This is a genomic window from Nocardia cyriacigeorgica, assembly GCF_010858045.1.
Lineage (GTDB): Bacteria > Actinomycetota > Actinomycetes > Mycobacteriales > Mycobacteriaceae > Nocardia > Nocardia cyriacigeorgica_E.
The window spans coordinates 171,248-227,771 of sequence record NZ_JAAGVC010000007.1 but is presented as its reverse complement, the minus strand read 5'-3'; the positions used below and the strand labels follow the sequence as shown (position 1 = coordinate 227,771).

Annotated in this window: 55 protein-coding genes (2 of these 55 cut by a window edge); 31 read left to right on the top strand and 24 right to left on the bottom strand. The window is 68.5% G+C overall.

Annotated elements, in window-relative coordinates:
• Both GV790_RS10090 and GV790_RS10085 read left to right on the top strand, forming a co-directional pair.
• Nucleotides 1–1,392 carry the 3' portion of an MFS transporter gene (locus GV790_RS10090; RefSeq protein ID WP_163812879.1) on the top strand. Its footprint begins 111 nt before the window's first position, so 1,392 of the gene's 1,503 nt are visible here — the last part of the coding sequence; its start codon lies beyond the left edge, outside the window; it ends in the stop codon at nt 1,390–1,392.
• A gap of 163 nt (nt 1,393–1,555) precedes the next feature.
• On the top strand, nt 1,556–2,419 hold the full coding sequence (locus GV790_RS10085; protein ID WP_130916211.1) for an alpha/beta fold hydrolase: 864 nt from the start codon (nt 1,556–1,558) through the stop codon (nt 2,417–2,419).
• Nucleotides 2,420–2,563: 144 nt separating this feature from the next.
• On the opposite strand, the gene GV790_RS10080 is transcribed toward GV790_RS10085, so the two are convergent.
• Nucleotides 2,564–3,391: a mycofactocin-coupled SDR family oxidoreductase gene (locus tag GV790_RS10080; RefSeq protein ID WP_163812877.1), complete on the bottom strand. Its 828-nt coding sequence runs from the start codon at nt 3,389–3,391 to the stop codon at nt 2,564–2,566.
• A 1-nt stretch (nt 3,392) separates the two neighbouring features.
• Nucleotides 3,393–4,190 carry a mycofactocin-coupled SDR family oxidoreductase gene (locus GV790_RS10075; protein ID WP_163812875.1) on the bottom strand — a complete coding sequence of 266 codons (798 nt, stop codon included), beginning with the start codon at nt 4,188–4,190 and terminating at the stop codon, nt 3,393–3,395.
• 190 nt (nt 4,191–4,380) lie between these two features.
• Here GV790_RS10075 and GV790_RS10070 point away from each other — a divergent pair, with 190 nt between their 5' ends.
• The 3 genes from GV790_RS10070 to GV790_RS10060 all read left to right on the top strand — a co-directional run bounded on the left by GV790_RS10070 (nt 4,381) and on the right by GV790_RS10060 (nt 8,300).
• Complete coding sequence (locus GV790_RS10070; protein ID WP_163812872.1) at nt 4,381–5,430, top strand: ferredoxin--NADP reductase; 1,050 nt, start codon at nt 4,381–4,383, stop codon at nt 5,428–5,430.
• Between the two features lie 76 nt (nt 5,431–5,506).
• The gene (locus GV790_RS10065) at nt 5,507–6,919 is read left to right on the top strand and encodes an MDR family MFS transporter (RefSeq protein ID WP_163812870.1); all 1,413 of its coding nucleotides are present in this window, start codon (nt 5,507–5,509) and stop codon (nt 6,917–6,919) included.
• 307 nt (nt 6,920–7,226) lie between these two features.
• Nucleotides 7,227–8,300: a DoxX family protein gene (locus tag GV790_RS10060; protein WP_163812868.1), complete on the top strand. Its 1,074-nt coding sequence runs from the start codon at nt 7,227–7,229 to the stop codon at nt 8,298–8,300.
• A gap of 93 nt (nt 8,301–8,393) precedes the next feature.
• Here the strand turns inward: GV790_RS10060 and GV790_RS10055 are convergent, their stop codons facing one another.
• Nucleotides 8,394–9,140, bottom strand: a complete 747-nt coding sequence (locus GV790_RS10055; protein WP_228806867.1) for a pirin family protein — start codon at nt 9,138–9,140, stop codon at nt 8,394–8,396.
• Nucleotides 9,141–9,319: 179 nt separating this feature from the next.
• Here GV790_RS10055 and GV790_RS10050 point away from each other — a divergent pair, with 179 nt between their 5' ends.
• Both GV790_RS10050 and GV790_RS10045 read left to right on the top strand, forming a co-directional pair.
• Entirely contained in the window at nt 9,320–9,817 is a 498-nt protein-coding gene (locus GV790_RS10050; protein WP_163812865.1) for a DUF3558 family protein, read from the top strand.
• Between the two features lie 163 nt (nt 9,818–9,980).
• Nucleotides 9,981–11,201, top strand: a complete 1,221-nt coding sequence (locus tag GV790_RS10045) for a PucR family transcriptional regulator (protein WP_163812863.1) — start codon at nt 9,981–9,983, stop codon at nt 11,199–11,201.
• A 28-nt stretch (nt 11,202–11,229) separates the two neighbouring features.
• On the opposite strand, the gene GV790_RS10040 is transcribed toward GV790_RS10045, so the two are convergent.
• Nucleotides 11,230–11,622 (bottom strand): hypothetical protein, encoded by a 393-nt coding sequence (locus GV790_RS10040; protein WP_163812862.1) that lies wholly within the window; start codon nt 11,620–11,622, stop codon nt 11,230–11,232.
• 228 nt (nt 11,623–11,850) lie between these two features.
• On the opposite strand from GV790_RS10040, the gene GV790_RS10035 reads away from it, so the two are divergent.
• Nucleotides 11,851–12,633 (top strand): M50 family metallopeptidase, encoded by a 783-nt coding sequence (locus GV790_RS10035; protein ID WP_163812860.1) that lies wholly within the window; start codon nt 11,851–11,853, stop codon nt 12,631–12,633.
• On the opposite strand, the gene GV790_RS10030 is transcribed toward GV790_RS10035, so the two are convergent.
• The gene (locus GV790_RS10030; protein WP_163812858.1) at nt 12,634–13,416 is read right to left on the bottom strand and encodes a siderophore-interacting protein; all 783 of its coding nucleotides are present in this window, start codon (nt 13,414–13,416) and stop codon (nt 12,634–12,636) included.
• A gap of 150 nt (nt 13,417–13,566) precedes the next feature.
• On the opposite strand from GV790_RS10030, the gene GV790_RS10025 reads away from it, so the two are divergent.
• Nucleotides 13,567–14,790 (top strand): phthiocerol/phthiodiolone dimycocerosyl transferase family protein, encoded by a 1,224-nt coding sequence (locus GV790_RS10025; protein WP_163812855.1) that lies wholly within the window; start codon nt 13,567–13,569, stop codon nt 14,788–14,790.
• On the opposite strand, the gene GV790_RS10020 is transcribed toward GV790_RS10025, so the two are convergent.
• Nucleotides 14,771–16,039 carry a metallophosphoesterase gene (locus GV790_RS10020; RefSeq protein WP_163812853.1) on the bottom strand — a complete coding sequence of 423 codons (1,269 nt, stop codon included), beginning with the start codon at nt 16,037–16,039 and terminating at the stop codon, nt 14,771–14,773. The two genes, GV790_RS10025 and GV790_RS10020, sit on opposite strands and share 20 nt — an antisense overlap.
• 82 nt (nt 16,040–16,121) lie before the next feature.
• Nucleotides 16,122–18,227, bottom strand: a complete 2,106-nt coding sequence (locus GV790_RS10015) for an AMP-binding protein (RefSeq protein ID WP_175585846.1) — start codon at nt 18,225–18,227, stop codon at nt 16,122–16,124.
• A gap of 313 nt (nt 18,228–18,540) precedes the next feature.
• Here GV790_RS10015 and GV790_RS10010 point away from each other — a divergent pair, with 313 nt between their 5' ends.
• The 4 genes from GV790_RS10010 (at nt 18,541) to GV790_RS09995 (ending at nt 22,445) form a co-directional block, all read left to right on the top strand.
• A complete protein-coding gene (locus GV790_RS10010; protein WP_014350624.1) occupies nt 18,541–18,765 on the top strand; it encodes a hypothetical protein in 225 nt (74 codons plus the stop codon).
• 56 nt (nt 18,766–18,821) lie between these two features.
• Nucleotides 18,822–19,742, top strand: a complete 921-nt coding sequence (locus GV790_RS10005; RefSeq protein WP_163812851.1) for an LLM class F420-dependent oxidoreductase — start codon at nt 18,822–18,824, stop codon at nt 19,740–19,742.
• Nucleotides 19,743–19,796: 54 nt separating this feature from the next.
• Nucleotides 19,797–21,146 carry an MFS transporter gene (locus tag GV790_RS10000; RefSeq protein WP_163812849.1) on the top strand — a complete coding sequence of 450 codons (1,350 nt, stop codon included), beginning with the start codon at nt 19,797–19,799 and terminating at the stop codon, nt 21,144–21,146.
• A 234-nt stretch (nt 21,147–21,380) separates the two neighbouring features.
• On the top strand, nt 21,381–22,445 hold the full coding sequence (locus GV790_RS09995) for a PQQ-dependent sugar dehydrogenase (protein WP_175585851.1): 1,065 nt from the start codon (nt 21,381–21,383) through the stop codon (nt 22,443–22,445).
• Between the two features lie 46 nt (nt 22,446–22,491).
• Here GV790_RS09995 and GV790_RS09990 read toward each other — a convergent pair whose 3' ends face one another.
• Nucleotides 22,492–23,901, bottom strand: coding sequence for a three-helix bundle dimerization domain-containing protein (locus tag GV790_RS09990; RefSeq protein WP_175585845.1), 1,410 nt, complete (start codon nt 23,899–23,901; stop codon nt 22,492–22,494).
• A 128-nt stretch (nt 23,902–24,029) separates the two neighbouring features.
• A complete protein-coding gene (locus GV790_RS09985; protein ID WP_163812847.1) occupies nt 24,030–25,586 on the bottom strand; it encodes a phytoene desaturase family protein in 1,557 nt (518 codons plus the stop codon).
• A gap of 211 nt (nt 25,587–25,797) precedes the next feature.
• Here GV790_RS09985 and GV790_RS09980 point away from each other — a divergent pair, with 211 nt between their 5' ends.
• On the top strand, nt 25,798–26,928 hold the full coding sequence (locus GV790_RS09980; protein ID WP_163812846.1) for a TerD family protein: 1,131 nt from the start codon (nt 25,798–25,800) through the stop codon (nt 26,926–26,928).
• Nucleotides 26,929–26,935: 7 nt separating this feature from the next.
• Here GV790_RS09980 and GV790_RS09975 read toward each other — a convergent pair whose 3' ends face one another.
• Nucleotides 26,936–27,475, bottom strand: a complete 540-nt coding sequence (locus tag GV790_RS09975; RefSeq protein ID WP_175585844.1) for a DoxX family protein — start codon at nt 27,473–27,475, stop codon at nt 26,936–26,938.
• 114 nt (nt 27,476–27,589) lie between these two features.
• Here GV790_RS09975 and GV790_RS09970 point away from each other — a divergent pair, with 114 nt between their 5' ends.
• Nucleotides 27,590–28,564: an AsnC family transcriptional regulator gene (locus GV790_RS09970; RefSeq protein ID WP_163812844.1), complete on the top strand. Its 975-nt coding sequence runs from the start codon at nt 27,590–27,592 to the stop codon at nt 28,562–28,564.
• A gap of 131 nt (nt 28,565–28,695) precedes the next feature.
• Here the strand turns inward: GV790_RS09970 and GV790_RS09965 are convergent, their stop codons facing one another.
• The 5 genes from GV790_RS09965 to GV790_RS09945 form a co-directional block, all read right to left on the bottom strand.
• Nucleotides 28,696–29,574 (bottom strand): VOC family protein, encoded by an 879-nt coding sequence (locus GV790_RS09965; RefSeq protein WP_256673165.1) that lies wholly within the window; start codon nt 29,572–29,574, stop codon nt 28,696–28,698.
• Nucleotides 29,575–29,776: 202 nt separating this feature from the next.
• A complete protein-coding gene (locus tag GV790_RS09960; protein ID WP_163812840.1) occupies nt 29,777–30,559 on the bottom strand; it encodes an ESX secretion-associated protein EspG in 783 nt (260 codons plus the stop codon).
• Nucleotides 30,560–30,642: 83 nt separating this feature from the next.
• Complete coding sequence (locus tag GV790_RS09955) at nt 30,643–31,833, bottom strand: cation:proton antiporter (protein WP_163812959.1); 1,191 nt, start codon at nt 31,831–31,833, stop codon at nt 30,643–30,645.
• A 9-nt stretch (nt 31,834–31,842) separates the two neighbouring features.
• Nucleotides 31,843–32,325 carry a cation:proton antiporter regulatory subunit gene (locus GV790_RS09950; RefSeq protein WP_163812838.1) on the bottom strand — a complete coding sequence of 161 codons (483 nt, stop codon included), beginning with the start codon at nt 32,323–32,325 and terminating at the stop codon, nt 31,843–31,845.
• Between the two features lie 93 nt (nt 32,326–32,418).
• On the bottom strand, nt 32,419–33,627 hold the full coding sequence (locus GV790_RS09945; RefSeq protein WP_163812836.1) for a hypothetical protein: 1,209 nt from the start codon (nt 33,625–33,627) through the stop codon (nt 32,419–32,421).
• A gap of 208 nt (nt 33,628–33,835) precedes the next feature.
• Here GV790_RS09945 and GV790_RS09940 point away from each other — a divergent pair, with 208 nt between their 5' ends.
• Nucleotides 33,836–34,645 carry a glycosyltransferase family 2 protein gene (locus GV790_RS09940; protein ID WP_218586393.1) on the top strand — a complete coding sequence of 270 codons (810 nt, stop codon included), beginning with the start codon at nt 33,836–33,838 and terminating at the stop codon, nt 34,643–34,645.
• Here GV790_RS09940 and GV790_RS09935 read toward each other — a convergent pair.
• Entirely contained in the window at nt 34,618–35,289 is a 672-nt protein-coding gene (locus GV790_RS09935) for a TetR/AcrR family transcriptional regulator (protein WP_163812834.1), read from the bottom strand. The two genes, GV790_RS09940 and GV790_RS09935, sit on opposite strands and share 28 nt — an antisense overlap.
• 46 nt (nt 35,290–35,335) lie before the next feature.
• Between GV790_RS09935 and GV790_RS09930 the strand changes: the two genes are divergently transcribed.
• Complete coding sequence (locus tag GV790_RS09930) at nt 35,336–36,631, top strand: glycosyltransferase (protein WP_163812832.1); 1,296 nt, start codon at nt 35,336–35,338, stop codon at nt 36,629–36,631.
• Nucleotides 36,632–36,686: 55 nt separating this feature from the next.
• Here GV790_RS09930 and GV790_RS09925 read toward each other — a convergent pair whose 3' ends face one another.
• Nucleotides 36,687–37,550, bottom strand: coding sequence for a hypothetical protein (locus GV790_RS09925; protein WP_163812830.1), 864 nt, complete (start codon nt 37,548–37,550; stop codon nt 36,687–36,689).
• Nucleotides 37,551–37,826: 276 nt separating this feature from the next.
• Between GV790_RS09925 and GV790_RS31870 the strand changes: the two genes are divergently transcribed.
• Nucleotides 37,827–38,330, top strand: a complete 504-nt coding sequence (locus GV790_RS31870) for an Rv3235 family protein (protein ID WP_228816218.1) — start codon at nt 37,827–37,829, stop codon at nt 38,328–38,330.
• Nucleotides 38,331–38,342: 12 nt separating this feature from the next.
• Here the strand turns inward: GV790_RS31870 and GV790_RS09920 are convergent, their stop codons facing one another.
• Together GV790_RS09920 and GV790_RS09915 are read right to left on the bottom strand one after the other, a co-directional pair.
• Nucleotides 38,343–38,567, bottom strand: coding sequence for a hypothetical protein (locus GV790_RS09920; RefSeq protein WP_163812829.1), 225 nt, complete (start codon nt 38,565–38,567; stop codon nt 38,343–38,345).
• Entirely contained in the window at nt 38,564–38,884 is a 321-nt protein-coding gene (locus tag GV790_RS09915) for a hypothetical protein (protein WP_163812826.1), read from the bottom strand. Before GV790_RS09915 ends, GV790_RS09920 begins: the two co-directional genes overlap by 4 nt.
• A 305-nt stretch (nt 38,885–39,189) precedes the next feature.
• On the opposite strand from GV790_RS09915, the gene GV790_RS09910 reads away from it, so the two are divergent.
• The 3 genes from GV790_RS09910 to GV790_RS09900 are packed head-to-tail and all read left to right on the top strand — an operon-like array spanning nt 39,190 to nt 40,467.
• Nucleotides 39,190–40,068 carry a helix-turn-helix domain-containing protein gene (locus tag GV790_RS09910; protein WP_163812825.1) on the top strand — a complete coding sequence of 293 codons (879 nt, stop codon included), beginning with the start codon at nt 39,190–39,192 and terminating at the stop codon, nt 40,066–40,068.
• A complete protein-coding gene (locus tag GV790_RS09905) occupies nt 40,058–40,261 on the top strand; it encodes a DUF397 domain-containing protein (RefSeq protein ID WP_163812822.1) in 204 nt (67 codons plus the stop codon). The genes GV790_RS09910 and GV790_RS09905 overlap by 11 nt, the downstream gene beginning before the upstream one ends.
• Nucleotides 40,258–40,467 carry a DUF397 domain-containing protein gene (locus GV790_RS09900; RefSeq protein ID WP_163812820.1) on the top strand — a complete coding sequence of 70 codons (210 nt, stop codon included), beginning with the start codon at nt 40,258–40,260 and terminating at the stop codon, nt 40,465–40,467. Before GV790_RS09905 ends, GV790_RS09900 begins: the two co-directional genes overlap by 4 nt.
• Nucleotides 40,468–40,560: 93 nt before the next feature.
• Here the strand turns inward: GV790_RS09900 and GV790_RS09895 are convergent, their stop codons facing one another.
• Nucleotides 40,561–41,415, bottom strand: a complete 855-nt coding sequence (locus GV790_RS09895; protein WP_163812818.1) for a bifunctional 5,10-methylenetetrahydrofolate dehydrogenase/5,10-methenyltetrahydrofolate cyclohydrolase — start codon at nt 41,413–41,415, stop codon at nt 40,561–40,563.
• Between the two features lie 224 nt (nt 41,416–41,639).
• On the opposite strand from GV790_RS09895, the gene GV790_RS09890 reads away from it, so the two are divergent.
• Together GV790_RS09890 and GV790_RS09885 are read left to right on the top strand one after the other, a co-directional pair.
• Complete coding sequence (locus GV790_RS09890) at nt 41,640–42,494, top strand: YdcF family protein (RefSeq protein ID WP_163812957.1); 855 nt, start codon at nt 41,640–41,642, stop codon at nt 42,492–42,494.
• Between the two features lie 187 nt (nt 42,495–42,681).
• Nucleotides 42,682–43,473 (top strand): putative protein N(5)-glutamine methyltransferase, encoded by a 792-nt coding sequence (locus tag GV790_RS09885; RefSeq protein ID WP_163812816.1) that lies wholly within the window; start codon nt 42,682–42,684, stop codon nt 43,471–43,473.
• A gap of 11 nt (nt 43,474–43,484) precedes the next feature.
• Here GV790_RS09885 and GV790_RS09880 read toward each other — a convergent pair whose 3' ends face one another.
• The 3 genes from GV790_RS09880 to GV790_RS09870 all read right to left on the bottom strand — a co-directional run bounded on the left by GV790_RS09880 (nt 43,485) and on the right by GV790_RS09870 (nt 46,819).
• Complete coding sequence (locus GV790_RS09880) at nt 43,485–44,249, bottom strand: hypothetical protein (protein ID WP_163812815.1); 765 nt, start codon at nt 44,247–44,249, stop codon at nt 43,485–43,487.
• A 136-nt stretch (nt 44,250–44,385) separates the two neighbouring features.
• Nucleotides 44,386–45,213, bottom strand: coding sequence for an SDR family oxidoreductase (locus GV790_RS09875; RefSeq protein WP_163812813.1), 828 nt, complete (start codon nt 45,211–45,213; stop codon nt 44,386–44,388).
• Between the two features lie 37 nt (nt 45,214–45,250).
• A complete protein-coding gene (locus GV790_RS09870) occupies nt 45,251–46,819 on the bottom strand; it encodes a succinic semialdehyde dehydrogenase (RefSeq protein ID WP_163812811.1) in 1,569 nt (522 codons plus the stop codon).
• Nucleotides 46,820–46,950: 131 nt separating this feature from the next.
• On the opposite strand from GV790_RS09870, the gene GV790_RS09865 reads away from it, so the two are divergent.
• The 8 genes from GV790_RS09865 (at nt 46,951) to GV790_RS09830 (ending at nt 56,341) form a co-directional block, all read left to right on the top strand.
• Nucleotides 46,951–47,631, top strand: a complete 681-nt coding sequence (locus GV790_RS09865; RefSeq protein ID WP_163812809.1) for a TetR/AcrR family transcriptional regulator — start codon at nt 46,951–46,953, stop codon at nt 47,629–47,631.
• 363 nt (nt 47,632–47,994) lie between these two features.
• Nucleotides 47,995–49,044: a 3-oxoacyl-ACP synthase III family protein gene (locus GV790_RS09860; protein WP_163812807.1), complete on the top strand. Its 1,050-nt coding sequence runs from the start codon at nt 47,995–47,997 to the stop codon at nt 49,042–49,044.
• A 2-nt stretch (nt 49,045–49,046) separates the two neighbouring features.
• Nucleotides 49,047–49,970: a hypothetical protein gene (locus GV790_RS09855; RefSeq protein ID WP_163812805.1), complete on the top strand. Its 924-nt coding sequence runs from the start codon at nt 49,047–49,049 to the stop codon at nt 49,968–49,970.
• Nucleotides 49,967–51,646 carry a fatty acid CoA ligase family protein gene (locus GV790_RS09850; RefSeq protein WP_163812803.1) on the top strand — a complete coding sequence of 560 codons (1,680 nt, stop codon included), beginning with the start codon at nt 49,967–49,969 and terminating at the stop codon, nt 51,644–51,646. Before GV790_RS09855 ends, GV790_RS09850 begins: the two co-directional genes overlap by 4 nt.
• A complete protein-coding gene (locus tag GV790_RS09845; protein ID WP_175585843.1) occupies nt 51,643–51,930 on the top strand; it encodes a hypothetical protein in 288 nt (95 codons plus the stop codon). The genes GV790_RS09850 and GV790_RS09845 overlap by 4 nt, the downstream gene beginning before the upstream one ends.
• The gene (locus GV790_RS09840; protein WP_163812801.1) at nt 51,927–52,973 is read left to right on the top strand and encodes an NAD-dependent epimerase/dehydratase family protein; all 1,047 of its coding nucleotides are present in this window, start codon (nt 51,927–51,929) and stop codon (nt 52,971–52,973) included. Before GV790_RS09845 ends, GV790_RS09840 begins: the two co-directional genes overlap by 4 nt.
• Before the next feature lie 36 nt (nt 52,974–53,009).
• A complete protein-coding gene (locus GV790_RS09835; RefSeq protein ID WP_163812799.1) occupies nt 53,010–54,206 on the top strand; it encodes a peptide synthetase in 1,197 nt (398 codons plus the stop codon).
• On the top strand, nt 54,203–56,341 hold the full coding sequence (locus GV790_RS09830; RefSeq protein ID WP_163812797.1) for an MMPL family transporter: 2,139 nt from the start codon (nt 54,203–54,205) through the stop codon (nt 56,339–56,341). Before GV790_RS09835 ends, GV790_RS09830 begins: the two co-directional genes overlap by 4 nt.
• Before the next feature lie 29 nt (nt 56,342–56,370).
• Here the strand turns inward: GV790_RS09830 and GV790_RS09825 are convergent, their stop codons facing one another.
• On the bottom strand, nt 56,371–56,524 hold the final stretch of the coding sequence (locus GV790_RS09825; protein ID WP_163812795.1) for an RNA polymerase sigma-70 factor. The gene runs 761 nt beyond the window's last position; 154 of the gene's 915 nt are visible here — the last part of the coding sequence; the start codon falls outside the window, past its right edge — the gene reads right to left on this strand; it ends in the stop codon at nt 56,371–56,373.

The following is a 56,524-nucleotide window of genomic DNA, read 5'->3' as shown; positions in this document are numbered from 1 at the left end:
ATGATCTCGACGGCGCTACCGTCGATCGCCGCGCATTACCAGACCACACAGGGCGCCTGGCTGCTGACGTCGTTCCTGCTGGTCGGAGCCGTCACCGCGCCGCTGATCGGCAAACTCGCGGACATGTACGGCAAGCGCAAAGCGCTACTGGGCTGCGTGACCGTGGCGGCGGCGGGATCGCTGCTGTCGGCCGTCGCCGGCAGCTACGCGGTGCTCATCGCGGGCCGCGCGCTCACCGGTCTGCTGGTCCCCTGCCTGTTCCTGAGCTACTCGCTGATCCGGGACGTGTTCCCGGCCAAGACGATCGCGCTGGCGGTGAGCATCGCGACCAGCGGCATGGGGTTGATCGCGATTCCCGCGCCCTTCCTCACCGGGTGGCTGATCGACACTTTCGGGTTCCGCAGCATCTTCTGGTTCTTCGTGATCGGTCTCGCCGTGCTCGGCGCGCTGATCTTCCTCACCACCGCCGAATCGCCGGTGCGGCTGCGCTCGCGGCTCGATCTGCTCGGCGCGGTGCTGCTCGGTGGCGGTATCGCCGGCGTGCTGATCGCGGTGAGCTTCGGGCCCACGTGGGGCTGGCGTGACAGTTCGACCCTGGCCTACCTCGCCGGCGGTGTGGTGCTGCTGCTGGCGTGGGCGGCGACCGCGCGGATGATCCGGGAACCGTTGATCGACCTGGACGTGCTCGGCCGCCGGCCGGTGCTGCTCACCACGATCGGCGCCGGACTCTGCTACGGCTCCAGCGGCCTGTTCACCATCCTGCTGCCGATGCTCGCCATGACACCGGCGGCGCTCGGGCTCGGCTACGGATTCGGCGTCAGCGCCGAAGGTTTCGCGATCTTCCAGGCGCCGGTCGGCCTGATGGTCGTGGTCGGCGGCGTGCTCGTCGGCCTGCTGGTCGGCCGCGGCGACGTGCGTCCCCGCATCCTGATGACCTGCGGCATGCTGCTGATGGCCGTCGGTTTCACGCTGACCGCCTTCGTGCACGACAGCAAGCCGCTGCTGATCGTCTTCGCGGGCATCTTCGGCACCGGTATGGGCATGGCCTACGCCTCCATTCCGAACCTGCTGATCGAGGCCGTGCCGCCGCAGCTGCAAGCCAGCACCGCGAGCATCGTCGGCGTCTCGCAGAGCGTGTTCCCGGCCGTGCTGCCCGTCATCGCGTTCACGGTCATGAACAATTCCTACATCGCACCGATCCCGCCGGAGATGACCCAGGGCGCGGTGTTCTACCTCGACCGCGGATTCACCATCGCCTTCCTCATCGGCGCCGCGACCGCGGTGATCGGTGCGATCGTCGCGGTGGCCCTGCCCCGCCGGATCGTCCAGCTGTCCGCACCGAGCGCGACGGTGACCGATCCCGGCGAGGAAGGATTGGTGTTCGCGCACTGAGTGATCCGCGCCGAGCCGGCCGTGCGTGCGCGCGGCCGGCTCGCTCACGCGTTGGACCCGCGCTGCCGTGAGCCACCGGTGCGCCCGCTGACCGGAACAAACCGGCCGGAATCGGGCGGGCGAGTGGCAACGTGGGGGTGAACGACTGAGATGGAGGTTGGGTATGTCATCGGACCTGAGTTATGAGGGCACGCTGCGGGAGGTGCGGACCGAGGCGGGGGTGCTGCGGTACCACGAGGCCGGCGAGGGTGCGCCACTGTTGCTGCTGCACGGGTCCGGGCCGGGGGTTACCGGGTGGCGGAATTTTCGCGGGAACCTCGGGGTGTTCGCGGAGAACTTTCGCTGCCTGATTCTGGAGTTTCCCGGCTTCGGGGTGAGCGACGACTTCGGCGGGCATCCGATGGTGACGGCGCTGGAGGCGGTGGGGCGGTTCGTCGATGCGCTCGGGCTCGATCGAGTCGACATCATCGGCAATTCGATGGGTGGCGGGGTGGCGTTGAATTACGCGATCGCCCAGCCCGACAAGGTCGGCAAACTGGTCACCATCGGCGGCATCGGCAAGAACATCTTCAGCCCTGGGCCGGGTGAAGGGATCAAGCTGCTCCAGGAGTTCACCGAGAACCCGACGCGGGCTCGGCTGATCGAATGGCTGCATTCGATGGTGTACGACCCGGCACTGGTCACCGAGGAACTGATCGAGGAACGGTGGACCCAGGCCACCGATCCGGAAACCCTCGACAGTGCCCGCCGGATGTACAGCAAGGCCGCGTTCACGGCGATGGTGCGCGCGATGGAGGCCTCCGACGCTCCCCCGCCGTGGGCGATGCTGCACAAGGTCAAGGCACCGACACTGCTGACATGGGGGCGTGACGACCGGGTGAGCCCGCTGGATATGGCGTTGATTCCGATGCGCACGATTCCGCGCGCGGAGCTGCACGTGTTCCCGAATTGCGGGCATTGGGCGATGATCGAGCAGAAGGAAGCGTTCGAGTCGGCGGTACGGGCATTCCTGCTGCGTAAGGAGTGACCCCACGCGGGAGACAGTGATCTGACGCAGTTCGGCCCCACCGGGATGGTGGGGCCGAACTGCTCGATGCGCAGGACACTTTCCGAATCGGATCGCGGGAGGGAAAGGCTGAGGCTCCGCGCCCGGGGCCCCAGCGGCGAATCTCTATCGCTGCGTACTCCCCGCATCGACCGGCAAGGTGACAGCGGTGATGTAGCGCGCCTCATCGGAGGCGAGGAACAGCGAGGCGTTCGCGATGTCGATCGGCTCCACCCACGGAATCGACAGCATGTTCATCGACATGGCGGCCTCGGCGAATTCTTCGCGCGTCGGGTTCTCGCGGTCGGGCCGGAAGACCTTGCGCACCATATCGTTCTGGATCATCGGCGTGTCGACGTTGGTGGGGTGCACCGAGTTGACGCGGACCTGGTGGGGCGCCAATTCCTTGGCGAGCGAACGCATCAGCCCGACCACACCGTGTTTGGCGGCGGTGTAGTGGGCCACCCCCACCAGCCCGCGCAGGCCGGCGATGGAGCTGGTGAGGATCATCGAACCGCTACCGCGTTCGATGAGGTGCGGGGTGGCGGCCTTGCAGGTCTGCCAGACGCCGGTGAGGTTGACATCGAGCATCGTCTGCCAGGCCGCCTCGCTCAGCTCCAATGCCGGTGCGCTGGAGGTGATGCCCGCGGTGGCGCAGACGATGTCGAGGCCGCCGAGTTCGGCAACGGCGGCATCGGTGGCCGCACGCAGGGCCGCACCGTCGCGCACGTCGACCGTCGCCGTGATCACCCTCGCACCGGCCGCCTCGACCGCCCGCGCGGTCTCCGCGAGATCCTCCGGCGTGGCCGGCGGAATGATCACGGTGTCGACCGGCGCGCAGATATCCAGGGCGACGATATCGGCGCCTTCCTCGGCCAGCCGCACCGCCTGCGCGCGGCCGATCCCCCGTGCCGCACCGGTGACCAGCGCGACCTTGCCTGAAACCCGTCCCATATCACACCTTCTGAGTCAGTCCGGCATCCACGACGATCTGGGTTCCCGTGACGTAACGGGACTCGTCGGATGCGAGAAACACCACCGCATTGCTGACGTCGACCGGATCGACCCAGGGCACGGGCAGCAGATTGCGTTGCGCGAGCGCCTCGGCCGCGTCCGCCTCGGTCGGATTCGCCAGGTCCGGGCGCAACTTCGCGAACACGCTCGCGTTCAAAATCATCGGCGTGCCGACCGAACCCGGGTGCACGGTGTTGACCCGGATGCCCAGCGGCCCCATCTCGTTGGCGAGCGTGCGCGCGAGCCCGACCACGGCATGCTTGCTGGCCGAATAGTGCGCCGCGTTCGCACCGCCTTTGAGGCCGTTGGTGGAGCTGACAATGACGATCGAGGCGCCGTTCGGCAGATACGGCGCGCCGGCGCGCACGGTATGCCAGACACCGGTGAGATTGATATCGAGGGTGCGCTGCCAGGCGGCGTCGGTCAGTTCCCAGGACGGGCCGAGATCGGCGTAGATGCCGGCATTGGCGACGATCACGTCGAGGCGACCGAGCCGGTCCGCGCCGTCGGCGACGGCGGCGTCGAGGGAGGCCTGATCGCGCACATCGGCGAAGCCGGTGACGCATCGGCGTCCGAGCCCCTCCACGTCCTTCGCGGTGGCGGTGAGACCATCGGCCGAGCCGGCCAGATCCAGGGCGATGATGTCGGCGCCTTCTTCGGCCAGCCGCAGGCAGTGGGTTCGGCCCATCCCGCCCCCGGCGCCGGTGACCAACGCGACCTTGTCCTGCATGCGGTTCATGGGATGCTCCCGGGGAATCGACTGCTCACCGGCGTGACGGTAGGACGCGGCGGCGCGCCGCGCGGTGCGTCGTCCCGGTGAGCGGGCGGTCGAGGGCGGCCTCCCGGCCATCGGGATCGCGAACCCATCGGCCCGCCGGGATCGGCCAGCATGGCCTCGGCGCCCCGTTTCGTGACCGCAGGAGGAAGAAGTGACAACGGCGACTGTTGATCTACCGCGCAGCTCGCGCGCGGTGACGCTGCGGGTGACCGAGGTGATCGAGGAGACCGCCGACGCCCGTTCGCTGGTGTTCGAGATCCCGGACGAGGCCGCGGACCGTTTCCGCTACCGTCCGGGACAGTTCCTCACCTTACGCATTCCGAGCGAGCAGACCGGGTCGGTGGCGCGCTGCTATTCGCTGGCCAGCTCGCCCTACGCCGACGATGCGCCGAAGGTCACCGTCAAGCGCACGGCCGACGGCTATGGCTCGAACTGGTTGTGCGACAACATCTCCGTCGGCGATGCGATCGAGGTGCTGCCACCGTCGGGCACCTTCACCCCTGCCTCGCTCGATACCGATTTCCTGCTCTGGGCGGCGGGCAGCGGCATCACCCCGGTGATGTCGATCCTGCGCTCCGCGCTGGCCGAGGGTTCGGGCCGGGTGGTGCTGTATTACGCCAACCGTGACCAGGATTCGGTGATCTTCGCCGCCGAACTGCGCGAACTCGTGCAGCGCCACCCCGACCGGTTGACCGTGGTGCACCGGTTGGAAACGCTGCAGGGCCTGCCCACTCCCCCGCAACTGGCCGCCTTCGCCGAACCCTTCGGTGCGTACGAATCCTTCATCTGCGGTCCGGCGCCGTTCATGGCCGCGGTGAGCGAGGCGCTGACCGGCGCGGGCTGGCCGCGCGAGCGGGTGCGCACCGAGGTCTTCACCTCACTGTCGGGTGACCCGTTCGCCGAGATCGACGAGGTCGACGCCGACGAGGATTCGGCCGCCGTGGCGGTGGAACTCGACGGCGAGGTGCACCAGATGGACTGGCCGCGCTCGCGCACCCTGGTCGACATCATGCTGTCGAAGGGACTGGATGTGCCCTATTCCTGCCGCGAAGGCGAATGCGGGTCCTGCGCGTGCACGGTGGTCGAGGGCGAGGTCGACATGCCGCCGAGCGCGATCCTCGACCAGGACGACATCGACGCCGGCTACATCCTCGGTTGTCAGGCGCGACCGCGCAGCGACCAGCTGAAAATCCGATTCTGATGACGGCACGCGGAATATTCCCGGTTCGGCGGCGTTCGTTCGAGTTGTTTACTCGAACGAACGACAGGGGCCGCCGATGGTGACGGAGACAGCGGAATCGGCGGTAGGCCTGCGATCGGAACGCGGCGCCGTCCTCGGTTCACTGATGCTGGCCACCTCGCTGGTCGCGCTCGATTCGACGATCATCGCGACCGCCGTCCTCACCATCACCGCCAGCCTCGGCGGATTCGCGCAATTCCCGTGGCTGTTCTCGATCTACCTGCTGGCCCAGGCCGTGACCGTGCCGATCTACGGCAAACTCTCCGACATCGTCGGCCGCAAACCGGTGATCCTGTTCGGGATCGGCGTGTTCGCGCTCGGGTCGCTGCTGTGCGGCCTGGCCGGCAGCATGCTCGGCCTGATCATCTTCCGCGCGATCCAGGGCATCGGCGCCGGCGCCATCCAGCCGATGACGATGACCATCGCCGGCGACCTCTACAACCTCGCCGAACGCGCGAAGGTGCAGGGCTATCTGGCCAGCGTGTGGGCGATGTCGTCGGTGGCGGGACCGCTGCTGGGCGGGCTGTTCGCCGAATACATCGGCTGGCGGTGGATCTTCCTGATCAATATCCCGATCTCGGCGCTGGCGGGCTGGATGCTGCTGCGCAAGTTCACCGAGACCGCGCCGCGGCGGCGTCAGCGGGTCGATTATCTCGGCGCCACACTGCTCACCCTGGGCGCGGGCGCGTTGATCCTCGGGCTGCTCGAAGGCGGGCAGGCGTGGGCGTGGCAATCGCCGATCAGCATCGCGATCTTCGGCGGCGGTGTGGTGATCATCGGCCTGTTCATCTGGGTGCAGCGCCGGGCCGAACATCCGATCCTGCCGCTGTGGCTGTTCACCCGGCGGGTGGTTGTGGCCAGCAGTGCGGTGTCGCTGATGGTCGGCGCGCTGCTACTCGGGCTCACCTCCTACGTTCCCACCTTCGCCCAAGGTGTGCTCGGCACCGGGGCGCTGGTGGCCGGACTGACCGTCGGCGCGCTCACCCTCGGGTGGCCGCTGGCCGCCTCGCAGGCCGGGCGGGTGTATCTGCGGCTCGGCTTCCGCAATACCGCCCTCATCGGCAGCACACTGGCGGCCGTCGGCGCCGCATCGATGCTGCTGATCACCGCGCAGAGCCCGCTGTGGCAGGTCGCGGCCTCCTGTTTCGTCATCGGATCCGGTATGGGCCTGGTGGCCACACCCACGCTGATCGCCGCGCAGACCAGCGCCGAGTGGAGCGAACGTGGCGTGGTCACCTCGGCGAACATGTTCGCCCGCTCGCTCGGCAGCGCCGTCGGCGTCGCGGTGTTCGGCGCCGTCGTCAACGCGCGCATCGGCGATACCGACAGCCCCGCGCCGGACGCGCTCGCCTCGGCGGTGCATCTGGTGTTCATCGCGGTGCTGGTGACCACCGTGCTGACGGTGATCGCGTGCGCGATGATGCCGCGGCGGACCGCAGACAAATTGTGATGGGCCCGAACACCTTCCGCTGAGAGAGCCGGCTACGCACCAAGCGACCCGCGCCCGACCATCGCCGTCGAGGCAGGCGAGCCCGCTCGACTCGGGTGCTGGGCACCCGACTCTCCGCGCGCCCCGATTCACCTCGGTCATAGCGGGTATACGCGGTGGTACGGTCGGAAACACCTGGTGGGCGGGCCGACGATGATGTCGGCCGGACCCCTCACCGGTCCGCGACGACCCATTGCCGCGGCTTCGCCAGAGTTCGACCGCACGACCATCACGGACGATCGAGACTCCGAGGAAAGGGGTTCCCATCATGCTGATCCGCAGGCTCGCCCGACCATTGCTGGCGAGTGCTTTCGTCGTGGACGGCGTCGACACCCTCATGCATCCGGAGCCCCGGGTGAAAACGGCGTCGGCAGTGGTGCAGCAGGGTCATGAGAAGCTGCCGTCGGACGTGGCCCAGAAGCTGCCGAGCAACCCCGACCTGCTGGTCAAGGCGACGGCGGTGACGCAGGTCGCCGGTGGGGCGATGCTCGCGCTCGGCAAGGCTCCGCGGTTGGCCGCGCTGGCGCTGGCCGCCACCGTTGTCCCCGCGACGCTCAGCCAGCAGGACTTCTGGACCGAATCCGATCCCGAGCGCAGAGCCGCCAAACGCACCGCGTTCCTCAAGGACGTCAGCCTGCTGGGCGGGCTGATGATCGCCAGCGCCGACACCGAGGGCAAACCGTCGCTCGGCTGGCGCGGCCGGCGCGCGGCCAAGGGCGCCGCCGCGGCCGTGAGCGCCGCGTTGCCGTTCGGCGCGGCCTCCCAGGACGGCACCGGCGAGGCCCTGCGTCAGCAGCTCCAGCACGCGGCCGAACGCGGTCGCGAAGTCGCGGGCGTGGCGGCGACCAAGAGCGCGGCACTGGCCGAAACCGCCCAGCAGCGTGGCCCGGTCCTGGCCGAGGCCGCCAAGCACCGCGGCGCCGAACTCGCCGAAGCCGCCAGGCATCGCGGGGCCGCGTTGGCCGAGATCGCTCAGCAGCGCGGCGCGGTCCTCGCCGAAACCGCGCAGCAGCGCGGCCCGGTGCTGGCCGAGGCCGCCAAGCAGCGGGGCACCTACCTCGCCGAGACGGCCCAGCAACACGGACCCGAATGGGCCGAGCTGGCCAAATCACGCGGTGCCGAATTCGCCGACGTCGCCAAGCACCGCGGCGCGGAATTCGCCGATGTCGCCAAACACCGCGGTGCGGAGTGGGCCGACATCGCCCGGCACCGCGCCGCCGAACTGGCCGCCGCCGCCCGCGAGCAGGGCGCCCATCTCGCCGACAGCGGGGCCAAAGCGGCCGAATCGGCGCGGGATCAGATCGAACCGCCCAAGCGCAGGTTCTGGCGCACAGCTCGATAGTCGCGGCAGCCGCGTCGTCGCGGTGTCCCGATCGGTCTGGCCGACAGCGCGAGTCCGGTCGGGACATCATGGCGCGCGGCTGCCCCGCGCCGGTCAGGCGAATCCGGCGTGCATCTCCCAGATCAGCAACTCGGCCGCGTCGACGGCGGTGACCCGATGCCCGCCGGTCGCGGTGAGGCGCATGGCATCGCCCGGCGTGAGAGTCCCGTGGTCTTCGACATCGACGCTGCCCGAAGCGACGTACACATGCCCGAACGGTGCGTCCGGGACCGTGATCGAATGGCCGGGATCCAGGCGGGCGACGTGCAGGGCGGCGTACCGGTTCCCGAGGGTGATCGCGGTCCGGTCGCGGTCGCGGCGCATCCCGGAGGCGAGGGTGACCAGTGAGTTCCCGGCGAGTTCGGCCTCGATATCCATCTCCTGGTAGCCCGGCGTCGCACCGGGCGTATCCGGCGGCACCCACATCTGGACCACCCGCAACGGGGTGCGCTGCGGCCAGACGGCGCCGTTGCGCTCGGAGTGCCTGATCCCGGTCCCCGCGCTCATCCGCTGCGCCAGCCCGGGATAGATCAGACCGGAGTTGCCGAGGGAATCCTGGTGCACCACCGATCCCTCGAGTACCCAGGTGATGATCTCCATGTCGCGATGCTCGTGGGTGTCGAAACCCGCACCTGGGTCGACCCTGTCGTCGTTGTGGACGAGCAGGATCCCGTGTGCGTTGGCTTCGAGGTCGAAGTTGCCGGTGGCCGGGAACGACTGCTTGGAGTCGAGCCATTCGTTCCACCAATGGGCCCGCTCGCCCGAGCGCACCACGCGTACATCCGGCATCGGCGTCGTCATCGCAACTCCTCACCTCGCTCCACTGGTATCAATTTCAACTACCTCGGCAATATTCCGCCGGCAGCTGTCACCGCCGGGTAGACGCTTCTTTGTTGCGGGGTCGAGCTCGCGCCGCGCTGCTCTGTGAACCGGCACAACGGACGTGTGCGCGGCACCTCGATCTCGCTAGCATCCGCGCCATGATTCGACTGGCGGCGGTAGTGATCAGCGCGGGCATCCTGGTGACGGGATGTGGTTCGGACGAGGCCGAGACGCCGGCGGCGCCGTCGTGGGATCCGTGCACGGTCTCCGATCAGCTGATCACCGAGGCCGGGTTCGCCGCCGCGTCCAAACGCAAGGATGTCGCGGCGGATACCGGCGACGCCTGGACCGGCTGCGGATGGAGCAGCGCCGACGCCGCCGTGCGCATCCAGTTCGCCGACGACACCGAACTCGCGCAACTGCGCGAGGAGCCGGGCATCGCCGACGTCACCGACACCACCGTCGCCAACCGGCCCGCACTGCGCTTCCACCACTACGGCGACGGCCAGGACACCAACTGCTCGCTCGCGCTCGGCACCGCCGCCGGCGGGGTGGTGCGGATCCGGGTGGACCGCAGCGCCGATCCCGCGGGCGAGTCGAGCTGCACCAGGGTCGAGCGCATCACCGCGGTCCTCGCGCCCGGCCTACCCGGCTGAGCGCCTTCGGCGTCACCAGGAAGAATTCAGCTGTGACCGCTCACAAACAATGTCGTTCACAGACCCGCGCCCGCCCAATCCACTCGGAAAACTCCCCGGTTGCGGTCACGGGCTGGCTAGCGTGTTACCGCACAGTCGCAATCGGGGGGTAGAAGGAGTCACCATGGCCGTCGACAGCGCGATGCGAGCAGCACTCACGGTTTCCGGGCAGCCGATGTCGGCGCCCCTGCAGGACGTTCGCAGCCTATCGCGGCAGATGGTCGGCCATTTCGTGGAGAACGTGGTGCCGTGTGGCACCCTGCCGGGCGACGCCATCTACGGCGACGTCACCACGATCACCCGGGTCTGTCTCGAACTGGCCGTGAGCATGCTCGACGGACGAGATATCCCGGAGAAGACCCGGCGCCTGGAGAACGCCGCGGCCGGCTGGGCGCGTGAGGGCGTCCCGATCGACACCATCCACCACGCCATCCACGAGGGTTTCAAGCTCGGGTTCGACCTGGTGGTGTCGAACGCCTCGGTCACCGACTACTCCAACCTGGTCGACGGCGCCAAGCTGGTGGTGGAGATGCTGGACCGGATGACCTCGGCGATCTCGCTGGCCTATGTGCGGGAATTGCGCGCGGTCGTCAGCGAGCACCACACCGCGGTGCACACGCTCACCTCCGCGCTGCTGGGCGGGCACAGCACCTCGACCATGGCGCGCGAATGCGGGATCGAGATCGCCGAGTCCTACACAGTGCTGGCCATGGCGATACCGGCCCACCCCGACGAGGCGGACCCGACCCTGGACGGCAAGGTGGTGGCCCGGCGCAAGCTGCGCCGCGTGCAGGCGGAGCTGGCCACGCGCTGCGGGGAACGGGCGCTGTCGCTGTTGAGCGTGGACGGCGGCACCATCCTGATCCCGAGCTCGACCTTCGCCGATGACGAACTCGACGAGCTCGTCACCCAGCTGTCGCGCGCCGCCCAGGTACCGATCACCGCCGCGGTGGTGGAATCGCCGACCGCGAATATCCCCGGTGCCGCCGACCAGGCGCACGAACTGCTGGACATGGTGCAGCGGCTGCGCTGCGTGCGCGGGCTGTACCGCTTCGACGATATGGCGCTGGAGTATCAGCTCACCAGACCCGGGCCGGGCCGGGAGTATCTCGGCTCGCTGCTCGACCCGCTCGACGACCACCCGGAACTGCTGGAGACGTTGCAGCGCCACATCTCCAACAACCTGAACCGCCAGCGCACCGCACGGGTCATGCACATCCACACCAACACCATCGACTACCGGCTCAAGCGGATCGCACAGCTCACCGGCTTCGACCCGACCCAGCCCTCCGGTCTGTGGTACCTGCGTTCGGCCCTGGTGGCGCGCACCTACCGTTCGTCCTGATATCCGTCGAACACCGCATGCGCCCGGCTCAGAGAGAACCGGGCGCCGAGCGCAGCTGCGCCACGTAGGCGCGCGAGACGGCCGAGGTCAACGTATCGAGCAGGTCGACGATGAGGCATTCATCGCTGCCGCCCATCCCGAACCCGAGCCGCCGACGGCCCGGATCGCCGAGACCGAGCCCGGTCTTGACGCTGTCGTGGATCACGTGCTGGATCGCCTCCAGCGGCACCTGCTCCCTGGCGCAGCGCGCGGCGGCCCGTTCCAGCCTGGCCATCACCCGCCGCGACGATGGATCCGAGTCGTCGAGCAATACCAACGCCATATCGAGACCGAGTCCGAGCGCGGTACCGAAATCGCTTGCCGCGCGCCGCGCTACCGGGGAGTCCCGCGCCGCCGTGTCGTACGGGACGTCCTCGCTCATCGCATTCCCTCCACCGAATCACCATCGACACCGTCGAACGTATCCCGGTCTATCCGCCGATCCGGCCACATCCCTCGTACTTCGGCAATCCGCCGAATCGACGCGCCACGGAATTGTGAAACGTCCCATTCACACATATCTCGCTTCGTGGTGGCGACAGTGCGGCAACCATCGCTGCCCGGTCGCGGGCGTGCTGCGGGCTCCGGTCGCGTCGATTAGGGTGCGGCGGTGGATACAGCCGAATTGGTCGACCGTGGCAGCTCGATCGCGGATCGACTGACGACGACGCAGGCGGCGCCGCCGTCGTGGTTGGTGCTCGGCGCCGCCGCGGTGGCGCTGGTCCTGGTGGGATACGGGCCGCTGTGGCGGCTGACGCGCAACGTGGTGACGATCGCCCACGAGGGCGGGCACGCGCTGGTGGCGCTGCTGACCGGACGCAGGCTCACCAGCATCACCCTGCACTCGGATACCTCGGGGCTCACCGTCTCGAGCGGCAAGCCCTACGGCCTCGGCATGATCTGCACCGCGCTGGCGGGATATCCGGCTCCGGCATTGCTCGGTCTCGGCTTCGCCGCCCTGCTCGGCGCGAATCGGATCACGCTCATGTTGTGGATCGCGATCGCCGCGCTGGCCGCGATGCTGATCATGGTGCGCAACGTCTACGGCGTCGTGTCGGTATTCCTCACCGGCGCACTGGTTTTCGGCGTGTCCTGGTTCGGCTCGGACACCTTGCAGGCCGGGTTCGCCTATCTCGCGACCTGGTTGCTGCTGCTCGCAGGCATCCGGCCCGTCATCGAATTGCAGCGCACCCGGTCCGGGCGGCGGTCGGCCGAGCTCACCACCGACGCCGACCAGCTCGCGCGCCTGACCCGACTGCCAGGGCTGCTGTGGGTGCTGGTGTTCGCGGCGATCAGCCTCGGCGCGCTCGCGCTCGGGGCGGGATTGCTGCTGTCGGCCACCGCGGGCATCTGCCTGCCGGTGCCGTCGGGAGGCGCCTGCCCCGCCGGTTGATCAGGCGTTGTCCCCCGCTTCGGCGGCGGCGAGTTCGCGCTTCCAGACCCGGAAGCTCTCTTCGGTGCGACCGCGCCGCCAATAGCCGGAGATCGAGGCGAACTCGGCGGGCACCCCGCGTTCCTTGCGGATGTAGCGGCGCAGATTGTGCATCACCGCCTGCGCCTCGCCGTGAATGAACACACCGGCCCGGCCCGGCAGCCACTCGGCGTCACGGACCGCTGCGATGATCGGGGCGTTATCGCCTGCCCGGTCCTCACCGACCTCGTGGGCCGCGCCACCGCGGTGGATCCAGTGCACCTCGAGCTGGGCCTTGGAAACGAAGGCGATCTCGTCGGCGGCGTCGGCGACCTCCACGAAAACCTTGGCGGTCGCGCCGTCGGGCAATGCCTCCACGGCCGCCGAGATGGCGGGCAGCGCCGATTCGTCACCGGCGAGCAGGTGCCAGTCCGCATCGGCGCGCGGAGCATACGCGCCACTCGGACCGAACATCGTGATCTGTTCGCCCACAGTCACATTCGCCGCCCACGGGCCCGCGATGCCCTCGTCGCCGTGCACCACGAAATCGATCGCGATGCGGCGGGCGATCGGGTCCACCGAGCGCACGGTGTAGGTGCGCGCCACTTCGCCGTCGGGGCGGTCGAAGAGCAGTTTGACGTAGGCATCGGTGAATTCGATCGGGGTGAAATCATCGAAGCCGGGATCGCCGAGATGGACCCGGACGAAATGCGGGCCGATCTGCTCGGTCCCGACCACGGTCAAGGTCGTGCGCTTCCTGGCCATCCAGCCTCCCTCGACGAGTTAGGTTTACCTAACCGAACGATACACGAGCCGTCGATCGACCCCGATGTGACTGTATCGCGGCCGTGAAATTCCCGGCGACCACAGGGTTTTGGGATAGTCTCACAGCAGGTCACCGGGGAAGGCGTTGATATGACCGCAGCCACTGTTTTGCGTCCGTTGGCGCCGAGTGAGCAAATTTTCGCATTCGCGGAGGTTTTCGTCGGATATTCGGCGCGGGTGCGCGGCCGGCTGGATCCGGGTGCGCTCGCGGTGGCCTTCGAGGCGGTGCTGCGGGCGCATCCGATGCTCGGAGCGCGGCTGGCGCCGGTCGACGAGCTCGGTCACGTCCTGCTCGCCCCGGACGGCGACGCTCCCGAGCTCACGGTGGCCGACGGGGTGCCCGAGCAGTTGCTGACCGGCGCGGATCCGGATCAGCGGCGGGCAGCGGGCGCATTGTGCGTGGTGCGCGACGGCGAGCACGCGAGCGTCACGCTGCTGACCCATCACAGCATCGCCGACGCCGTGCATTCGCTGGCGATCTTCGCCGAGCTGTGGCGCTGTTACCGGGAGGCGGCCGCCGGGCGCACGCCGGTGCTGCCGGAACGGCCGTATCCGGCGTCGGTGGAAGGCCTGCTGACCGCGCGCGGGATCGTCAAACGTGCCGTACCGGACGCATTGCTGCGTCCGCCCGCGCTGTCGGTCCCGACCTCGGCGGCCGACGACCCCTACCCCACGCTGATCACCACCCGATGCCGGCTCAGCCGCACCGCCACCGCGGCGCTCGTCGACCTGGGCCACCGCACCGGGGTCACCGTGCACGGGCTGGTGTCGGCGGCGCTGCTGCTCACCGAAGCCGCGACCCGCGGCGTGCCGGTCGAGCAGCTACATTACGCGTATTCGGTCGATCTCCGGCGCCGGCTGAATCCCCCGGTGGGTGCCACCGAGGCGACCAACGTGCTCGGCTACACCTCCTACCGGGCGGGCCCCGGCACCGCACCCGGTCTGGTGGGGTTGGCCCGTGGCATCGGCGCCGCCTTGCGCGCGGGACTGGATTCGGGGTTCATCCAGCAGACGCCGTTGCAGATCCCCGAGATGCCCCCGACTCCACAGGGCACGGTGATCGCCACCAACTGGGGCCGCATTCCACCCCTGGCCACCCCGGACGGGCTGCGCATCACCGATTTTCGTTCCACCATGATCGCCAAACGCGACCGCACCGGGCGACGATTACCACAGCCGGGTGGCGGCACCATCATCATCAGCACCTTCGATGATCAGCTGAGCGTCGAGGTCCATCACCCGCCGTCGTTCCGCGAAGAGCAGTTGCCGCGCCTGGCGCGGATCGGCGCGCTGCTCAACGAGGCGACGGGTTGACCCGGTCCCGCACGGTGCGTAATTCGAGCACGGTGATGTCCGACGGCGCCGCCACCCGCACCGGCGGACCCCACGCGCCCGCGCCGCGGGTGACGTAGAGCTGGGTGTCGCCGTACCGTTCGAGACCGGCCAGCGTCGGATTGGCCAGATCGGCGATCAGGTTGCCGGGAAAGAGCTGGCCACCGTGGGTGTGGCCGGATAGTTGCAGGTCGACGCCGTGGTCGACGGCGTCGTGGATGACGACCGGCTGGTGGGCCAGCAGCACGCACGCGCGCGTGGCATCCCGGCCCGCCAGCGCCGCCGCCACATCGGGACCGCGACCCTCGGCCTCGCCTTCGACGTCGTCGACGCCGGCCAGGTCGAACCCCGGCAGCTCGACGCGACTGTTCATCAGCACCCGCATGCCCAGCTCCTGCACATGCTCGACCCATTCGTCGGCGCCGGAGTAGTACTCGTGGTTGCCGGTGACGTAGTAGGTACCGAGGCGCGAGCGCAGCTCGGCCAGCGGCGCGACCGTCGCGCGCAGGTCGGCGACCCTGCCGTCGACGAGGTCACCCGCGACGGCGATCAGATCCGGGTCGGTGCCGTTGACGGCCTCGACCACCCGCCGGGTGAACGAGCGGCCGAGCGCAGGGCCCACATGCAGATCGCTGACCAGGGTGATCCGGAATCCGTCGGCGTCGGCGGGCAGTTTCGGCAGCAGGACCGTCATCCGTTTCACGGCCGGTCCGCTGAGCACGTTGTAGGTGCCGAGCCCGACGGTGCCGACCGCCGCGGCCACCACCGCGCCACCGAGGACGCGGGAGACGAACAACCGCCGGGAGAGGGGATCAGCCGCATCCGTTCCGCTCTCGACGGCGGCCTGCGGGACCGCGGATTCCGCGGGCGCCGGCCCGGCCGCGCCCGCCGGCTCCCCGCCGTCGCCGCGTACCCCGTCGTACCAGCGCATCACCAGCGGCCGCAGCAGTTCCCCGATCAGCACACCGATCAGCAGATAGATCACCAGCGCGGCCCACAGGAAGCCGGGCCAGGACACGATTCGCACGACACTCATTGGGGCGCGGGCGAATTGCGCGACCAGCGCCGCCACCATCAACACCGCCCCGATGACGATGACGCCGGTGCCGAGCCACCAGCCCACCGATCCCGGCCGGGTGGTATCGCGGACCAGACGCCGCCACAGATACCAGTGCAGCGCACCGAGCACCGTCAGCGCGAGCAGACCCATGAGAACCGAGACGACGATCACTGGCGCCTTTCCAACATGCCGGGCATTCGCGTAGAAGAACCTACGCGATGGCGCCGCATGCTCGAAGGGGCACCTACCGCGCTTACATCGAACCCGGCAGCGCCAGCCCACCGATCGCAGGCGGGCGTCCGGGGCCACCGGCATCGGTCAGCAGGCGCTTGAGGATTTTGCCGGTCTCACCGCGCGGGAGCGCACTCAGGAAGGTGACGTCGCGTGGCACCGAGAATCGGCTGAGCCGGTGCCGGATGTAGGTGCGGATCATGTCCGGATCCAGGCCTGCGCCTTCGCGTTTGACCACGAAGGCCGCGAGCCGCTGGCCGAATTCGTCGTCGGGGACGCCGACCACGGCGACCTCGCTGATCTGCGGCAGGTGCGACAGCGCCTCTTCCACCGGACGGGGGAAGACGTTCTCGCCGCCGGAGATGATCATCTCGTCGTCGCGGCCCGCGATGAACAACCGACCGGAGACATCGAAATAGCCGAGGTCACCGGTGTCGAGCATGCCGTCGGCCTCATCGGGCGGTGCGGCGTTGACGTAGCCGTCGAAGAGCATGTGGTTGCCGACGAAGATGCGCCCGGCGGCACCGATCGGCACCGGTTTGCGATCCTCGCCGAGCACCGCCACCTTGGTACCGAGCGGCGGCCTGCCCGCGGTGGTCGGTGAGGTGCGCAAATCCTCCGGTGTGGCCACCGACGCCCAGCTCACCTCGGTGGATCCGTAGACGTTGTAGAGGATGTCGCCGTAGAGATCCATGAATCGCAGCACGGTGGCCCCTGCCAGTGGCGCACCGCAGCTGACCACGTGACGCAGGCTCGAGGTGTCGTATCGCGCGCGCACCTGCACCGGAAGATCCATGATGCGTTTGACCATCGTCGGCACCACGATCAGGGTGACGACGCGATGTTGTTCGATCCGGCGCAGACAGTCCTCGGCGTCGAACTTCTCCGGCAGCACCACCGTGGAACGCAGCGCGGTGCTCAATTGCAGACCGGCCAGACCCCAGGTGTGGAACAGCGGCGCGGGGATGAGCATGGCCTCGTCCATACCCAGCGGGATCCGCGACAGCAACGCGGCGATGGTGCCGAAGCCTTTCGGATGTGGGCGGCGCGCGCCCTTGGGGCGGCCGCTGGTGCCGGAGGTGAGCACGATCAGCCTGCCCGGTTGGCTCGGGCGACGGAACTCGTACTGCCCCATGGCGATCAGTTCGTCGATGGTGGTGCGATCGGGCACCGGCGGCCTGCCGTCGGTGTTGTAGCGCGGGACGTCGGTGTGCAGGTAGCGGACCAGTTCTTCGAGTTCACCGTCGACGAACAGCGCCGAGAGCCGATGCCGCTGCACGATCTCTTCGATGCGCCGCCCGGACAGTCCCGAATTGAGCAGGGCCACATCGACGCCGAGCTTGCCCGCGGCGACCATGGTTTCCACCATGCCCGCGTGGTTGTTCGACAGCAGCCCGATGGCGTCGCCGGAGGTGAGTCCGAGCGATCCCATGGCGCCGGCCAGGGCATTGGTGCGTGCGTGCATCTCGGCGAAGGTGCGGCTGCCGCGATCGTCGGCCACCGCGATGCGGTCGGGCGAATGGACCGCACCCGCGGCGTAGCCGCCGGCCAGGTTGAAGCCCCACTTGCTCAGCGACCGAAGCTGTTTCATGGCCACGTCCGGGCGTCCGGTGTTCACCACTCCGGTGGTCATGACCTGGCGCAGCACGCCGACCTGACGCCGGACCGGCGAGTTCTCCCCGTTGACGACCACCGAGGTGCGCGCGCCGCGCACGATGTCTTCGATGCGACGCAGCCCGGCCTCGGTCCACGCGGTGATCGCACCGTTGGACAGCTTCGCCAGCTGCGGATGCATCCGTCCAGGGCTGAAGTAGGTGACCGAGACGCGGGTGCGCTCCCCCTCCCCGCTCAGCCGGACCGAGGCGAAACTGCCCTGCATCGGGCTGTGCAGCTCCATGCTCTCGTACCAGCGGCCGATCGCCACGCGGATCTGGTGGATGCGAATGCCGGTGTCGGGGGTGCCGACTCGCAGTTCCAACAGCGGGTTGCGGTCGGGCACGTCCAGGCGTTCGGCGGCGCCGATGCCCGCGAACACTCGTGGATAGGTTTGCGCGTCGAGCAGCAGATCCCATACGGCTGCCCGGCTTGCCGCCAATTCAGCGACCACATCGATGACGTCGGTAACCAACTGCGTACATCTTCTCGTCGGCCCGCAACGAACAACTCGGGTCGGCGGGTAGCTACTGTGTAACGTCAGTCACAATACAGCGGGGTTGTGGTTCCCACCACTACCTTTCGGCGCCACCGCAGCCGCCGGCGAGGGCCCCCGAAACCTGTTGCCCGAAGTTCACCACGGCTTTTGGGCCGATCCCGGATCGCGCGCTTGGCCGTTCCCCCAAAGCCGCCCGACCAGCCCTATGACAACTCCCAACCGAATCCGGTGTGACGCCAGCCACATTTTCGGCACACTGGACGTGCCGACCATCGACAAAGGAGAAGCGATGACGAAACCCGATCGCCGCGTGGCGATCACCCACACCGAGGAGATCCTCAACTACTTCGGCAAATGCGGCGCCTGTGGCTATCCCGCACGTGCCGCCACCACCAAGCACATTTTCGACAACGGCGACGAAGAGACCTGGGTGACGGCCACCTGTTCGCTGCCCTGCGGCTGGGCCGATCGGGTCCGGCCCACCACGATGACCGCCGGTCAACGCCGCGGCTGAGCACCCGGCGCGGTGCCGGCCGCGCCCGCCGCCCGCCGGTGCGGCACGATGACGATATGGAACTGCGTATCTTCACCGAGCCACAACAGGGCGCCGATTACGACACGCTACTGAGGGTCGCCAAGGCCGCCGAAGATCTCGGCTACGGGGCGTTCTTCCGATCCGATCACTATCTCGCGATGGGTGATGCCAGCGGTTTGCCCGGGCCGACCGACGCCTGGATCACCCTCGCCGGGCTGGCCAGGGAGACCGAGCGCATCCGCCTCGGCACCCTGGTCACCGCCGCGACGTTCCGTTTGCCCGGACCGCTGGCCATTCAGGTCGCACAGGTGGACCAGATGTCGGGTGGCCGGGTCGAGTTCGGGCTCGGTACCGGCTGGTTCGCCGAAGAGCATGCCGCGTATGGCATTCCGTTCCCCGACGACAAGTTCGCCCGGTTCGAGGAGCAGCTCGCCGTCATCACCGGTCTCTGGGAAACCAAGCTCGGTGACACCTTCAGCTTCGAGGGCGCGCACTACCAGCTCACCGATTCCCCCGCGCTGCCCAAACCCGCGCAGGACAGGGTGCCGGTGCTGATCGGCGGCAAGGGCGCGCGGCGGACGCCGCGCCTGGCGGCCCGCTATGCCTCCGAGTTCAATGTGCCGTTCTCCTCGCTCGAGGAGACCGCCACCCAATTCGAGCGGGTGCGCGCCGCGGTCGCCGAGCGCTGCCGCCCCGCCGACGACATGGTCTATTCCAGCGCGCTGGTAGCGTGCGTCGGCAGCAGCGACGCCGAGGTCGCGCGCCGGGCCGACGCGATCGGCCGCGAGGTCGACGAACTGAAGGCCAATGGTCTGGCGGGCTCCCCCGCCGAGGTGGCCGACAAGATCGGCCGCTACGCCGAGATCGGCGCCGAACGGATCTACCTGCAGATTCTCGACCTCGCCGATCTGGACCACCTCGAGCTCATCGCCCAGCAGGTGGGAACCCAGCTCTGAGTGCCGCCCGGCTCCTCATGGAACGCGGCTGCGCCGCAGGCTGAACGGATAGTAGTGACCGCAAGACCCTCCGGCTCGACCGTCGCGCCGACTCACCGCAAGGTCGCCGCGGCGACCCTTGTGGGCACCACCCTCGAGTGGTACGACTTCATGCTCTACGGCACCGCGTCGGCGCTCATCTTCGGCAAGCAGTTCTTTCCGTCGATGAGCCCGGCGGCCGGCACCCTGGCCGCGTTCACCACGTTCGCGGTCGGTTTCGGTGCGCGTCCACTCGGCGGGCTGCTGTTCGGGCACTTCGGTGACCGCATCGGCAGGCGCGCCACGCTGGTGGTCTCGCTGATCCTGATGGGTGTGAGCTCGACGCTGATCGGCGTGCTGCCCAACTACGACAGCATCGGCTTCTGGGCGCCGGTGCTGCTGGTGGTGCTGCGGCTGATCCAGGGCGTCGGCCTCGGCGGCGAGGGCGCGGGGGCGGTGGTGTTCTCGATGGAGCACGCTCCCGGTGGGCGGCTCAATCGCTACGCGAGCTTCCCGCAGATGGGGACGCCGGCCGGGCTGGTGCTGGCCAACGCGGTGTTCCTCGGTACCAGCGCGCTGATGCCGGAGGATGCGTTCCTGTCCTGGGGCTGGCGGATTCCGTTCCTGCTGAGTGCGACGCTGGTGGTGGTCGGGCTCGCGGTGCGGCTCACCATCACCGAATCGGCGCAGTACGCGGCTCTGGTGCGGCGCGGGGAGATCGCGCCGTTCCCGCTGCGCGAGGCGCTGCGGGTGGGTCCGGTGCGGCTGCTGCTGATCCTCGGCGCGGCGATCGCGACGTCGGCGGTGGTCTACATCTTCATGGTCTTCACGCTCACCTATGGCACGAAGTCGCTCGGTTTCAGCAGGGATTTCCTGCTGTCCGGGGTGATCGTGTCCTCGGTGCTGTGGTGTCTGACCATGCCGCTGTGGGGTGCGCTGGCCGACCGGGTGGGCACCGCGCGGGTGTTCCTCGCGGGGACGGCGGCGCTGGTGGTCTGGTCGGCGGTGTATTTCCCGCTGCTGAACACCGGCAATGCCGGGGTGGCGTACGTGGCGCTGCTCGGCATGGGCCTGGCGCTGCCGGTCAGCCACAGCGTGGGCGGCATCATCGTGGCCGAGCTGTTCCCGCCCGGTGTCCGCTACTCCGGCACCTCGCTGATCGTCCAGGTGTCGGTGATCCTCGGTGGCGGGCTGGCTCCGATGATCGCCACCGCGCTGTGGACCGCCGGGTCCTCGTCGCTGGCGGTCAGCGTCTACGCCGTCGGGATCTGTGCGCTGAGCCTGATCTGCACGTACGTGCTGTTCTGGATGGTGCCGGGGATGCGGGTCGACCGGGTCGGCGCGGCGGGCGAGGTCGTCGAGGATCGGCAGGCCGTGCACAGCTGACGCCGGATCGGCGAGTCACCGGCCGGACCTGGACGACGGCTCGGCGGCCCGGGTGTTCACCGGTGACCGATCGCCGACCCCGTCGGTAGTCGACCGGGAGCGCGGCGACGGGCACGATCGAAAGGGACCGCTACCGACCCGGAGGTCAGCATGCGCGTACATCAGACCGGACTCATCCCGCCAGTGCGGTCGTGCCGCACCACGGCGACCCGTGGGGCGGCGGCTCTGCTGCTGATGTGCGGCCTGGCGTCATGCGGTGATAACGAGTACGCCGACCGGCCTGGCACCCCACCACCGCCGCTCGCGTCCACGACCGACGTCAGCCGACCGGCGGGCGCTCCGGATCTGGCCGCGGGCGAAGAGGTGGTGCGCGGGATACGGACGCCGTGGGGGCTGGATTTCCTGCCCGACGGCGCCGCCCTGGTCTCCGAGCGCGACACCGGACGGATCCTGCGCGTCGTGCCGGGGCGGCCCGCCGAGCAGGTCTATCAGGTGCCGGGGGTGGTCGCGGGCGGTGAGGGCGGGCTGCTCGGGATCGCGGTGTCGCCGCGATACACCGAGGATCGTTACGTGTACGCCTATTTCACCGCCGAGACGGACAACCGCATCGTCCGGTTCCGGCTCGGGGAGGCGCCGCAGGTCGTGTTCGATGGAATCGCCAAGGCGGGCAACCACAATGGCGGCCGGATCGCGTTCGGGCCGGACGGCATGCTGTATGTGGGCACCGGTGATGCGGGCAGGCGCGCCGCATCGCAGGATCCCGGCAGCCCCAACGGGAAGATCCTGCGCCTCACCCCGGACGGCACCCCGGCACCCGGCAATCCGCGCCCCGGCTCCCCCGTGTACTCGCTCGGCCACCGCAATGTGCAGGGCCTGGCATGGGATTCGACAGGCCGGTTGTTCGCCGCCGAGTTCGGCCAGAACGACGTCGACGAGATCAACCTGATCGAACCCGGTCGCAACTACGGCTGGCCCGAGGTCGAAGGCGCCGGCGGCGCGGGCCGCGGATTCACCGATCCGCTGGTGACCTGGTCCACCACCGACGCCTCACCGTCCGGAATCGCCATCACCGCGAACACGCTGTACGCGGCCGCCTTACGGGGCGAGCGCCTGTGGACCGTTCCGGTGACCGCCACCGGAACCGGCGCACCGGCCGATCATTTCCGCGACGGTTACGGCCGCCTGCGCACCGTGGTGGTCGCGCCCGACGGTGCGCTGTGGCTCACCACCTCCAACACCGACGGCCGCGGCGATATCCGCACCGGCGACGACCGGATCGTGCGGTTCCCGGCGCGCTGACCGCGCCGGGTTCCGCGAGAAACGTGGCGAGACAAACACCTGCCGATCAGTTGTAGGAGTTCGCTACACCGTTGAGCAGGTTCTCGAGCGTTTCGTAGGCCGGAATGTCGACCACGTCGATGAGGTCGCGTGCGACCGGCACATCGTTGGCCTCGGCCACCGCGGTGAACTTCGCGGTATCGCCGGTGCGGAAACCGTGTTCGGCGGCCAGTGCCTGCAATTGCGGGTCGGTGGACAGCAGCTGCCCGACCCGGTCGCCGTCGTCGTTCAGCGGCACCAGCGCGTGCCGGGACAGCACCGTCGGCGACGGGTACAGCAGCACCATCTCCGGCGTGATCCGCTTGTCGACGGCGGCCGCCACATACTGCGCCTCATACGCCCACACCATCGGCGCGGGCCCCATGCCCGCGGCGAGGTACTCGCCGAACGGGCCCTCGGAGGAGTTCTCGGTGTAGCCCTGGGCCAGGAACAGCCGCGAAAGCAGCGGCAGCACATGCGCTTCGGCCGCACCGCCGCGCACCACCGCATCGCCGTTGGCGACATAACTGGCGACGGCCAGGTACATGGCGGCGGAGTTGGAGCTGCGCGGATCAGTGGTGGAGACCAGCACGTTCTTGCGCACCGGGTAGGTGGTGTTGCCCTCGATCTGATCCCATTGCACGCCGCGGGCGACCATGTCCAGGTAGGCCGACATGTCGAAGGTCGGCACCGGGCCGGGCTTCACCACACCCGCGCGGGTGAGCAGGTCGACGATGGGCCGGAAGGTCGCGATCACCATCGGAGACGAGAACGGCGTGTACTGGCGGCTCGCGCCCGTTTCACGCTGAATACGTTCCGCCGCAGGAAGGCTCGATGGAAAGGCGAAATCCAGATTATCGAGTTCCACCGAGGTCGCGATCTGCCGGGAACCGGCGGGCCGCACATTCACGTCGATGCCGTGCTGAGCGAGCGCGTCCACCACCCGCGGGTCGTCGAAGAACGCCATTTTCTCCGAACCGACCACGCCTTCCACCACCGTCAGCGGCGCGGCGGCCGCGGTGGCCGGAGCAGGATCGGAATCGCGGACCGCGGCGACCGCCACCGCCGCGACGACCAGCACGCCGACGACACCGAGGACCGGCACCAGCCGCCCACGCGAGAACAGCGCGGCACGCAAGGTTTCCGGCAGATGACGAGAATCGGAATTCGAATCGACAATTTCGTTATCGGATTTCTCCGGCGCGGTTTCGATTCGCGTGACGACCTTTTCCACGACCGGTTCGGGATCGAGTTCGCGGCGTACGATCCGCTCCACCAGAATGGGCACGAAATCCCTGATCGGTAGTCCGTCGAATCGTTGGTGCGCATTCTGCACCGCACTGCCGACCTGCTCGGGCGTGGCCTCTGGCAAGCTGTCGACCAGGCGATTCTCCAAGTCCCGTATCGCTTTTTCCTCACGGACGGTATCGAGCTCCACCTGTTCTCCTCGGCGCCGGATCAACGGAACGGACGGCATCGGCGCCGCCACGGGCGCCAACCCTACCGCTATATTCGCAGACTCGACACTCGGGCCGAAATAATAGGAGGAAACCTCTTCCCACCGAATTATCTTCCGCCGCTGGTGGCTTCCAGCACCGCCATCGCCGCATTGTGACCGGGGATACCGCTGACTCCCCCACCGCGCTGCGCGCCTGCCCCGCAGAGCAGGACGTTGCGGTGTGCCGTGGCCACACCCCACCGGGCGGCCGGATAGTCGTGCTGGACGCCGTCGGCCAGGTACGGGAAGGCGAGGTCGCGGTGGAAGATGTGGCCGCGGGGAAGGCCGACCTCGGCCTCGAGGTCCAGGGGCGATTTCGCTTCCAGGCACGGTTTCCCGTCGGCGTCGGTGGCCAGGCAGTCCCGGATCGGTTCGGCGAAGACCTCGTCCAGCTGGGCGAGGGTGGCGGCCACCAGGTCGTCCTTGGCGGTCGGATCGTCGTCGAACAGTCGTGCGGGCGCATGCACACCGAACAGCGTGAGGGTGTGCAGGCCCGCGGCGCCGGACCCGAGAATGCTGGGGTCGGTGAGGGTGTGGCAGTAGATCTCGGCGGGCGGGGCCGCCGGGATGCGGCCCGCGGCGGCTTCGGTGTAGGCGTGCTCGAGCTGCGAATACGACTCGGCCACATGGAATGTCCCGGCGAATGCGTCGCGCGGATCGACGGCCGTATCGCGCAGCCGCGGCAGGGAGCGCAGCACCATGTTCACCTTCAGTTGCGCGCCTTCGGGTGGCGGCTCGGCCGGCTCGGCCAGCAACCGGGCCAGCTCGGCGGGAGCCGCGTTCACCAGCACATGCCGGGCACCGACCGCGCCCCCGTCCCACCGGATCTCGGCACGGTTGCCGTCCGTGTCGATGGCCGTCACTCGGCAGTCCGTGCGTAGCTGTGCACCCGCGGATCGGGCGGCGGTGGCCAATGCCGTGGTGAGCGCACCCATTCCGCCGATCGGGACGTCCCAATCGCCGGTGCCGCCGCCGATCACGTGGTAGAGGAAGCAGCGGTTCTGGAGCAGGCTCGAATCGTGGGCGTGGGTGAAGGTGCCGATCAGCGCGTCGGTGAAGACGACACCGCGCACGGTGTCGTCGGCGAACCACGCCTCGATCGTTTCACCGAGCGGGCGCTCGAAAATCGCTTCCCACGTGCGGGGGTCATCGACCGCGCGTTGCAGTTCCGCCCTGGTGGGCAGCGGGCGGGTCAGGGTCGGGAAGACCCGCCGCGCGAGGGTGCCGGTCATCGCGTAGAACCGCTGCCACGCCTCGAATTCCCGGTCCGAACCGGTCAGGCGGGCGAAACTGTCCCTGGTGCGTGCCTGCGAGCCGGTGTCGACCAGCAGTCCGGAATCGCCGACCGGCGTATAGGAGGAGATCCGGCGTCGCCTGGTCTCGAATCGCAGGCCCAGATCGGTGACGATCTGGCGGGGCAGCAGGCTCACCAGATACGAGTACCGCGACAACCGCACATCGACGCCGGGGAAGACGCGCGCCGACACCGCCGCCCCGCCCACCTGAGCGCCCTGTTCGAGCAGCAGCACCGAACGGCCCGCTCGGGCCAGATAAGCGGCGGCGACCAGTCCGTTGTGGCCGCCGCCGACGATGACCACGTCATAGTCGGAGCGCGTCGATGTCATGGGTCACTCGATAGCACGGATAGGGCGGCGCGGGAAGCGTCACCGCACCGCGCGCCGGTTCCGGCGTTCGCGCCGAATCGGCCCCGCCGGAAAGTCCGGCACCTACAGTGGGACCGTCGGACCGCACCGGTCCGATCGGCACACGGTGCAGCGACGCACGGAATGCGTTGGCGCACTGCCTGTATACCGGCACTCGACGAAGGGGATACGCGTGACAGAAGGGCTCCGACAGCACCAGCTCGTGCCGATAGCCGCGGAGAGCCTGGTGATCACCGCGCGGTCGGCGCTGCCGGCGCATCTCGCGGCGATTCTGCTCGGGCCCGATGGCGCCATCCATGACGAGACCGATTTCGTGTTCGGCACCCAGTCCGAGGCACGGGGTCTGCGGCTGGCGGGTCCCGGCATGGCGCCGGCACCGACGCTGCACGTCGAGCTGTCGTCCATCCCGCACGCGGCGACCACCGTTCGGGTCGTGCTGGCATTGGACAATCCGCACCGCACCTTCGCCGAGGCGGACGCACCCGCGGTCACGGTCGCCGACAGCCTGGGTGGCGAGCTGTATCGCAACGACTTCGACGGATTGGGCGCGGTCTCGGCGGTGGTGACGATCGACATCGAACGCAGCGGCGCGGGCTGGGGCATCACCGCCGTCGGACGCGGTCATGCCGGCGGATTCGCCGCGGTGCTGGCCGAGAGCCACGTCCAGGTGGGTTCCCGTCCCGGTACCCGTGAGCAGGTCGACGCCACTGTGCTGTCCGAGGACCGCCCGCTCGGTCTCCTGCCGGGCCAGGTCGTGCGCCTGCGCACCGGCACCGGGCCCACCCTCGATATGGTGCGGCTCGGCCTCGGCTGGGATCCCGTACCCGGCCACACCCTGGCCGGAGGTGCCGCCACCCCCGCCGACCTCGACGCCGCCGCGCTGATGTTCGACCGCGACCATCACCTGCTCGACGCCGTCTACTTCGCCCAGCTCAGCTCCAACGACGGCGCGGTGCGTCATCTCGGCGACAGCATGACCGGGGAAGGCGGCGGCGAGAACGAGGTCATCACCGTCGACCTGTCCCGGATCCACCCGCAGGTGGCGACCGTGATCCTGGTGGTCACCAGCTACCACGGCCACAGCTTCGACAGCATCCGCAACGCCTTCTGCCGCCTGGTCGACGCGGGCACCGGCACCGAACTGGCCCATCTGGACCTGCACGGCGGCGGCCCGCACACCGGCATGGTGATGGCCAAGCTGTACCTGGCGGCCACCGGCTGGAAGATGCAGGCCATCGGCGAACCCGTCTACGCCACCCACCCGGGCGAGGCCGTCCACCAGCTCACCCATCACCTCGCCTGAGTGCTGGCTATCCGGTCACTGCCGCACCGGGCTGTCGGCGCCGGACCACACCGGTAACCGCTCGCCGGACCGGTCCGTCCGGAGCAGCGGCGACCGCCGTGAACGCGGCGGCGACGAACGCGATCTGCTCGGGAATGCGGAACCACAGCGGCGTCGCGGGATCACCGTTCAGCGGCACCGATTCCATCGCGGCATGCACATTCGCCGGGAGCATGACCACGAACAGCAACGCCAGCCCCACGCCCGCGGCCGCACGGGTGGGCGGGTACACCAGCGCCACGGCGCCCAGTAGTTCCAGCACGCCGGTCAGGTACACGAGGAAACCGGCGAACGGCAGGTAGGGCGGCACCATCGCGGTCAGGTCGGCATGGCTCGGCATCGCCTCGACGCTGTCGGGCAGGAAGTGCGCCACACCGGTGAACAGCAGCATCACCGCCAGCCCGTGCGCCAGGCACACGGCCCAGCCGGCGAACCGGGTGACGCCGAACCGGCCGAGCAGCCGGAACACCAGCGTCGGCACGAGCAGGAGCAGGAGGGTTTCGAACATGTCTTCCTCGCATGGGTTGGTGCAGGTACCTTGCCGATCCTGCGGAGCGCCCGGCGCCACGTCAGCGCCGCGCGAACGATGCGGCGGATTACGACATCCGCCTATGGTGTTGTGGTGGATTCGGTCACGCTCGATGCTGTCGACTTGGGCTTGGTGCACGCGCTCCAGGTGGACGGGCGGGCCCCGTTCAGCCGGATCGCCGAGGTCCTCGATATTTCCGACCGCACTGCCGCGCGCCGCTATGCCCGGCTGCGCGCGCACGGCGCGGTCCGGGTCACCGGTGTGGTCGACAGCCGGCGCACCGGCGACGCCGAATGGGTGGTGCGGATCCGGGTGCGGCCCAATGCGGCGGAGGCGGTTACCCAGATGTTGGTGCGCAGCCCCGATGCCGCGTGGGTGACGATCCTGTCCAGCGGCACCGAGATCGTCTGCGTGTTCCGCACCGACCCCGCCCACCCGGCGATCCAGTCACTGGCCCGGCACCGCGACGTGCTCGACGTCGAGGCCCACCGGCTGCTGCGCAATCTCATGACGCAGGCGTGGCGCGGCCGCACCTCGGCGCTGTCACCGGATCAGGTCGCCGCCCTCGATCCACCGTCGGGTGAACGCTCGGGCCCGGTCACGCTGACGGAGCTGGATCGGCGGCTGCTTCCAGCGCTCGCCGTCGACGGCAGGGCGCCGTATCCGAGGCTGGCCGGTGCCTCGGGATGGTCGGAATCGGCGGTGCGCAGGCGTGTGGACGAACTCCGCCGCGCCGATATCGTGCGGTTCGACGTCGAGATCGATGCGGCCGTGCTCGGCTACACCTTTCAATGCCTGCTCTGGCTGACGGTGTCGCCCGCGCGGCTCACCGCGGTGGCCGGCGCACTGGCCGCCGACCCGGAAGTCGCGTTCATCGGCGCCATCACCGGCAGCCACAACCTGCTGGTCTTCGCGGTCTGCCGGGACGCGAGCGCCCTGTTCGACTACGTCGCCGAGCGGGTCGGCGGGCTGCCCGGGATCGACCGGGTGGACACCGCCGACGTCTCGCGAATCGTCAAGCGCGGCAGTTCGTCCCCGTGGCCGGGGCGTGCGCCACATCGCCCGTGATTTCGGTTCCCCACCCGTAATCGTGAAGGTGTCGGCGATCTCGAGCCCGAGCCGCCGCAACGTTGTCGCGGCGGGCATGGTCAGGCCAGCGACGGCGGGTGCCGTCCACGCACCCTGCGCGAACGCCGGGATCAGCAGGCCGGTGTGAAGAACAGTCCGGCCCCACACGCGTCGCGACCGGAGACGAAGAACCCCGCGCTGGTCGTGCGGGTTCGAGTTCTGCTGTCCTCGAAGAACTTTCGGGCGTGATCGGGGTCGCCGACGCGGATGGTCAACGCCGCCAGATATGAAGGCGCCGGCGCCGTTTCGCCCGGCAGCACGCGGGCCGCCGCCGAGGCCGGCACGATCTCGATCCGCGCGCGGCCCCCTTCCAGCACCGTCACCGGTCCGGCGGTCCGGGGCTCGGTGCCGAGGATGTCGCGGTAGCGCTGCGTGATCGCGTCCAGCCGCGTGTCCTCGGCGACGATCACGACCGCCGCCAGGCCGAGGGCGCCATTGGGGTGGTCGAGGTAGCGCGGCTGGAGAACGTATTCACGGGTGAGGTGTTGTGCGACACCGACGTAGCCCTCGGCGGTCGAGCGCGGATCCAGGTGCACCGACCGGGCGCGCAGCGTCGCGGGACCGTTCTCCGTGTCGACGGGACGTTCCAGTTCCAGGACGCCGAAGGTCCGCAGTCCCGCCGCATCGAGCCTGGTATCCGTCGCCGCAGCATCGGCGGTATCCAGGCTCAGGATCCGCAGCCCTTCGAACCGCTCCACCATCTGCTTGGTGTGCCAGGGATCCGGCGCGGATTCATCGACGATGCCGAGTAGCTCGATATACGAGTCGCCGAACAGCACACACATATTCGCGGTGCAACCCGCCGTCAACGGCGCGCCGGGGCGCTCGCTGAGCATATGCCGCGACAGTGGGCTGAGGGTGAAGCCGAACGAGCGGTAGCGCACCGCCATGGCGTCCAGATCGCGGTTGACGATGCCGACGTGGTGGAATCCGGTGATGTCGTTTGCCATGGTCACCATGGTCGGAGCGGGCCGGTCCGCAGTCGCGGCGCCGGGGCACGGACGCCTCGATCCGACACCGAAGAGCCGTCGAGCGACGGATTCGGACGCCGCATCGTCGAACGCACTCACCGCCGCTCGAACGACAACTCACGACCGGAACCTACGGACGACACAGGCGAGTGTGGCCACCGGTGCTCGCCGTCGGCATCGATCAGCGATGTGCGCGCAGATACTCGTCGTGCTCGAGGTCCTCGCGGTAGAAACGTCGCGTGAGCCCGGCCAATCGGGTGATCTCGTTGGTGAGGGCGGCGGGGCCCGCGGGTTTGGCGACGATGGGGTCGCCGGTGCGCACGTAGTAGCGGCCGTCCTCGTAGTCCATCCACCAGAAGCTGCGGCAAAAGGCCGGGCGGGCGTCGACGGCGGGGCCGGGGAAGATCATGATCTCGCCCAGTGAGCGGCGTTGCCGCTGGAATACGCGATCCAATTGCTGGGTGAGGCTGAGTTCACCGACGTTGCGTACGTAGCGGGAGCGGTCGGCGCTCAGGTCCGCGCGGCGCACCTCCACGGCGGGTCGGGTGCCCGCCTTCGCGGGCGGCAAGGCGGCGACGGCCTGCGCGGGCACCTGGTTCGCCGCGCAATTGGTGACGATCACGTCGCCGCCGATATCGGCGGACGTGCCCGGCAGCTGCACCAGCGTCGCGCCGGCGCTTCCGCGCATCGCGCCGTGAAAGCGGTAGGTGCGGGCCATATCCCGGCCGCCGTACCCCTTGACCTCGATGCGCACCTCGGGCTCGCGCAGGAGGGCGAGCACATCCACCAGTTCGGTGGAGTAGTACTTCTCCAGCAGGACGTCGACGGCGGCTTCGCGTTGGCGCCGCAGATCCTCGAAATCGTCGGCGACCGGTCGATAGCGCAGCGGGTACGGCAGCCGGTCGTGGCCGTACGCGGACCAGAGGATCTCGAACTCCAGGCCGGTGAACCGCCAGGTAGCCATGTGCTCACCTCCCCAGCTGACCTTCAGCGCACCCTACCGCCCGGTTCCGGGCGCGGCAACAGTCCCGCGTAGCCGCTGCCCCGTCACTCCTCCACCGGATCCGGGACCGGCTTGGGCCGTCCGGTAATGAGCCCGACCACCGGTTCCACCACCCGCGCGGCCACCGGGCCGAGCACCGCCATCAGCAGCACGTAGGTGGTGGCCAGCGCGGCGAAGCCGTCGGGCACCGCGCCCGCGGCGACCGCAAGTCCCGCGATGACGATGGAGAATTCACCGTGCGCGACCAGCGCGGCGCCCGCGCGGGCCCGGCCGAGCTCGGTGGCGCCGGAGCGCGCCGCCGCCCACCAGCCGGTCGCGATCTTGGTCGCGGTGGTGATCACCGCCAGCAGGACCGCCCAGCCCAGGACCGGCGGGATGGTGGCCGGGTCGGTGCTGAGCCCGAACAGCACGAAGAACATGGCCGCGAACAGGTCCCGCAGCGGTTCCAGGATCTTGGTGGCATTGTGCGCGGTGGAATCGGAGATGGCGATGCCGAGCAGGAAGGCGCCGACCGCCGCCGAGACCTGCACCGCGGAGGCGACTCCCGCCACCAGGAGCGCGGCTCCGAGTAGCTTGAGCAGGAAGATCTCTCGATCGTCGCTGGCCACCACCGCGGAGACGTACCGGCCGTAGCGCAGCGCGACGACGAGCACGACGGTAATGGCGATCAACGCGATACCGAGGGTTTGCAGCCCCGCGACGAATCCGACGCCGGCGAGCACCGCGGTCAGCACCGGCAAGTATCCGGCCATGGCCAGGTCCTCGAACACCAGGATCGACAGCACGACCGGCGTTTCCCGGTTACCGAGGCGCCCGAGATCATTGAGCACCTTGGCGACGATCCCCGACGACGAAATGTAGGTGACGCCCGCCATCGCGATGGCGCCGGTGGCGCCGAGGTCGAGCAGCAGGGCCACGATCACGCCCGGTGTCGCGTTCAACGCGATGTCGAGCAGCCCGGCGGGCCAGGATTTGCGCATGCCGGTGACCAATTCCGCAGCGCTGTACTCGAGCCCGAGCAACAACAACAGCAGCACCACGCCGATCTCGCTGGCCAGGTGAATGAACTCGTCCACCTCATGGAGTTCGACCAGCCCGCCTTCGCCGAAGACCAGACCACCGATCAGATACAGCGGAATCGGCGACATGCCGATCTTCGCCGCGATCCGCCCGAGCACCCCGAGTCCGAAGAACACCGCCCCCAACTGGATCAAAGCCAGCGCGGTTGCACTCACCTGCACCGGTCAGCCGTCGGTCAGGATCCGGGCGGCGGCATCGAGCCCCTCACCGGTACCGACCACTACCAGCAGATCTCCCGCGGTCAACGCGAAATCCGGCCCCGGTGACGGGATCACCTGACCGGCCCGCATCACCGCGACGATCGACGACTTGGTCCTGGTGCGCATCCCCGTCTCGCCCAACGTCCGCCCGTCATACGGCGAACCCTCCAGGATCGGCAGTTGCCGGGTGTTGACGCCGACCATTTCGCGGTGTTCTTCCCGCAACTGCGCCACCAACTGCGGCGCACCCAGCAGATTGGCCAGCACCCCCGCCTCGTTCTCGCTCAGCGGAATCTGCACCGTGGTATCGGGATCACCGACCTTGGTGAAGATCAGGTCGATACTGCCGTCTTTGTGGTCGATCACACCGATACGGCGACGGACACCCGTCAGCTGAAAATCTTTGCGCACACCGATTCCCGGCAGCGGGGTCACATCCACGTTCACACCATCAACCCTAACGGGCGACACCGTCACCGTCAGGGAGTGTCAACCGTGGTTCACTCGGGCAACGCAGGGTCAGTACGCCGTCAGCGCAGATCAGTCACGGTGACGCGTGGGATCTCGGGTCAACCACCACGTTCCGCCGATAACGAGTAGCGCGAAGATCAGCAATCCGGCGCCGAACACGACCAGGATCCAGATCCGGGAGGCAAGATCCAGATTGCCGTTCAACGTAACGTTCAGCGAACCGACGGCGAACGCGATGACTGCGGCGAAAACTGCCACCAGTTCGACGGCTCGGATGATCGAGCGGCGGGCGAGTCCCGCGGTGTCGGCTACCGCCTGTTCGTGCCGATCGAGCCGCAGCTGCTGTTCGGCGGCGCGGCGGGCATCGCTGCGGGCCAGCAGGATCGAACGGCGCACCTGGAGGAACTGTTCGGACAGCAGTTCGTGAGTGCTGCGCCAACCCGTTGCGGGCAGCAGGCGCAGCGCATCATCGATGGCAATGAGGGCGGCGTCATGATCGTCGCAGAGGAAGAAGCCGAGCGCGAGGCGGAACCGGAACAGGGCGTTGGCCGGATACTCGGCGATCGCTTCGGCGGCCTTGCCGCGCAACAGTGCGCCCTGCTCGTCGAATGGCACCGCAGCTTCGAGCGCATGCAAAGCGATATCGATCGATGCGTGTGTGCGATCCGGGGCGTTCCACGACTTCTCGAACAGCCTCATGGCGTGCTCGTTGGTGATCTGCCTGCTACCGAGGCCCGCGAAGGCTTGCAGGGCGATGAACAGCGGCTGCTCGCGATGGCGGCCCGCCGCCGTCGCCAGGGGTGAGGAGACGAGAAACAGATTCAGCTCGTCGAAGGAGAGATTGGCACGCAATTTGCCCGCGTGGTACAGCGTGGCGAAATAGGCTCGGCTGCAATCGGCGTCGTCGTTGGCGATGATATCGGCGGTCGCATCAGCGATCTCGGTCAGCGATTCGACCGTTCCGCGGGTGATGAACGAGTAGCCGATCGCCCATTTCTCGACGATCGGCTGCCGGCACGCCGCATCGATGCGCTCGGTGACCCATCCCGCGCATTCCACCGCCGTCGACAGCGTTGGCTCGGCACTGAATCGGAGGTTCCAGTATCGGTCCGCGCAGATCAGGAATGGGTCCGTTGCGAAATCCGCTGAGCGCACATCGAATTGCGGTTCCACGCCTTGTGCGAGATAGCGCCGCGCGAACGTATCGCATTCCCGCTCGAGCTCTCGCGTCCCCGGCGCGGCACCGGCGACCAGCCTCGCCAACTCGGCTTCGATCACAGCATGATCCACACCTGCCCCTGCCTCCCACACGGCACCAGTCCGACTTCGTGCATGCCTACCACATGAGCGCCGGTCGAGCTCGGATGGCACACTCTCGGCCATGAGGGTCGAGGTGATCACGGCGGTACATGCGGACTACGCTCGTTTCCTTTCCGCCGCATGGTCTTCGCTTCGGTCCCAGACCCATCCCGACTAGACCTGGCTGGTGCAGGTCGACGGTCCGGCTGCCCGGGTGCGCACCGCGCTGGTCGACTGCGGCGCGGCAGGCGATCCCCGAGTCCGTATCGCCGCCAACGGCACCCGGGAGGGCCCGGGAATCTCCCGCAATGTCGCCCTGGGACGAGCGAGCGCACCGCTGATCCAGAATCTGGATGCCGACGACGAGCTCGAGCCCGATGCGCTCGAGGTCCTTGCCACCGCACTCGCCGAGCATCCGGCGGCCGGTTTCGCCGTAGGCCCAGCACGCGACCTGCTCGGCTCCGGCGATCTGGTGGAATTCCCGGTTCCGTTCCCGCCCGGCGTGATCACGCGCGGCAGCCTAGCCCGCCATTGGGTCACCGATCTCGATGCCTACCGCCTCCCCGTCCACCCTGCCGGGGTGATGTGGCGGCGAGGTCTGCTGATCGCGGCCGGTGGCTGGTCGGCGCTACACAATATGGAGGACACCGGACTTCTGATGAGTGCCTCCGCACTCGCACCCGGCGTGGTCGTGGACCGGGTGACCCTGCGCTACCGGCGCCACCGCAACCAACGCTCCACCCAAAGGCAAATCTTCGAGGGGGGAGCAAATATCACTTGTGCGTCAACGTGCGGCCGCACTCCTCGCCGGTCCTGGATGGGAACCCGCGCCGACGGTCGGCAGCGTGTAGGTGAGGCCGCTGCGGGGGCCGCAGGTGAGCACCGCGCGCCGCCAAGTCGCGCAGCCATCGAATGGATGACTGGAGCCGGCGCATGCCTGGGGCAGATGTACCAATGCGGGGGGCGGGGTCAGGTGCCTCCGGGTGTCTCCGGCTGAGGTGGTTCCGAGCCCGGCTTCGACGAGTATGCGACACCTCCCACAAGCGCAAGCTGGTTCCGTAGCCAGGCTCGATAGTCGTCGTCGGACCAGCCGCGTTCGATAACGAAGTGCTGGTACGCAGCGGAATCGGTGATAAAGGCAAGGACGTCGGAAACCATGGTCTCATCGCCGGGCTTCGCCAGCCCGCGTGCGATGAACCATCCGGCCGCTTTCTGTAGTTCTCCGCTCCGGCGGTGTTCGAGCTCTGCGACCCGGTTCGCCACGGTGGCGTCGATCGCCGCGGCAGTGTGCACAACAGCCCATAGCCGCGCCGACCGGGCATGCGCTGCGGTGAGGAAGGTGGCTGCGGCATCGAGAGCGCGGCCGGTATCCGGGTCGGAGAATGCTGCCGACAGCTCGTCGGTGTCGAGAACCGCTCCACCGCTGGTGAATTCGCGCATCACCGCGTCGAGTAGGAGGGTGCCTTTCGTGCCGGCCGCATGGACGGTGGCTACCGCGACACCGGCGTGGTCGGCAATGTCGGCCACGGTCGTGGCGACGAATCCTCGGGTTGTGAACAGATCGCGGGCGGCATCCAAAATTCGTGCGCGGGTGCCGGCGGCCTGGGCAACGCGCCGGGTTGTGTCGTAGCGGCGTGGCATATGTCCTCACTTTGGATATAGTCGACTATATCGAAAAGGAGTGGGGATGGCTCGTTACTTGTTGTGTGCTACTCCGGCGGGTGGACACGTACACCCGGTTCTGGATGTCGCGGGCGGCCTTCGGCAGCGGGGCCACGATGTCACGGTTCTCACCGGATCGCGGTTCCGATCCGCTGTCGAAGAGGCGGGAATCGCCTTCCGCTCCTTAACCGGAGCCGCGGACATCAACGACCGCGAACCCGATTCCTTCCTGCCCGACCGCGGCCGATATCGCGGGCTGCGACTGGCCCGGTACCAGCTGCGGCGAATGTTCATCGATCCGATTCCGGCCCAGGCGAAGGACGTCGCCGACGCAGTCCGGGATATCGCGGCCGACGCTGTGATCGTCGATTCGATGTTCCTCGGGGGCCTTCCGATGCTGCACCGTCCCGAACGACCGCCCGTCGTCGCGTTGGGAGTGTCGCCGCTGTCGATGCCGGGACCGGAGGTCCCGCCGTACACTTCGGGCCTGGTTCCTGTCGCCGGTGCCTTCGGACGCATCCGCAATCGCGCCCTGAACGCGGCCATGATGGCGGCATTCAAGGGCCTGGAGCGCGCAGTCGGCGAGGCCGTCCGATCCGTGTCCGGTCAGGGGCTGGACGGCGGGCTCTTCGGGATCGCCCGGCATTACGACCGCTACCTACAGCTGGGGCCCGCGGAGTTCGAATATCCGCGCGGCGACTTGCCGGCAGGCTTCCGTTTCGCCGGTCCCCTCGGGCTGGACCGCACACGGCCCTCGACGGACCTGCCGCAGTGGTGGCCGGAGCTCGACGGGCGACGCGTCGTCCATGTCACTCAGGGAACCGCGGCGAACGCCGATCCGTCCGCATTGATTCGCCCGACCATCGACGCGCTCGCCGGAACCGATCTTCTCGTCGTCGTCTCGACCGGCGGCGAACCGGTCGAGCGTCTCGGCCGGCTGCCGCGCAATGTGCGGGCCGAACAGTTCATCCCGCACACGGCGTTGTTCGCCCATGTCGACGCGTTCGTCACCAACGGCGGGTACGGCGCGGTGACGAACGCGCTCGGCCACGGCATCCCGATCGTCATCGCGCCCGGTGGCGAGGACAAACGCGAGGTCGCGGCACACGTTCGCTACTTCGATGTGGGTATCGACTTACGCCGCGAACGCCCTCCCGCGGAGGCGATACGCGCAGCCGTCCATCGAGTCCTCGACGAGCCTCGGCACCGTGACGCCGCACGCGCCATCGCACAGGCGTGCGGCCGGTATCGTCCGCACGACATCATCGCCGACGAACTGAGGGCGGCGGTCTCGGAACGACGAACCAGCAGGCTCGGCTAGCGGGATCCAGGCCATCCACCGACGTGCAAGGGCGTAACGCCGGGCCTGGCGAGCGTCAGGTGAAGATCTCCTCCGCGGTGGCGGCGGTCGTTGCGAGGTCGAGCCAGTGGTGCAGCGTTTCCAGGTCCGTGCACGACCGGATCCGGGCGCGGGTCGAATCGGTGACCGGGAGACCGCGACGCTCCAAGACCCGGATGACGCTGCCGGCCGCCTCCTCCGCGCGACCTTGATCGCGCAGGCGCTCGGTGGTGACAGTGCGGATCATCGATGAGCTCAGGGTCATCAGGTGCCTCCAGGTGTCTCCGGCTGGTGTGGTTCCGAGGCCGGCTTCGGTGAGCAGGGCGAAAACTTCGGCGTCGTTGTCGTCGATGCTCTGCAGCGCTGCGGCCAGCGCTTTCAGTATGGCACCGATGTCGGGGTCGTTCACATGGGTGATGGCGGAGAGCGCGGCCAATGGGACGTTGACGGCGGCTTCGGCCGGGTCGGTGACGATGGGGACGTTGTGCGGGCCGAGGACCAGCGGAAACGCGGCGAAGCTCGTGCGGCCATGTGTAGCGGCGGTGATCGGGTTATCGGCCCAGCGGGCGATCGTCTCGTCCTGGCAGATCACGAGTAGATGCGGGACCTGCTGATATCTGTTGTGCAGATACGTGAGGTAGTAGGGCCAAGAGGCAAGCTTGCCGCGGTCCTTGCTGCGCTGGGCTTCGACCACCAGCAGGAAGGTTTCCTCCCGCGTGGTGATACGCAGCAGGGTGTCGATGCGGCGTTCGAGCGGTTCGATCTCGGTGACGTCGGTCGGGAGTAGTTCAACCACGGTGGGCTCGCCGAACGGGAGGTCCAGGATCTGGATGGTTTGGGTGAAGACACCGGGTTGATTCTCGAAGATCCGGTGCATTGCCTCATGCTGTGCTCCGACCATGCGGCGACGCTATCGGCCGGGCGACGCGCGGCCATATCGCGCACGGCGTGTGCAGTGGATATCGGTGTGTCGGGGTGACGACGCGACTGCTGTGGGCGGTGTGCCGACCAGCACCGGCTCGATGCCATCACTTGGATCGGCCGGTCGACGCACCAAACGGAACGAGTAGTGCACTACTCGTGGCAATGCCGGTTTGCAACACCAGAATCGGCCCGTGTTACGCCGTTGTCTCACACGGCGATTCCATCGGATATCCATAGGTCGAGGGGTTGGTGTATGGCGCAAGGTCAGGAGCGGGAGACGGTTTCGACGCCTGGGGCGGTGACGCTGCTGGGCGGAGCGGGAGCTCGGAGGCGAGGGCTAGGGGACCTCAGGGCTGCGGGGTGCGGGACCCGGCGCGTCGGACCGCCGCGCTCCCGACGACCGATCCCCGCGACCCCGCCTCCTGACCGAACACCCGCCACCGCACAGAGATTCGCGGATCACGTGGTCCGTGCGACGCTCGAGATCCTCGACCGGCGCCGGCCGATTACTCAGCTCGACGCGGTGGCGAGTCCCGATGTCGTCGCCCGCATCCACACGCTGGCTGCCGGTGATCTGGCACCTGGTCGTCAGCTGGGACCTGCTGTGCCGATGCGGGTGACCGTTTCGATGGACGAAGGTCCCGATGCCGAGGTGTGCGCCCGCTATCGCCGGGGTCCCAGACTCCTCGCGCTGGCTGCCCGAATCACCTACACGCGACGCCATGGTTGGCGGTTGACGGCGCTACGAATCGGATAACGCGGTGTGACGTCAGCCCGGCGGTCGGGACGGCACGCGGGCGAAATCGTGGCCGGTGCGGTTCATGGTGGCCAGCAGGCGTAGCAGCTCGGCTTTGAAGGGGCAGGGGGCGCAGGTGGTGTGGTAGGTGAGCATGGATTCGAGTTCGTCGCGGAAGAAGCCGGAGCCGGGTTTCGGGGCTTCATGATTGACGGGGATATCGTCGGGGAAGGCGCGGTCGGCGTTCGGGCCTGTCACCTACCACCGCCCGGGGTGCGCAGGGCCAGACGGGTGCCGCGGGGCAGGTAGCCGGCGGGGTGGACGACGAGCAGATCGCACCGGTCGAGGACGTCCTGGGCGCGGTGAGCGAGATGGTGCAGGCTCGGAGTCACGATGGCCGACACCTCGAGCTGCTTCACCTTCACCAGCAGCCACGGCAGGATGTCGGACTCGGATTCGATGACGGTGCGCGCCACCGAATACCCGCGCCGGGCCGCGAAGGCCCGCGCCTCCATCTCGAAGCCCGCCCGCCGCTTCGCGCAGCATGACTTGTTCAGATACACAACGGCTTTCATTGCTTCTCCCCTGCTGATATGCGATGGTGGGGCGCACGACGGCGAGGTTCAGGGATTCAGGGGCAGGAGAACCCGGCAGAACCATCCGCGGCCCGAGCGCTCCAGGCTCGGCAACGGATGTGCGGCGAGGCTTTCCCGCCGTCGTGCGCTGGGACCAGTACACAGGGACTGCCCAGGTCACGGAAGCTTTCGCAGGGCCGATCGCCGGACTTTCTCGCAAGATTCCATGGCCGGAAGGTTCCGCATTCCAATCCGGTGCACGTTCGCATTCCAATCTGGAATCAACACCGCGTGAAGGGGACTCGATGGAGACAGGGGACAGTACTTTTGCCCGACGCCAGATCGGCAAACAGCTGCGGTACCTACGCGAGACGTCCGGGGTGAGCGTCGATGTGGTGAAGAAGGCGCTCGGGGTCTCCACCCAGACGATCTGGAGGATGGAGACCGGGCAGCCGACGAAGATCGGGCGGTTGCACATCAAGGAGCTGTGCAGGTTGTACGGTGCGCCGGAGAGCACGACCACGATCCTGCTCGAGCTCTTGGACGGCGCGACCCGGAAGTCCTGGTGGCATGCCTACGGCGACGCCGTGCCGCGCCATTTCGACCTGTACCTCGGACTCGAATCAGCTGCGTCGAGACTGATCACCTACCAGCCGTCATTGCTGCCTGGACTCGTGCAGACCGAGGAGTACCGACGTGCGGTGATCTGGTCCGCCAACCCGGAAATGCCGAAGGCGGAAGTCGAGCGCAGAGTGGAAGTCGCCACCCGGCGGCAAACTCGGCTCGAGGACCCCAGTTTCGAAGTAGAGATCCTGCTCAACGAGGCGGTACTTCGTCACCAGATCGGAGGCGCGTCCGTGATGGCCGAGCAACTACACCACCTGGCAGAGATCGGACGGCTGCCTACCGTCACGATCAGGGTCCTGCCAATACGCAAGTGCCACATCGGATTGGGAGTAGGAGTGTTCAACCTGCTCGAATTCCCGCCGAGCCGCACAGTATGGCTGTCAGAGCCGCCGATTGTGTACATTCAGGGCTATGCCTCGGCTCAGTACCTCGAGCGGCCATCGGAGGTCGACTTGTACAAGTCGGCGGCTGCCGCTATGCGAAAGGCTGCGCTGAGCGAGGAGCACGGTGCGGCGATGGTCAAAGAGATCGCGGAGGAACACAGCCATGAACGCTGATCGACATGGAACATGGTTCAAGAGCACCTACAGCAACGCATCTCAGGACTGTGTTGAGATCACCCATTTCGACAGCGGCCGCGTCGGCGTTCGGGACTCCAAGGATCCATCTGGCCCGGCGTTGACTTTCACCCCCGCCGAGTGGGATGCGTTTCTCGCCAGCGCACGCCGAGGCGAGCTCGGACGACGATGAACGCCACCGATCTGCCCGAAGCCCGCTGGTTCAAGAGCAGTCATAGCAGCCCGTCGCAAGACTGCGTTGAAATCGCCCATTTCGACGGCGGCCGGGTCGGGGTCCGCGACTCCAAGAACCCCACCGGCCCGGCACTCGCCTTCACTCCCGCTGCCTGGGACCGGTTCCTCGCCAGCACCCGCAGGGGCGAATTCACCCGCCCCTGAGCGCTTGAAAGCCGACCGGACTGCACACCGAATGGCACATGAGTACGGCGAACGTCGAGATAGCCCTACCTCATGTGCCACTCGGGAAGCCGGTCAGGCGGTGCGCGCCTTCTCGGCGGCGACGACCACGTGGCGCATCAGCAGGGCGGTGGTGACGGGGCCGACGCCGCCGGGGACGGGGCTGAGTCCTTCGGCTTTCCCGCGCACGGAGTCGGCGTCCACGTCGCCCACGATGCTGCCGTCGGCGGCTTCATTGGTACCGACGTCGATCACGACGGCACCCTCACGCACGTGCTCGCCGGTGACCAGCCCGATGCGGCCGGCGGCGGCGACGACGATGTCGGCGGCGGAGGTCACCGCGGGTAGGTCGGTGGTGCGGGAATGGCAGACGGTGACGGTGGCATTCTCCGCCAGCAGCAGCTGGGCCAGGGGTTTGCCGACGACGTTGGAGCGGCCGACGACCGCGACATGCCGGCCGGACAGCGGGATCTGATGATGCTTCAGCAGCTCGACCACGGCTTCGGAGGTGGCGGGCACGAAACCTTCCAGGCCCGTGGCGAGCAGGCCGAGCGAGAGCGGGCTGACGCCGTCGACGTCTTTGGTGGCCGCGATGGCCGAGCTCACGTCGTCCAGGGTGACGCCCGAGGGCAGCGGGGTCTGCAACATGATGGCGTCGGTCGCGGCGTCGGCGCTGCGGTTCGACAGTTCGGCACGGATCTCGTCCGCGGTCGCCTCGGCACCGAGATCGACAGTGTCGCAAGCGATTCCGAGCCGCTCGGCGGCCTTGCGGAGCGAGTTGACATACCAGGCGCTGGCCGGGTCTGCGTTGGCGACGATCAGCGCGAGTTTCGCGGCGGCTCCGCTGTCGGCGAGTGCCGCGGCACGCTGCTTGGTATCGGCATTGATGGCGGCGGCAAGTTCCTTGCCGGTCAGCGAAACGGTCTCCACGGGGCCTCAGCATAACCGGGCAGCCGCGATCGGCTGCGCGCCGGAGGGCGGCGCCGCGCGGATCGGAGGGCACCGGCGGCGGATTTCCGGCCGCAATTCCCGCGCTCGCGGGCTCACCGGCCGTATCGTGATGAGTGTTTGCCACCGGCTAACTGCCAGCTGACGTACCGAAAACCCGTGTCACACGTGGAAAGGTGTCGACTGTAGTGAAGATCTCGAGGCATATGAAGAACCTGGTCGCGGCGATGTTCGCCGCCACGACCATCGCCGGGCTGGCCGCCGCGCCCGCCCAGGCGAGCCCGGAAACCGACGCCCTCTACAACTCCGCCCAGCGCCACTTCACCGCCGGCAACGACGCCGCGGGCCGCGATGATCTGCGCAGGCTCATCGGCGCCGACCCCAACGATGCCGAGGCGTTGTCATTGCAGGCCATCTGGTCCCATTACGCGGGCGATGTGCCCGCGTTCGCCGATGCGATGGGCCGGTTGCGCGCGGTCGACGCGGGAATGGCCGCCGGTACCGATCATGTGGTGAACGCGATCGGGGCGGCGGTGGCGACGCTGCCCAATCCGCTGCCCGCGCTGGTCGGCCCGCAGACCGGCATCGTGGTGCTCGGCTACGGCCTGCTGCCCGACGGCTCGCTGCGGCCCGAGCTGGTGAACCGGCTCACCGCCGCGTGGATCCAGGCCGTCGCCTCGCCCTTCTCGCCGGTGATCGTGACCGGCGGCAACCCGCAGAACGGGGTCGCCGAGGCCGATGCCATGTTCCACTGGCTCGTCGGGCGCGGCCTGCCCGCCTCGCGTATCCATGTGGAGAACCGGGCCGGGTCGACGGTGCAGAACGCGCTGTTCAGTTCGCGGATGCTGCGTGATCTCGGCGCCACCAGCGCGGTCGTGGTGACCTCGCCGAACCACATCCGCCGCGCCGTCGCCGACTTCATCGTGGCGGGGACCCATGTGGTCGGCGCGATGACGTCGCTGGAACAGCTGGTCTCGCAGCTGCCGCCGCCGAACCGCCAGGCCCAGCGCGGCATCTACCTCGACGCAACCCGCACCTTCCAGCTGGCCACCGCCCGCTGAGGGCGTTTGAAAAGCGGCGGAACGCATCGAGCCGCCGAGACCCGCCAGGCCGTCACATCACCTGGCCGGCAGGCACACTGAGTACCGCCCCGACCGCCGGCGGGGTGTCGCGCTGTCTACCGAATAGCCGCCCTGCGCGGCGGATATTCGCGTGCAAGGTGATCGCCGGCCGAATAGAACTGGACCGGTGAACGATCTGACCTTCGACGCCGTCGTCGGCCGTTTGCGCGCGGCCGGGTGCGTGTTCGCCGAGGACGAGGCGCGGCTCCTGCTGGACGCGACCAGCTCCGCGGACGAGATCGACCGGCTGGTCGACCAGCGGGCTTCGGGAGTTCCGCTGGAGCACCTGCTCGGCTGGGTCGAATTCCGCGGCATCAGGGTCGGGATCCGGGCGGGCGTGTTCGTGCCGCGGCAGCGCACGGCGTTCCTGGTGGACGAGGCGGCGGCCCGGGCGCGCGCCGAGGGCCGGACCGAACTCGTGGTGGTCGATCTGTGCTGCGGGTCGGGTGCGCTCGGGCTGGCGCTGGTCACCGAGCTGGCGGAGATGCGCATCGAGCTGGACGCCGCCGATATCGACCCGGTCGCGGTCGCGTGCGCGCGGGAGAACCTCGCGCCGATCGGCGGCCGCGCTCACGAAGGTGATCTGTTCGCGGCGCTACCGCCGGCTCTGCGCGGACACATCGACATCCTGCTGTGCAACACCCCGTACGTGCCCTCGGACGAGATCGCCCACATGCCACCCGAAGCTCGCGATCACGAACCCGCCACCGCGCTCGACGGCGGACAGGACGGACTCGACATCTTCCGCCGCGTCGCCGCCGAAGCCTCCGAATGGCTCGCTCCCGGCGGCCATCTGCTGGTCGAGATCAGCGAAGAACAACGATCCACCGCCACCGCGATCGCCACCGATGCCGGACTCACCCCGAGGATCGCCCACTCCCCCGACTTGTACGCGACGATCATCGTCAGTACTCGCTGAACCGCCGCGACTCAGGTCCCCGGGTCCGCGAGCGATTCATCGGATGGTGTCGCGTCGACGCCGCATGGACGCCGTCTGCCGGGAGGGTAGACCGGATCCGGGTGGTGCCCGAACAGGTAATCGCGGAAGGTGCGCAGATATTCGGCGAACTGCGTGCGATCAAGGAACGCGGTCGTGTCCGGGTCGAACCAATCGCTCGGCATCGGCCGTCGGGCAATGACGTAGTCGAGCGCTTCGCGCACCATGACCCCATAGCTCGGCACCTCGATGATGGCGCGGCGCAATTCTGGTGCGTAACGCCACATCTGATCGCCCAGGTAGGTGTAGGGCATGCGCCCGACCGGCCACAGCAGGCTATCGACATGCGGTATCTCGTCCCACCACTCCGGCAGCGGGTCGGGGCGCACGCAGGCCCCCGGCCGTTCGGGGGAATCGGTGAGGCGTTCCGGGGTGGAGCCGGGCGCAGCGGGGTTTCGGCCGACGCCGCGAGGACGCCATATCGGCCCGCGCCGGAGGTTGCTCGGCGGATACCAGACACCGCGCCACACAGAAACTCCCAGATGGCAAGGGTTCACCGAAAGTTTCTCCGCGAGCGAGATATCGACCGTGATGTGCCGCACCGGAGGTAGCTCTGCGCCCTCGGGAAGCAGATCCGCCACCATCGACAAGCAGTCCCGAACGTCGAATCCGGTCACGCCCACGCCTTGGCTCAGCGGCCAGGCAGGTCGTTCACTCCCCAGATCGAATTCGATCCAGAATCGCCGCACCGTGGACATTCGCCCACCGTGCCACATCACCGTGCCGAGAGCTAACCGACGATTCGTCTCGAATCGTCGGTCCCGAACCCGGCGATCGGATCGCGCCCGCCCCGAAGGCATGCGACCGGGAGTTCGATCGAACCGGACCGGCGCATCACTTGCGCCCGGTGAATTCCTCCATCGAGCGGTACACACCCACCGTGTCGAGGAACAGGTCGCGCAGTTTGATCGGCAGCAGGCCCGACAGCGCCTTGTTCAGTCGCGAGGTCCACGGCAGGATCACCAGGGCGCCACCGTTCTTCATCTCCTGCCAGGAGGTATCGACGACCTCGTCCTGCTTCAGGATCGGGGTGAGCAGGAAACCCTTGGCGCCGTCGAACATGCCGGTGTCGATGTAGGTCGGGCACACGGTGGTCACCTTGACGTGATCGTGGCCGGCCTGTTCGAGTTCGATGCGCACCGAATCCGACCAGCCCAGCGCCGCCCACTTGGAGGCCGCGTACACGCTCATCCGCGGGTTCGACACCAGGCCGGCCGAGGACGCGATGGTCAGGACCCGGGCCTGTCCGGTGCCGGCCACCATGGCGGGCAGGAACTCGAGGGTGACATACATCGGCGCCAGCGAGTTGATCGCCATCGTCTTGTCGATGTCGGCGCGGTTGGTGGTCTCCCAGAAGTAGGTGTTGCCGCGCACGATTCCGGCGTTGTTGACCAGGATGTCGATATCGCCGACCTCGTCACGCACCGCCTGTGCGGCCTCGCTGATCTGGTCCGGGGCGGAGACGTCGACGATGAAGTGGTGGATGGTGCCGCCGAGGGCGGTCAGCTCGGCGGCGGTGTCCTTCAGCGCGGCCTCGTTGATATCCCACAGCACCACCGCAGCGGCGCCCTCACGCACGGCGCGTTCGGCGAACAGCTTGCCCAGACCCATGGCGGCGCCGGTGACCAGGACCTTCTTGCCCGCGACCGTGTCCAGTTTCATGATTGTCGTCCCTTGTTCGATGGATGGTGGTCTGCGGTCACTTCTGGCGCAGCGTTTTCATGACGCCGAAGTACAGCGTCATGGTCTTGGCCCACAGCTCTTCCGACATTCCCGGCAGCGGGGCGACGGGCAGCATCCGCTGCACCGCGATGGTCTGGGTGTCGATGTATTTGAGCAGGCCCTCGGGGCCGTGGCGGCGGCCGGTGCCGGAGATCCCGAGCCCGCCCGAGGGCGCGTCGACGCTGCCCCAGGCCGCGATGAAGCCTTCGTTGACGTTGACCGACCCGGCATTGATCCGCGCCGCCACCTCGCGTCCACGGGCGGTGTCCTTGGTCCAGACACTGGCGTTGAGTCCGTAGGCGGTGTCGTTGGCCTGTTCGACGGCCTCGTCATCGCTGGCGACCCGGTACACCGACACCACCGGGCCGAAGGTTTCCTCGCGGTAGACCGTCATACCCGGCCGCACGCCGGCGAGCACGGTCGGCTCGAAGAAGTACGGGCCGAGATCGGGGCGGTGCTTACCGCCGGCAAGCACCGTCGCGCCCTTGGCGACCGCGTCCTCGACGTGCGCGCGCACCGTGTCCAATTGCCGCTGGAAGGTCAACGAACCCATATCGGCGCGGTAGTCGAGATCGGCCCCGAGCTTCACGGCCTCGACATTGGCGACGAACTCGCGCACGAACCGGTCGTAGACGGCGTCGTGGACGTAGATGCGTTCCATCGATTCGCACAGCTGACCGGCTGAGGCGAAGCAGGCGCGCACCGCGGTCTTGGCGGCGGCCGAGACGTCGGCGTCGGCCAGCACCAGCAGCGGGTTCTTGCCGCCGAGCTCGAGGGAGTAGCCGATGAGCCGCTCGCCCGCCTGGGTGGCGATGGTGCGGCCGGTGGCGCTGGAACCGGTGTAGTCGACGTAATCGGCGCGGCCGATCACCTCACCGCCGATCACCGCGCCACGACCGAGCACGATCTGCCACAGGCCCGCGGGCAGGCCGGCGCGCTCGGCGGCATCGACGGCCCACAGGGCGGTGAGGGCGGTCTGGTTGTCCGGGCGGCCGACGACGGCGTTGCCGGCCACCAGGGCGGGCAACGCATCCGAGACGGCCAGCGCAAGCGGGTAGTTCCACGGCGAGATGACCGCGACGACGCCCTTGGGTCGATGCCGCACGTCGACCTTGGTCAGCACCGGCAGCACACCGCGCGGCTTGCGGGTGGCCAGCAGCTTCTCCGCGACCGAGGCGTAGTAGCGGGAGTTGACCGCCACGTCACCGACCTCGTCGAAGGCGTGTACCCGGGACTTGCCGGTCTCGGTCTGCACGATGTCGAGGATCGCGTCCTGTTCCTTCAGCACGATGTCGTGGAAGCGGCGCAGCACCGCGACCCGCTCCCGGATCGGGCGCGCCGCCCACTCACGCTGGGCCTGCCGGGCACGGTCGAAGGCCGCGTCGATATCGGCGGTCGAGGACTGCGGTAGGTCGGCGATCTTGCGGCCGGTCGCCGGAGCGAAGACCTCCACCGATGGCGCACCGCCCGCGGCGGCACGAGCGAGCAGCGGTTTCACCAGCGCCGGGGACAGCGCTTCGGCGTCGGCGTGCCGGGCAGTCGTCATGAGCGGCCTTCTCCTGCGGATCGGCGGATTAATTGAACAGTGGTGTTAGATTAATATGCGTGACGAGCTCCATGTCAAGCTCTCCGATGTGCAGCACAGCCGTGAACCGATCCGCGCGATGATGGCAGGCCATGTCTGAGACCACCGCACGGCGCGGCAGGCCGCCGCAAACCAAGCAGCAGGCCGAGCAGGTGCGGTCGCGGATCGTGCTCGCCACCGCCGAGGTGTTCAGCAGGACCGGCACGCGCGGATTGAGCGTCGCCCAGATCATCGAGCAGGCCGGTATCGCCCGGCCCACCTTCTACCGCTATTTCGCGAATGCCACCGAGCCGCTGCTGCTGGTGCTCGACGCCTCCAACGAGGGCTTGGTCGAGGGCATCCGCAATGCGCTCACCGTCACCGCCGAAGGCGTGGAACTCGGCATCCGCCTCATCGACGCGTTCCTGGATTGGGCCCGCGGCCACGGCCCCATGCTGCGCCCACTGTTCGCCGAACTGCACGATCCGGCCTCCCCGGTATCCGGCTACCGCGAGCGGGCCCTCGACGAGATCCGCGCGACCGTGCGGGAGAAGTTCAGCGAGCTCGGCCGCCCCGTGCCGTCACCGCTGGATCTGGACGCCGCACTGCACGTCTGCGAGTACGTGGTCTACCGCATTTCGGCCGGCGCCGAGCCCGGGTCCGAGCCCGACTCGGAGACCGTCGCCGCCGCCCGCGTCACCATGATCCGCGTCGTACTGGCAACTCTCGGCAATACCGACGATCTGAACTACGCGATGGAGTTGCCCGGCATATTTCCGGCCGCGCCACGGTGACCGGCGGGCCTTACCGCGCAGGCCCGGACCCGCACGCGCAGTGAAGTCACTCACAGCGGAGCACGAATCCGACGGCACCGCACGGCCTTCCGCGACGATAGCCACGTGTTAGCCGGAGCGCGATGAACGGCCAGTGAGGAACTGTGGCGTTCCCGTCAGCAGGGTGGCCGATCGCCAACGGGTCATAGCCACGGGGTGTCCAGATTAGTGATACCGCACGATACAGGAACTAGAAAGCACTGAGCCGCAGCATCGTTCGTCACTTCGTCGGATTCCGGCGCTAGTTACCGTCGGGTAATGTCCGCGGCGTCGATCACCCAGGAACGATCCCGAACGCATTCGTCATCGATTTCAGGAGCCCACGTGCTGCATTCTCGATTCGAATCCATCGGCGCCTATCTGCCTTCGCACACCGTCACCACCGATGAGGTGTTGTCCCGGTTGGCAATTCCGCCGTCATTCGATCTGGAGCGAATCACCGGCGTGAAAGAGCGCCGTGTCCGCGACACCCGCCCTGGCCACGAGGAGGATTCGTTCACCTTGGCCATGGCCGCCGCGAACGACTGTTTGTCCAGGTCACGTTATGCGGCAACAGAACTCGACGTCATCATCTCGACCTCGATCACGCGCAGCAAGAACGCGACCCGGATGTACATGGAGCCGTCGTTCGCCTCGGCGATCGGGCGCGCACTCGGCGCAACCAACGCCATCACATTCGATATCTCGAATGCCTGCGCCGGAATGCTCACCGGCACCTACATTCTCGACAGAATGATTCGGTCGGGCGCGGTCCGCAATGGTCTCGTGGTGAGCGGTGAAGCCATCACACCTATTTCCGATACCGCGGTGAACGAGATCTCGGAGAAATACGATCTGCAATTCGCCTCGCTCACCGTCGGCGATTCCGGCTGCGCGCTGGTGCTCGATCAGGCGGTCGACGATGCCGACAAGATTCATTACATCGAGATGATGACGGCCTCGGAGTACTCGCACCTGTGCCTCGGCATGCCGAGCGACAAGACCCAGGGCGTGGCCCTGTACACCGATAACCGCAAGATGCACAACGAGTCCCGGTTCCTGCTGTGGACCGACACCCAGCGCAACTTCCTGGCCGAGCGTGGTCGCAGCTTCGCCGACGAGGAATTCGACTACATCATCCACCACCAGTTCGGCGCCGCCGCCGTGCCGTACATGAACGCGATCGGTGAACGGGAGTTCGGCACCCCGATGCCGCCGGACCTCAATGTCATCCACAAGTACGGAAATACCTCCACCACATCGCATTTCATCGTGCTGCACGATCAGCTCGGCGAGGACAACATTCCGGCCGGGTCGAAGCTGCTGATGATTCCGGCGGCCTCGGGGGTCGTCACCGGTTTCCTGTCCACCACCATCTCCTCCCTGAAGGTGTGATCATGGGCGTACGTATCACCGCCACCGCTGTCAGCCGGGCCGAGGACACCCGCAGCGTCGTCGAGAACAGCGGCCGGGCCGCGCGGCACTGCCTGGAACGGGCCGGGGTGCGGCCCGAGCAGATCGGGGTGCTGATCAACGCGGGCATCTTCCGCGATTCGAACACCGTGGAGCCGGCCGTCTCCGCGCTGATCCAGAAGGCCGCCGGTATCGGGCTCGAGTACGGCGTCGACGACCCGCGCACCTTCTCCTTCGACCTGATGAACGGCGCGGTCGGGGTACTCGACGCGGTCCGGGTGGGCACCGCGATCCTGGAGACCGGCAGCGCGACGCACGTGCTGATCGTCTCCGGCGACACCCATCCCTCGCTGACCCGCACTGCCGCCACCGAGGACTTCCCGTACGCGAGCTCCGGCGCGGCGCTGCTGCTCGAATCCACCGGCGGCCCCGAAGGATTCGGCCGCGTGCACAGCCTCAGCGGCGCCGGCGGGCCCGGAATCGAGGCGTACGTCGATACCGCGACGATGGGCACGGTCGGCCGCACCCTGATGACCGTGGTGCGCGAACCCGACGTCGAGCAGCGGTTGCTGGCACTGGCGACGGAGGCGGCGCTGGCCGCACTGGCCGACTCCGGTCACGCCGATCTGGCCGCCACCGCGCTCATCGCTTCCACGCCGAGCCCGGACTTCCCCGCGCGGCTCGCCGAATCACTCGGCATCGCCGCTGATTCGGTGCTGCTGCCCGACCTCGCCGACGGCGATCCGCATACCGCGGCCCTCACCCACGCCTACGACCTGGCGGCCGCAGGCGATGGCCTCGACCGGCACACCCACGTGCTGTTCGTCGCCGCGGGTGCGGGCCCGTCGGCGGCCGCGGTGCTGTACCGGCTGCCCGATCGCGCGGCGAGCGCCGGAGCGGCGGCGTGAGCACGGCGACCTACTGGCAGGCCATCGATCGCTTCCGCGCGGTGGCGCAGACCGACCCGGAACGCGATGCGGTCATCTTCCCCGCGCACGTGCCCGAGGCCGGGCCGCCCACCTATCGGACGCTGAGCTACCGCGAGTTGGATCGCTGGTCCGACACCATCGCCGAGCGCCTCACCGGCGCCGGGGTCGCCGCGGGCACCCGCACCATCGTGCTTGTGCTGCCGAGCCCGCAGCTGTACGCGATCATGCTCGGGCTACTGAAGATCGGCGCGGTGCCCGTGGTCATCGATCCCGGGATGGGCCTGCGCAAGATGGTGCACTGTCTGCGCGCGGTCGAGGCCGAGGCGTTCATCGGGATACCGCAGGCGCATGCGGTCCGGATACTGTTCCGTCGTAGCTTCCGGCGGGTACGCACCAGCGTCACCGTCGGGCGGCGGTGGTGCTGGGGCGGCGACACGCTGGCCGCATGGGGTCGCGAGCCGAGTGGTGCGGTACCGGACCGGGCACCGGCGGATCCGGGCGAGGTCCTGCTCATCGCCTTCACCACCGGCAGCACCGGCCCGGCCAAGGCCGTCGAGCTCACCCACGGCAATCTGGCCGCGATGGTCGACCAGGTGCACGCCGCGCGCGGTGGCATCGCGCCGGACACCTCCTTGATCACCCTGCCGCTGGTCGGCATCCTCGATCTGCTGCTCGGCGCGCGCTGTGTGCTGCCGCCGCTGATTCCGAGCAAGGTCGGGTCCACCGATCCGGCGCATGTGGTCGACGCGATCACCCGGTTCGGGGTGCGCACCATGTTCGCCTCCCCCGCCGTGCTCATCCCGCTGCTTCGCCAACTGCGGCGGCGGCCGACGCCGTTGCCGACCCTCGACAGCGTCTTCTCCGGCGGCGCGCCGGTACCGCACTGGTGCATCGCGGGGCTGCGCGAGGTCCTGCACGACGAGGCCAGGGTCTACGCCGGATACGGGTCGACGGAAGCACTACCGATGTCCACCATCGAATCCCGGGAACTGCTGGACGGGCTCGTCGAGCGGACAGAGCGCGGGGCGGGCGTCTGCATCGGGCGGCCCGCCGAGGGCATCGCGGCGCGGATCGTCGCCATCACCGACGATCCCTTACCGACCTGGACCGAGGCCGAGAAACGCGCGCCGGAACTGAACGGCACGCGCGGAATCGGTGAGCTCGTGGTGGCGGGACCGAACGTCAGCACCCGGTACTACTGGCCCGAGCGGGCCAACACCGCGGGCAAGATCGACGACGGCGCCCGCATCTGGCATCGCACCGGCGATCTGGCCACCATCGACGAACAGGGCCGGATCTGGTTCTGCGGACGCAAGTCTCAGCGCGTCGTCACCGCCGCGGGACCGATGTTCACCGTCCAGGTGGAGCAGATCTTCAACACCGTCGCGGGCGTCGCCAGGACCGCCCTGGTCGGGGTGGGCGAGCCGGGTGCGCAACGCCCGGTGCTGTGTGTGGAACCGGAAGCCGGCGCGGACACCGCATCGGTGGTGACGGCCCTGCGGGCGCTGGCCGCGCGGTCGGAACTCACCGCCGCGGTGGACCACTTCCTGATCCACCCGTCGTTCCCGGTCGATATCAGGCACAACGCCAAGATCGGCCGGGAGAAACTCGCGGTCTGGGCCGCGAAGCAGTTACGCGGAAGTGGGGCTCGATGAGAACGGCCGCCTTGCGCGCGATTCCCGTCATCGGCTGGTTGTACCTGGTCGCCGGGCTCATCGCGGCGTCCGCAGGCAGGGCGCCGGCGCATCGGCTACCGCGTGCGCTGTGGTGGATCGACGCGTTCCTGAGCGTCGTCGTGCACGCGGCGCAGATTCCGTTCGCGCTGCGCGCCGCCCGTGGCAGCGGCCGTTCGGCGGGCGAAATAGCGCTGATGACACAGATTTTCGGGCTCACCTGGTGGCGCACGATGGACCACGGGCAGCGGGAGGACACGCGATGAAGATTCTGGTGACAGGTGCCTCCGGCTTCCTCGGCGGGGCGCTGGTGCGGCGACTGGTGCGCGAGGGCGGGCACCAGGTATCGATTCTGGTGCGCCGCACCAGCAGCCTCGGTGATCTGGGCGAGCTCGCCGGCGTCCGGGTGGTCACCGGCGATCTGACCGACGAAGCCTCGCTGCGGCGGGCCACCGAGGGCATCGATGTGGTGTTCCACAGCGCGGCCCGGGTCGACGAACGCGGCACCCGCCGCCAGTTCTGGGCCGAGAACGTGCGCGCCACCGAGGTTCTGCTCGACGCCGCCCGCGACCACGGCGCTTCGCGTTTCGTGTTCATCTCGAGCCCGAGCGCGCTGATGGATCGCGACGGCGGCGACCAGCTCGACGTGGACGAATCACTGCCGTATCCGCGCCGGTACCTGAACCTGTACTCCGAGACCAAGGCCGCCGCCGAGCGCGCGGTGCTGGCCGCCGACGCACCCGGATTCCGCACCTGCGCGCTGCGGCCGCGCGCGATCTGGGGTGCGGGCGACCGCTCCGGCCCCATCGTGCGGCTGCTCGGGCGCACCGCCGAGGGCGCGCTGCCCGATCTGTCGTTCGGGCGCACGGTGTATGCGTCGCTGTGCCATGTGGACAACATCGTCGACGCCTGCGTGAAAGCCGCGACCGTCGACGGCGCCGCGGTGGGCGGTAAGGCGTACTTCATCGCCGATGCCGAACGCACCGATGTGTGGGGGTTCCTCGCCGCCGTCGCCGGCGACCTCGGCTACGCCCCGCCGGCCCGCACCCCGAATCCACGGGTGGTGCGCGCCGCCGTCGCGGTGATCGAGGCGATCTGGCGGCTGCCACCGGTGGCCACCCGCTGGTCGCCACCGCTGTCGCGGTATGTGGTCGCGTTGCTCACCCGCTCGGCCACCTACGACACCGCTGCCGCGGCCCGGGATCTCGGCTACCAGCCGATCATCGACCGGGACACCGGTCTCGCGTCCTTCCTGACCTGGCTCGCCGCCAACGGCGGCGTCACCGAACTCACCCGGACGCTGCGCTAGCCCCGCGCACCCGTCCCACCGATCAGCGAGGTAGATATGGCTACCGGCACCGTGTTCCGCCGGATCTCACCGACCGAACGCATGTATTTCCCGATGCGTGATCTGGCGCCGCCGTTCCTCATGCAGCTCGTCTTCCCCGGTGAGGGCGAGATCGACCCGGAGCGGTTGCGGCAGGCGGTCGCGGTCGCTTCGGCCGCGTGCCCGGGATCGCGGTTGGTGCGCCGGGGCCGCGACTGGGTCGACAGCGGTGTGCCCGCCGCGGTGCGGGTGGTGCGGGACCGGACGATCGACTACGACTCGCTCGACGATGATCCGGTGGTGCACAGCCCGATCGGGCCCACCGACGAATCGACCTGCGAGGTGCTGCTGCTCACCGCGCAGCCGGTGACCCTGATCTTCCGGGCCTTCCACGGCGTGATGGACGGCATGGGCCTGGTGACGTGGGCGTTGGCCGTGCTGGCGGCCCTGCGCGGCGAGCAACCGCGGCCCATGCCCGATCCGGTCGCCGACCAGGAGCTGGTGCGGCGCGTCGGCGCCCCGGGCAAGCCGACGTTGATGCTGCCGCGATACCGCGCCGCCGTCGGACATGGTCGCCAGGTCTCCGGCCAACCACGACATCTGTTGCGCCGCCGCACCATCGCGTCGAGCGCACCCGGCGCGGTCGCCAAGATCGCGGCGATCCTGGCCGAGCAGACCCAGGGGACCTCGCGGATCATGATGCCGGTGGATCTGCGCCGTCACGATCGGCAGCTGCGCTCCACCGCGAATCTCGCGCTCCCCCTGTTCTTCGACATCACCGCGGGAACATCGTGGACCGAGATCAACGACATGAAGCGCGCGGGTCTGGCGCAACGGCTCGAGCTGAATCAGATGGACAACAGCGGGTTGGCGCAGATCCCGCAGCCCGCGGGCCGTGCTCTGCTGCGCACCCTGAACTGGCTCGGCGCCGGGTTCGGCCGCAATCTCGCCTCGGCCACCGTGTCGCATATGGGCCGATTCGATCTGGGCGAACTCGCCACACCCGGGTTCCGGCCGGTGTCGGTGCTGATCCTGCCGCAGCACAGCGTGGCGATGCCGCTGCTGTTCGGGTTGATGGAATCGGGCGGGAAATCCGAGCTGACGGTCTCGGCCCGCAATGGACGCGGTATCGCCGAGCGGCTGGATGCGCTGCTCGACCGCATCGTGGCGGGCTTGGAAGCCGGAGTACCCGCCGATGACGAGAGCGCGCGATGAGGGCCTGGGCGCGATTGGTCATCGCCCGGCCGCGCACCGTCCTCGCGGTGGTGATCGGGCTGATGCTGCTGTGCGCGGCCTACGGCGCGAGCGCGGCGGAGAAGGTCGGCGCGGCCGGATTCACCGATCCGGGTAGTGAATCCAGTCGCGTGGACGCGCTGGTCCGGGCGCAGGTCGGGCCGACCAGCGCCGACGTCGTCGTCGTCTACACCGCGCCGGACGGGCAGAGCCTCGAGGCGATCGGGCCGCAGATCACCGCGGCCATCGAACGGATCGACCCCGCCCTGCTGGCGCGGCCGGTGGAAAGTTACTGGAACAGCACTCCGCCGCGCACCCAGTTCCTGCGCTCGGCCGACGGCCGCCAGGGACTCGCGGTGGTCTTCCTCGCAGGCGACGACAATCAGCGCATCACCGCCTTCGCATCCGTCGAACCCGGCCTCCAGGTCCCCGGAATCGACACCAGGCTGGCCGGTTTCAGTGCCCTGGCCGATGAGATCACCACCCGATCCCAGCGGGATCTGATCGTCGCCGAGTCCATTTCTCTCCCGATCACCCTGCTCATCCTGGTGTTGGTGTTCGGCGGGCTGGCGGCTGCGTCGATGCCGGTGCTGGTCGGTGCGCTGGCGGTGGGCGGCTCCTTGGCGGCCATCCGGGCCTTGACCGAATTCACCGCGGTCACCACCTTCGCGGTCAATATCGCGTCGCTGATCGGGCTCGGCATGGCGATCGACTACGGGCTGTTCCTGGTCACCCGATTCCGGGAGGAGAGAGCCGGCGGACGCGACCTGCCCGCCGCGATCGAACGGACCTGCGCGACGGCCGGGCGCACCGTCGCGTTCTCGGCCGCACTGCTGATCTGTGCCTTCGCCGGCACGTTCGTCTTCCCGCAGCCGGTGCTGAGATCGCTCGGGTTCGGTGCGATCGCAGCGGTCGCGCTGGCGGCGGCACTCTCACTGACCGTGCTGCCCGCGATGCTCGTGCTGTTCGGGGCCAGGCTCGGCGCCTCGCGCGAACGCGGCCGTACCGAGCGGTTCTGGGGCCGCGTGGTCGATGCGGTGCTGTGCCGTCCGGGTGCGGTCGCCCTAGGGGTGACGGCGGTGCTGCTGGTGCTGGCGACACCGCTGCTGGGAGCGCGGCTCGGCGATATCGACCATCGCGCACTGCCCACGGACAATCCCATGCGCACCACCGTCGAGGAACTCACCGACCGTTTCCCAGCCGCCAACAGCGGGGTGACCGCGCTGCTGCACGGCCTCGACGGTGCGGCTCCGCAGGACGCGGCCATCGCGCAGGTGATGCGCGAGATCGATGCCGTGCCCGGGGTGGGTCCGGTGTTCCAGGCCGGGCGCGCAGCGGATTTCGTCGTCGTCCACGCGATGCTCGACAGCGCCGACCGCAGCGACGAGGCCATCGCCGTCGTCGAGGCGGTGCGGGCGCTCGAACCGCCCGCGGGCACCGGCCTGCGGGTCGGCGGCGATACCGCGGCGACCATGGACAGCGTGGATTCGATCACCGCCGCCCTGCCCTGGATGATCGCGGTCATGGTGCTGGCGACCCTGCTGCTGCTCGGGATCGCCTTCCGCTCGATCGTGCTGCCGATCAAGGCGGTGGTCATGGCCTTCATCAGCCTCGCCGCCACCTTCGGCATCCTGACCTGGATCTTCCACGACGGACATCTGGCAGGCGCGCTCGGTGTGACACCGGGGCCGCTCGCCGCGGGCATGGTGGTGCTGATCATCGCGGTGGTGTTCGGACTGTCCACCGACTACGAGGTGTTCCTGCTGTCGCGGATGGTCGAAGCCCATCACGCGGGCGCGAGCACCGCCGAAGCGGTGCGCACCGGAACACTGCGCACCGCCCGCGTCATCACCGCGGCGGCCGTGCTGCTCATCATCGTCACCGGCGCGTTCACCCTCTCCCCGCTCACCCCGATGCGCTTCCTCGGCATCGGCATGATCCTCGCGCTGATCATCGACGCGACCCTGGTACGCATGTTGCTGGTACCGGCGCTGGTTCAGCTGATGGGGCCGGTGAACTGGTGGATACCCGGATCTCGCCGGCGCGCGGAGCCGAACCCAGATCCGTCGAACACCGCTGCGCGCACACCGATCTCGAGTCCCACAGCAGGAGGCTGACCAGCGCCGACCCACAGCCCGAACGGGGGTCAGCGATCGCCGAGGTCGTGCACGGCGCCCTCGGCGATCGACTGCAGCTTGTCCGGGTTGGCGACGTTGTGGATGGCGATGATGCGGCCCTCGGGATCGAGAGTGACGGTGAGGGTGGCGATCACCCGGTCGGGACCGCGGAACAGCACGCCG

Excerpts from the sequence above, each read along its gene's own strand:
- GV790_RS10085 (WP_130916211.1), top strand. The coding sequence starts at position 1,556 with ATGTCATCGGACCTGAGTTATGAGGGCACGCTGCGGGAGGTGCGGACC.
- GV790_RS10080 (WP_163812877.1), bottom strand. The coding sequence starts at position 3,391 with ATGGGACGGGTTTCAGGCAAGGTCGCGCTGGTCACCGGTGCGGCACGG.
- GV790_RS10075 (WP_163812875.1), bottom strand. The coding sequence starts at position 4,190 with ATGAACCGCATGCAGGACAAGGTCGCGTTGGTCACCGGCGCCGGGGGC.
- GV790_RS10065 (WP_163812870.1), top strand. The coding sequence starts at position 5,507 with ATGGTGACGGAGACAGCGGAATCGGCGGTAGGCCTGCGATCGGAACGC.
- GV790_RS10060 (WP_163812868.1), top strand. The coding sequence starts at position 7,227 with ATGCTGATCCGCAGGCTCGCCCGACCATTGCTGGCGAGTGCTTTCGTC.
- GV790_RS10055 (WP_228806867.1), bottom strand. The coding sequence starts at position 9,140 with ATGACGACGCCGATGCCGGATGTACGCGTGGTGCGCTCGGGCGAGCGG.
- GV790_RS10050 (WP_163812865.1), top strand. The coding sequence starts at position 9,320 with ATGATTCGACTGGCGGCGGTAGTGATCAGCGCGGGCATCCTGGTGACG.
- GV790_RS10045 (WP_163812863.1), top strand. The coding sequence starts at position 9,981 with ATGGCCGTCGACAGCGCGATGCGAGCAGCACTCACGGTTTCCGGGCAG.
- GV790_RS10040 (WP_163812862.1), bottom strand. The coding sequence starts at position 11,622 with ATGAGCGAGGACGTCCCGTACGACACGGCGGCGCGGGACTCCCCGGTA.
- GV790_RS10030 (WP_163812858.1), bottom strand. The coding sequence starts at position 13,416 with ATGGCCAGGAAGCGCACGACCTTGACCGTGGTCGGGACCGAGCAGATC.
- GV790_RS10025 (WP_163812855.1), top strand. The coding sequence starts at position 13,567 with ATGACCGCAGCCACTGTTTTGCGTCCGTTGGCGCCGAGTGAGCAAATT.
- GV790_RS10010 (WP_014350624.1), top strand. The coding sequence starts at position 18,541 with ATGACGAAACCCGATCGCCGCGTGGCGATCACCCACACCGAGGAGATC.
- GV790_RS10005 (WP_163812851.1), top strand. The coding sequence starts at position 18,822 with ATGGAACTGCGTATCTTCACCGAGCCACAACAGGGCGCCGATTACGAC.
- GV790_RS09995 (WP_175585851.1), top strand. The coding sequence starts at position 21,381 with ATGTGCGGCCTGGCGTCATGCGGTGATAACGAGTACGCCGACCGGCCT.
- GV790_RS09985 (WP_163812847.1), bottom strand. The coding sequence starts at position 25,586 with ATGACATCGACGCGCTCCGACTATGACGTGGTCATCGTCGGCGGCGGC.
- GV790_RS09975 (WP_175585844.1), bottom strand. The coding sequence starts at position 27,475 with ATGTTCGAAACCCTCCTGCTCCTGCTCGTGCCGACGCTGGTGTTCCGG.
- GV790_RS09965 (WP_256673165.1), bottom strand. The coding sequence starts at position 29,574 with ATGGCAAACGACATCACCGGATTCCACCACGTCGGCATCGTCAACCGC.
- GV790_RS09960 (WP_163812840.1), bottom strand. The coding sequence starts at position 30,559 with ATGGCTACCTGGCGGTTCACCGGCCTGGAGTTCGAGATCCTCTGGTCC.
- GV790_RS09935 (WP_163812834.1), bottom strand. The coding sequence starts at position 35,289 with ATGCCACGCCGCTACGACACAACCCGGCGCGTTGCCCAGGCCGCCGGC.
- GV790_RS09930 (WP_163812832.1), top strand. The coding sequence starts at position 35,336 with ATGGCTCGTTACTTGTTGTGTGCTACTCCGGCGGGTGGACACGTACAC.
- GV790_RS09925 (WP_163812830.1), bottom strand. The coding sequence starts at position 37,550 with ATGGTCGGAGCACAGCATGAGGCAATGCACCGGATCTTCGAGAATCAA.
- GV790_RS31870 (WP_228816218.1), top strand. The coding sequence starts at position 37,827 with ATGGCGCAAGGTCAGGAGCGGGAGACGGTTTCGACGCCTGGGGCGGTG.
- GV790_RS09915 (WP_163812826.1), bottom strand. The coding sequence starts at position 38,884 with ATGAAAGCCGTTGTGTATCTGAACAAGTCATGCTGCGCGAAGCGGCGG.
- GV790_RS09910 (WP_163812825.1), top strand. The coding sequence starts at position 39,190 with ATGGAGACAGGGGACAGTACTTTTGCCCGACGCCAGATCGGCAAACAG.
- GV790_RS09905 (WP_163812822.1), top strand. The coding sequence starts at position 40,058 with ATGAACGCTGATCGACATGGAACATGGTTCAAGAGCACCTACAGCAAC.
- GV790_RS09900 (WP_163812820.1), top strand. The coding sequence starts at position 40,258 with ATGAACGCCACCGATCTGCCCGAAGCCCGCTGGTTCAAGAGCAGTCAT.
- GV790_RS09890 (WP_163812957.1), top strand. The coding sequence starts at position 41,640 with ATGAAGAACCTGGTCGCGGCGATGTTCGCCGCCACGACCATCGCCGGG.
- GV790_RS09880 (WP_163812815.1), bottom strand. The coding sequence starts at position 44,249 with ATGTCCACGGTGCGGCGATTCTGGATCGAATTCGATCTGGGGAGTGAA.
- GV790_RS09875 (WP_163812813.1), bottom strand. The coding sequence starts at position 45,213 with ATGAAACTGGACACGGTCGCGGGCAAGAAGGTCCTGGTCACCGGCGCC.
- GV790_RS09870 (WP_163812811.1), bottom strand. The coding sequence starts at position 46,819 with ATGACGACTGCCCGGCACGCCGACGCCGAAGCGCTGTCCCCGGCGCTG.
- GV790_RS09865 (WP_163812809.1), top strand. The coding sequence starts at position 46,951 with ATGTCTGAGACCACCGCACGGCGCGGCAGGCCGCCGCAAACCAAGCAG.
- GV790_RS09855 (WP_163812805.1), top strand. The coding sequence starts at position 49,047 with ATGGGCGTACGTATCACCGCCACCGCTGTCAGCCGGGCCGAGGACACC.
- GV790_RS09845 (WP_175585843.1), top strand. The coding sequence starts at position 51,643 with ATGAGAACGGCCGCCTTGCGCGCGATTCCCGTCATCGGCTGGTTGTAC.
- GV790_RS09840 (WP_163812801.1), top strand. The coding sequence starts at position 51,927 with ATGAAGATTCTGGTGACAGGTGCCTCCGGCTTCCTCGGCGGGGCGCTG.
- GV790_RS09835 (WP_163812799.1), top strand. The coding sequence starts at position 53,010 with ATGGCTACCGGCACCGTGTTCCGCCGGATCTCACCGACCGAACGCATG.
- GV790_RS09830 (WP_163812797.1), top strand. The coding sequence starts at position 54,203 with ATGAGGGCCTGGGCGCGATTGGTCATCGCCCGGCCGCGCACCGTCCTC.